Here is a 56,125-nt window from a genome sequence, read left to right as displayed (position 1 = left end):
TGCTCGCCTCGCGGGCCGAAGACGCCGCCGCCGAGGATGAGTACGAGGCCTACCTCCGCTACGGCGGGCTGGAGCCGGACCAGCTGAGACGGATCCGGATGGAGCAGGCTCCGCTCCCGCATCTCGACCTGGACGATTATTCCGGTGTAATCGTGGGCGGCAGCCCGTTCACGTCCAGCGACCCCGCAGACCATAAATCAGAGTCCCAGCGCCGGGTGGAGCGTGAATTGTCGGCGCTGCTGGACCGGATTGTGGCCGAGGACTTCCCGTTCCTGGGCGCCTGCTACGGAGTCGGAACCCTCGGCCTGCACCAGGGCGCGGTGATTGACCGGACCTACGGGGAGCAGTTGGGCGGCGTGACCATCAGCCTGAGCCCGGAGGGCCTGGAGGACCCGCTGCTGGCCGGAATGCCGGCACAGTTCACCGCCTTCACCGGCCACAAGGAAGGCTGCACGGTCCTTCCCTCCCATGCGGTGCTGCTGGCAAGCTCGGCGGCTTGCCCGGTGCACATGTTCCGGATCAAGAAGAACTTGTACGCCACGCAGTTCCATCCCGAGCTTGATGCCGAAGGCCTCGTGACCAGGATCGACATCTACCGCCACGCCGGGTACTTCCCGCCCGAATCTGCTGAGGAACTGATGGAGGCTGCCCGGACCTTCACGGCAACAGAGCCCATGAAGATCCTGCGGAATTTCGTCAAGATCTACGGCCGGTAGCTGGTAGCCGACAGCCAGTGCCGGGTAACGCAAGAGGACGACGGCGGGTGGATCCCGCCGTCGTGTCCGCTTTTGCCGGACCCGACAAGCCCTGTTTTCATCGCCCGGGTGACCGCCGACCTCCAGGAATTGCCTAAAAAGACATCCAGTACGAGGTTTTCGGCCCGGACCTGTGGCTGGCTGACTTCCAGTAACTGCGCGGTCAGCTGTCCTCGGCCGCCGCTGGAACGGCCGAGAGGTGCTCATGCACGGCAAGTACGTCGCCGGTTTCGGTCCGGGTGAATATGATGGTCTCCCGTTCATCGCTGGCCAGGGTTCTGCGGCCGGGTCCGGTCCGGACGAGTGTGGCCACGCGGTGCGTAAAGATCGCCGTAGTGCCGAGCATCTGGATGTTCTGCTCGCTGCTGCGGCAATCGAGGACTTTCCAGCCCGAACCCACCCAGGTATCCCACACCTCCCGATACTCGCTTCGGGAACCCAGCGACTCAGGCTCCGGATGGAAAATGAACGTGGCCGATGGGCTGAACGCGGCGAAGTAGCGCTCGGTATCCGTCGATGCGAAGGCAGCGACCAGTCGGTCGGCGGCATCCTGGACGTCCGCCCGGCTCAGCGGCGCAGTCCCGGCGAGACGTGCCATGGCCCGGATCGGTGCCCCGTCGGCGTCGGGAATGCTGAGCGGAAAGAGGAAAACCTCGACGCCGGCGCCCCCAGCCGCTGCCCGTTCAATCTGTTCCAGCCCGGTGAGGTTTTCGACGATAACGCACCCGTTCGCGGCCAGGATGTGGTGTGCCGGGAAGTCTTGGCCCGCTGTCCTGTCAACGCTCAGCGCATCCAGCCCGACGGTACGGTAGCCGCGGTCCACGATCAGCTGCGCGGCGTCGGCGTGGAGCCACGGATGGTCCAGGTACTCTGGCGAGCCCCAGTGGCTGGCGAAGCCCGTGTGGAGCAACAGGATCCGGTCCGGATGCCCTGCCCGTCCGTCGCCGGGAGCCGGCCGGATGCCGGCGAGGTGTTCCGCAGTGATAACGCCGCCCGGCCCGGCGGAGCGGACGTCGACCAGTTCCACGGGTCCGTTGAACTGGGCCGGCGGCAGCGCATCGAGTGCCGGGAAGGCATCGTGGACGTGGAACGGTGCGTCAAGGTGCGTTCCCGAGTGGGAGCCGAGGGCGAGGGCAAGCACGTTGGCGCCGTCGCCGTCGGCCGTCAGCGCCGGGGTGATCCGCACTTCGGGATCTCCGGGATAGACGGGCATCCCCGTCCGGAGCGGGACGCTCAGATCCATCCAGGTCACGGTCGGACCGCCAGTTCGTCCAGATCCAGGTTCAGATCCAGATCCTGGTGCCCCGGCGCAACGACGTGTCCGGCGCTGTCCGTCACCGGAGGCACGGCAACGTTCCGGCTGGGAATCCAGCGCGGACCGGCCTCGGGAAACACGGCGCGGGGTTCGGGGAAGATCCAGAGCAGCCCCAGATAGAGCACCGCGGCAAGGACCAAGGAGGCTGGGAGGCTGATGTCCACGCCGCCAGCGAGGTTGCCCAGCGGGCCCTGGAATTGGCCGGGCATGTTGACCAGGCACAGTCCCGCCGCGGCGCTCAGCAGCCACGCCAGCATTCCGCGCAGGTTCCAGCCATGGTTGAACCAGTAGCGGCCGCCTGTCTGGCGGCGGTTGAAGACCTGCAGGGCCTCCGCGTCGTACCAGCCGCGGCGGGTGATGAAGCCGATGATCATCACCACCATCCAGGGGGCAGTGCACGTGACAATCAGCGTGGCGAAGGTGGAGATGCTCTGGACGAGGTTGAAGGCGAAACGGCCCACGAAGATGAACGCAATGGCCAGCACGCCGATGAACACCGTGGCCTGCACGCGGTTGAAGCGCGGGAAGACACTGCTGAAATCCAGTCCGGTTCCGTACAGCGAGGACGCACCCGTGGACATGCCGCCGATCAGGGCGATCGCGCACAGCGGGACGAAGTACCAGGCGGGGGAGACTGCCAGGAGCCCGCCCACATAGTTGGGGGCCGCCGGATCCATGAACTCCGGTGCCTTGGTGGCGATGATGGAGGCGGTGGCGAGCCCGAAGACAAACGGTACAAGGGTGGCGAGCTGTGCCAGGAGGGCGGCCCCCATGACCTTGCGCTTGGGGGTGTTCGTGGGAATGTACCGCGCCCAGTCGCCGAGGAAGGCGCCAAAGGAAATTGGGTTGGACATCACGATGAGGGCGGCGCCGATGAACGCCGGGATGAAACCGGCTACGCCCAGGCCGTCCAGGCCCACGCCGAAGGCGCCGGCAAAGTTCAGATCCAGGTCTCCGGCGAACGCGATGTATCCGACCACGAACAGGAGGGTGGCCGCCGTGACGGCGATCTTGTTCACGAGCAGCATGAACCGGAACCCGTAGATGCAGACAGCCAGCACCAGAACCCCGAAGAGCCCGTAGGCCACGGCAAAGGAACCCATGTCCTGGGGCAGGCCAACCAGGCGGTTGAGGCCTCCCACCAGAGCGTCGCCGGAACTCCACACCGAGATGGAGAAGAACGCGGTGGCGGTCAGGAGCGAGAGGAACGACCCCACGACCCGGCCGTGGACGCCAAGGTGGGCGGACGACGAGACCGCGTTGTTGGTACCGTTTGTCGGCCCGAAAACGGCCATCGGCGCCAGCAGGAGCGCCCCGACAGCCAGGCCGAGGACCGTGGCTGCGAGACCCTGCCAGAAGGAGAGGCCGAAGAGGATGGGAAACGCTCCAAGGAACGCCGTGGAAAACGTGTTGGCGCCGCCGAACGAGACCCTGAACAGATCAAAAGCGGTGGCATTCCGGTGCTTCTCCGGGATCTGTTCGATGCCGAAGGCTTCTACCTCGGTTACTTTGCCGCGGCCGCTTTGGCCGCCTTTGGCCTTATGCTGCCTATTTTCCACGCTGATCTCCATCCGACGGCAACGCCTCATGTTGCTTAGCGAGCATCACAAGTTGTTAGTGAGGCTACATTTTTAATGAGGCTACCGTGTGAAGAGGCTCACATCAAAGATTTCTTTCTCATGACGCGGGAAGGGTTCAGCCCCTCCCTTCCACTGACTCAGAAGGGATCGGCTAAAAGACAGCGGACGACGGCGGGTGCGCCCCGCCGTCGTCCGCTTGCCCTCTGGAAAAGGGTCTCCAGTGTTCGTTCGCGCTGTGATGCTTAGTGCGGGGGCGTCACCATCGCCTCGTAGGTCAGGATTTCGGTCCCATTGCCCTCTTCGCCATTGTCCGGGGCCACCCGCATGGTGAGGTGGTTCCCCTCGGCCGTCATCTTGAACGGGTTGCGGGTCGCGACGTGGCCGCCCGCGCTCCACCGCTGGAACGGTGCATCGTGCAGTGTGTTGTGGGTGTTGATGTCGATCAGTGCCATGCCGCCCAGCTCGTACGTCGCGGAAGGACCTCCTGCGGCAGGTGTCTGGGGCAGGTTGGCTATCCCGGCGCACAACATCGTGGAACTCGCCGCGTATTGGCAGTCCTGGTAGTCGATGAAGTTGTCCGGGTTCTGCCAGGAGGTTAGCTCCTTGCCCTTCAGGTTCCACTCGGCGAAGCGGCGCGAACCCCAGGTATTGCCTACGAGGTGGCCGGTCTGCTTGTCCATGACAATGCCGCCGAAGTGGTCCTTGACCTCAAACTGCCTGTGGACGTCCAGCGTGCGGGCGTCAACGCGGTACACGATCGAGCTGCTGTCGGGGCGGTACTCCGCGACCGGAACCCAGACGTTGGTGCCGTCGAAATCGATGCCGCCCGGGTGGTACATGGCGCCCTCGCCCAGGACGATGTCCTTCTGGAGGTTCCCCGCCTTGTCCATGACAAACAGGTGTCCTGTTCCCTTGCCGGGCGTACGGTCGTAGCCGCCCTGCGGGCTCGGGAACTTCACGGTGGGCTCGATAATCTCCACCGAGGACAGGAAAATGTGGTCCTTCGTGAACGCTATCCCCTCGGTGTGGAACGTCGGGAAGTCCAGTTCCAGCCTGCTGGTCAGCTGCCAGGCGGTGTTGCGGTCGACGGCGGTGAAGGCGTCTGCGACGGCGGTGTCCGCCCCGTGGTGGCCGGCATTGCCGGGATTCTGGTCTCCAGGGTTTTGGGAGGCCTGGGCGACAGCCGTGCCGCCGATGGCCGACGCTGCGAAGGCGGCCGCGATCACGGCCGCGACGATGGTGCGGGTGCGGGTGGTGCTCATTGGGGAGGGGCCTCTCGTTGGTTCGGACCGGGGCGACGCTACCGACTGGTAGTGAACTGACGGCAACCGCTGCCTTAACACTGCTGGGACAGCCCCGCCCTTCGGGATGCCTGACCGATTTTTCCCCATTGACTTAGGCCCCGGGAGGGCTAACGTTGAACTACGGCAACAAGGATCTGTTGCACGCGCGTGCGCTGGAGGGGGCAGCAGCACTTGCGGGCTGTTCGCACATTCAGGCCTCGGTCTGCAGTCCGCAAACCTTCAGCTTTGCTCCGCTCCGGAGCACCACAACATCAGGTCTCAACTTAGTCCCCAGGTAGCGTCCCATGACCGCTAATTTCGTTACTGCTTTTGCCGTTAAATCCTTCGACGTCCCGGATAAGAAAAGGTATCCGGACAAAGCCGAGGTGGATCTCGTGAGTGTGAACGACTACTCGGTCGCCCGGCTGATTCTCGCCCCGGGCTGGCAGTGGTCGGTGTGCTCCAAACACACGGAGAAGACAGATTTCTGCGAACACAACCACCTCGGATTCTGCCTGTCGGGCACGCTGGAAATCGCCACACCCGACGGCCAGAAGTCCATCATCCACGCCAATGACACCTACGCCATTCCGCCAGGCCACGACGAATGGGTGGTGGGTGCCGAGCCGTTCGTGGCCGTTGAATTTCTCGGTGCGGCGTCGTTCGGCCGGCCTTTCAGCCGCGGCCAGCACGCCCGAATCTGACACGTCTCTGACCCCGTCCCCTGCTCAGCCGACGTGGACCCACGGGCGCCTCGACACGTCCGGCTCCGCTTCGCGCAGGACCTCGCGGGTGACAGGTGCGATCTCGCCCTCTCCGAGAAACAGGAACCGGAGCAGATTGACCACAGGATTGCCTTCAGTCCAGCGGAAGTAGATGTGCGGCATCAGTCCGGTCACGTCCCGGATATGCAGGAGCACCGAGGCGATGGAGTTTGGCACCACCGGCCCGTGCACCTCAAGAACCGGGTAGCCGTGCCGGACGATTCCGCGGACCTCCAGGGCCGTTTCGAAGTCCGAGGAATCGTCCACGATCACCTCCAGGAACAACGCCTGGTAGTCCAGCGGCAGGTGGCTGACCTCGATCGCAGAGGTCAGCTTGTCCCGGTAGGCTTCCGCGGTCAGGCGCAGCGGCTCGTGCGCGATGATGCCGATCGGCCCGTCCAGGTTGGAGGACATGAATTCCAGCGCCTGGCGGTCGAGGTGGACGTGGGTGGCGTGCAGTTGAAAGGAACGCCGGATCCGGGACAGGAGCGAGATCACGATGATGCCGAGGATGAAGAACGAGGCGATCCGGAGGCCTTCGGGCCGTTCGAAGATATTGGCCACCGTGGTGTAAATGAACACTATTGCGATGGCTCCGAACCCGATCGTGCGCTTGCGCTGTTGGCGGCGGCGGGCCGAAAGCGTGACCGCCACCGCTGCCGAGGTCATCAGCACCAGCACGCCGGTGGCGTAGGCGCCGCCCTGTGCATCGACGTCGGCCTTGAAGAGGATGGTGACCAGGAACCCGATCAGCGTGAAGACCAGCACCAGCGGCCGAACCGCCCTGGCCCACCCCGGGGCCATACCGTAGCGGGGAAGGTACCGCGGCACGAGGTTCAGCAGCCCTGCCATGGCGGAGGCGCCGGCGAACCAGAGGATGGCGATGGTGCTCAGGTCATAAAGGGTGCCAAATCCGTTCCCCAGATATTCATGGGCCAGGAACGCCAGGGCCCGGCCGTTGGCCTGTCCGCCGGGCTCGAACTCCTGGGCAGGGATCAGAACCACCGTGGTGAAGCTCGTGGTGACCAGGAACGAACTCATGATGACGGCGGCAGTGGTCAGCAGCTTCCTGGCGCCATCGATCCTGCCCGCCGGATGCTCTTCGGTGTCGCCTGGCCGCCCCTGGATCTGGGGCATCACCGCCACGCCCGTTTCGAAGCCGGACAGGCCCAGGGCCAGTTTCGGGAAAACCAGCAGGGCAATGCCGACCACCATGACGGGGCTTCCGTGCGATGTGGTCAGGGCGTGCCACCAGTCGCCCACGGCCACCGGATGGGTCAACGCTTCGAAGACGGTCGAGGCGACCACCACCACGTTCAGGCCCAGATAGATGGCGACCAGGGCCACCGCGACGCCGATGGCCTCCTTAAAGCCGCGGAGGAATACCGCGGCAAGCAGCGCCAGCAGGACCAACGTGACAGCGACACTGTTGCCCTGCAGCCAGCCGGGGGCATAAGGGTTCTGGATCGCGTGCGCTGTCGCATCGGCAGCCGACAAGGTCATGGTGATCATGAAGTCAGTGGCCGCAAAGCCCAGCAGCACCAGGACGAGGAGTTTGCCGCCCCAGCGCGGCAGCAGGCGCTCCAGCATCGCGATGGACCCTTCGCCCCTCGGGCTTTCACCGGCTACCCTGCGGTATACGGGCAGGGCGCCCAGCAGGGTCACGGCCACCAGCACGAGGGTGGCCAGCGGGGAAATCACGCCGGCCGCAAGCGCGGCGATGGCCGGCTGGTAACCCAGCGTGGAGAAATAGTCCACACCGGTCAGGCACATCACCTGCCACCAGGAATGCTTCTTCAGATGGGAATCGCCCACAGCGCCTGGGCCTTGGTGTGAACCCTTGGCGTCCTGCAGGCCGAACAGCAGCCAGTTCCTGAATTTTTCCCTGGCCCCCGGGCTGGGCGCCGAAGGATCCAACGGCGGTCTGCTAAGCGTGGTCATGTGAGCCTCTCCGGGCGTTGCGCACTTCGACATAACAAATGAATCCGGCGGTGGCCGGCAGATACCAGTGCCTGCGTCGCCGGACGGGCCGGTAGGTGTGGCCGAAGGGATCCTGGACATGAACGTCGTCCAGCTCGTCCCCGTGGGAAAGTCTGCGATCGATCTCCTGCAGGTCGGGCGTGTGCGATGCGACCCCTTCGATGACCACGGTCCAGGAACCCACGGCCGGGCCCGCTTCCAGGGCGAGCGTTTCGAACAGGTCCTGCAGCAGATCAGTCAGGGTTTCGGGGTAAAAACGCCGAAGCCGAAGCGCGTCCGGATGCACGTCCTGCGCCGCCAGCCAAGCCTGGCGGAGCCAGTGGAACTCCACCGGACCGGTTGCCGGCCCCAGCACGAGGCGGCGGTCCGGGGCGAGGGCCAGGCGCCGCTCGTCGCCACTGCGGTCGATGATGCACGCCGCTTCGCCCACGTACTCAAATGCCGGCAGGAGTTCCTCTTCAGACCGGTGATAGGAAAACTCTCCGCTGTCATCCACGGCGACGAAATCCTGCGCGTGGCCGGCATTGCCCGGGATGGCCGGCGAGCCCGGTTCCGGGCGAGGGGTGGTGTTCATCCAAATCGGCTCCTGCCGAGGATCGGCCTGCGGCCACGGCGGCCGGGGCGTCCTCTTGCTTCATGACAGCACGGGCCAGGCCCGGCGGGGGCGGGTCTTAACGGTTTCCATACGCTTCTTAACGCTTTCCATACGCGCCCGGTGTGCCAGGAGTGTTGGCACCGCCCCGGGGAAGGGATAACGTCACAGCCAAGGGTGCCGGTCCAACGAAGGAGTCGCTGCCGTGACCATTGTCGACAACGCTGTGTACGTCGAAGGCCGCCGGACGGCGGACCCTGAGGGGCTGGAGGAGACGTATTTCCTGCTGCGCCAGCGCGAGGGAATGGCATGGATCGGTCTCTACCGGCCGGATGCGCCGGAGTTACGTTCGGTGGCCGACGAATTTGATCTCAGCCCGCTGGCAGTCGAGGACGCGCTGACCGGCCACCAGCGGGCGAAGCTGGAGCACTACGGCGAGACCCTGTTCATGGTGCTGCGCCCGGCCCGCTATCTCGATGACGTGGAAAAGGTGGAGTTCGGCGAGATCCACATCTTCATTGGGCCCGACTTCGTGGTGACCGTCCGCCATGCCGAATCGCCGGACCTGGCCAAGGTTCGCCGGCGCATGGAATCCCAGCCCGGGTTCCTCGCCCTCGGGCCGGATGCGGTGCTGTACGCCATCCTGGACCAGGTGGTGGACGAATATGAGCCCGTGGCCGCCGGCCTCGAGAACGACATCGATGAAATAGAGGACGAACTCTTCGGCGCGGACCCGGAGGTCTCCCGCCGGATTTATGAGCTCTCCCGCCAGGTCATCACGGTCCAGCGCGCCACCGGGCCGCTGGCCGGCATCCTGCAGGCGCTCATGACGGGTACGCCCGACCACCACCCCGGCCCGGAACTGCAGGACCACCTCCGGGATGTCCTGGATCATGTCCTGCGGTTGAACGACCGGATCGCGTCCTTTCGCGCCCTGCTCCAGAATGCGCTCGCGGTCAATGCTGCCCTCGTGGCGCAGCGGCAGAATGATGAAATGCGCCGACTCACTGAGTCCAGCTTCGCCCAGAGCGAGCAAGTCAAGAGGATTTCCTCGTGGGCGGCCATCCTCTTCGCGCCCACGCTGATCGGCACCATCTACGGCATGAACTTCCACTCCATGCCTGAACTCGAGTGGGTTTTCGGCTACCCGATGGCCATCGGCCTGATGGTCGGCATGGGCATAATCCTGTACGTCGCGTTCAAGCGCAACAACTGGATCTAGGGTAGCGGCGGAGGCCTACCCATCCCGCCGCCCGGGCCGAAAGAGACTGATCTGTCCGATACCCAATTTGGGTGGGGTCAGGCGCCAGGCAGCGAAATCCTCAAGTTTTCCAGAACCTGCCCCGTCCACACTGGCCGTGTTCCATCCTCATTGCGGCGGTGGCGCAGACATCCGAAGCCCGGGAAATGCCCAAGGGCCATCCCGTGAATCCTCGGGGATCTGCACTACAGGGGAACGGCAGGCCTGCGGCTCTTTGGGTCGCAGGCCTGCCCTCTTCTTTAGTGGACCAGCTCGTTCTTTAGTGGACCAGCTCGCGGGTCAGGCCGTAGGGGACGTCGTCGCTGAGTGAAACGGTGTAATGCCCGGGGCTGAGCCACGTGACCAGAATGCCCTTGTCGTGGGTGCGGGAAGCGACCATCTGGAGGTCCCGGACCACGGAATTTAGCCGCTCTTCGACGTGGCGGGCGCTGTCCACCTTCACTTCGACGGGTTGGGCGGTGGTGGTGTTCATGGTGGGATACCTTTCTGCTTAGTCCTGGGTGCGCTTCACGGTTGTCCCGGTAAGGGGGACCGTGACGTCGCCGCCGAACGGGGCCACGCCTGCTGGTTGCCCGGCCGATCCCGACGAGTCAGGAGTTGCCGTCAGCGTGAGCCCGGCAGTCATGGCACCGAACTTCGTGGCGTGCCACGTGAGGTTGCCAACGGTCCGTGTTTCTCCGGGCGGTATGGCGATGGCCTCCGGGGAGGACGGCCTGAAGTCGAAGCCCTTCGGCGCAGCAGCACTGATGGTGCCGGTGAACGTGGCGCTTCCGCTGTTGTGCAAAGTTACGGGGCGGGTGGCACGCGCGCCGATCTTCACATTGCCGAAGTCAGCCGGCTCCGGTAAGGCGGTCAGCTCTGCGCGGGCCACGGGATCTGCCGCGTAGGCGGCCATGGCCGGCAGGGCCTTGTTGCTGTAGTCAAACAGGGCCTGGTTCTCCCAGGCGTTGCCCGACGCAGGATCCTCGGGATCCCAGCCGCTTCCGACCACGGACGTCCAGGCCGGCTCCCAGTAGACAGTTCCGATGCCCCTGCCGCCGGGCGCGGAGGCCACGACGTCCTGGACTGCGCGGAAGTTGGCCGCCTGGCCGGCTGGCGTGGCCGGGTAGCCCTTGACCAGCGAGGTTGCGCTCTTGATGACGTTGTCATAGGGCGAGTTCGGGTTGTCGGCCAGGGTGAAGGGGTAGGCGGTTTCGACCACCAGGACGTCCTTGCTGTACCGCGCAGAGAGGGTGCTGACGGCGTTCTGCAGGTCAGCGAGCGTGCCGTGCCAGTAACCGTAGTAGGACAAGCCGATGACGTCGAAGGGCACCGCGCGGGCGGTGACTTCATCAAACCACCACGTCAGTCCGCCGATGCCGTTGTTGATGTTGGTCAGGTGCAGGATTTTCTTGGTGTCCGGGCTGACTTCGGCAACGGCGCGGGATCCGGCTGTGAGGAAGGCTGCGAGGTTGTCCCACTGTGCGCCGCTTACGGAGTCGTTGGGGTTGACGTCCCAGGTCTGGCCGTACGGCCACATCATCCCGGGGTTGATTTCATTGCCGATCTGCGCGGCGTAGGGAGTGATTCCGGCAGCCTTGAGCGCCGACATGACGTCTCGTGTGTGCTCGTAGACGGCATCTGCGAGAGCCGCCGGGGTGAACCCTTTCCACGCTGCGGGCATTCCCTGCGCGCCCGGGTCCGTCCAGCGGTCGGAGTAGTGGAAATCGACGAGGACCTTCATGCCAGCGTCCTTGGCGCGCCGGGCCATTGCGACCATGTGGGCGCTGTCGTTGTAGCCGTCTGCCGGGTTTACCCAGACCTTGAGGCGGACGACGTTGGCGCCGGCGTCGGCGAAGGCCGTGACGGGATCCACGGCCGTGCCGTCTGCGGTGGAATAGGCTGCCCCGTTGTCCTCGTTTTTGGGGACGCCTGAAAGGTCTGTGCCACGGATGGCGCGCTCGGCGCGCCCGCCGGTGAAGGTGACGTTGTCCATGCTGGCCCAGGCGCCGGCACCCGTGGTGCTCAGCTGCAGGGTGCAGTCGCCGCCGCTGACGTAGGCGCTCACGGCCAGAGACAGCCACTTGTCGTCGGTTTCGGTGGAGGGCAGCACCGTGGAGCCATCGGTGCCGCAGCCGGTGAGGACCAGCTTCGAAGAGCCCGCCGGTCCGCCGGATTTGATGTTTGCGCGGAAGGTCCGCCAGCCTTCAGTCAGGCCGGTGAGGGTCTGGGAGGTGGTGGCGGTGCCCGCGGAACCGAGCCAGTGGGTGAGGCGGCTCGCGGACTGGTTGCCGCCGCCTTCCGTTTTCGCCGATCCTGCGGGACCGGCCACGGTCCAGCCGCTGAACCCCGATTCGAAGCCGGCGTTGGCGACTGTACCGGCGGCGAACGCCGGAACGGGGGCCAGCAGCGTGCCGGCGGCCAGTGCCATGGCGGCGGCCGCGGGTATGACGCGCCGTGCCTGTTTGTTTCTGATGGTGCTGTGCGGGGTGGTGCTCTTCATTGCTCGTCCTCCTCGACGTGTGGAAGCCGGCCCGGATCGTGCTGGATCCGGGCCGGCGGTCTGTGGTGCCTAGCTGTTTCCTTCCGGGGCGTGGATGACGCTGACAGTGCCGCCGGGGACGACCGCCGTGTGCTCGAACGCTGCTCCGGTGAGCAGGTCCGTGCCGGAGGCCGGGTACTCGGCGTCGGCGTCGGAGTGGTTGATCAGGAACGTGAAGTGGTCTGTCGGGGTGCTGCGCGTGATGACCTCCAGCCCCTGCGGGGGCTGGGGCGCCGTTGCGATGCCGGCGGCGCCGGCGGCGTCAAGAACGACGGCGGCGAGGTCACCGTCGTCGAGCTTGGTGGACACGTACCACGCGGTGCCGCGGCCGAAGGCATTGCGGGTAATTGCCGGCCCCGAGGCCGCAGGTCCGTCTACGTAGCGCGAAACCACCGTTGCCGAGCCGACGTGGATGTCCTCGGCCCAGACCGTGCCGGAGCCCGAGCCGCCGCTGAGGCTGACCGTCTCCTGCTCACGGAGCGGCAGGAACTCATAGATTTCCAGTCCGAGAATGTCGCGCAGGGCACCCGGGGATGCGCCCGCCGGGACGGTGTCGTTGCCGTCGACTATTCCGGAGAAGTAGGAGACGAGGAAGTGCCCGCCGCCGTCGACGTATTCCCGCAGGTTCGCGGCCGCCTTCTCACCGATCAGATAGAGGGCAGGTGCGAGGACCAGGTCGTAGGCGGACAGGTCAGCTTCCGGATGGGCGAAATCGACGGTGATCCCTTGGTTCCACAGCACGGAGTAGTAGGCCTCGATGCGTTCGCGGTGGTCCAGGTCGCTGCTGGGGCGCCATTCCAGGTCCTGGGCCCAGAAGGACTCCACGTCCCAGAGGATCGCAACCCGTGCCCGGACTGTTGAGCCCTTGACGGACGACAGCTTGTTCAGGTCGTCGCCCAGGTCCAGGACTTCGCGCCAGATTCGGGTGCCGGTTCCGGCGTGGGGGAGCATGGCCGAGTGGAACTTTTCGGCACCGTACCGGGAGGCGCGGAACTGGAAGAACATGACGGCGTCCGCGCCCCGGGCCACGTGGGAGAGGCTGTTGCGCGCCAGCTCGCCGGGGCGTTTGGCAATGTTCCGGCCCTGCCAGTTCACCGCGCCGGTGGAGTGCTCCATCAGCATCCACGGGCGGTTACCGGCGAGGGAGCGGGTGAGGTCGGCGTCCATCGAAAGCAGGACATGGTTATCGGTGCGTTCAGCCACGAGGTAGTGGTCGTTGGCGACGATGTCTACCTCCCGACTCCACGCCCAGTAGTCCGGCGAAAGGCAGTTGGTCGCCATGAAGTTGGTGGTGACCGGCACTCCGGGGGCGTGCCGGCGGATCACATCGCGCTCGGCAATGAAGCACTTGAGCAGTGCATTGGAGGTGAAGCGTTTGAAGTCCAGCCGCTGCGCCTGGTTGCTGACGCTGGCCGCCACCCTGGGAGCGTCGACCTCGTCCCATTCACCGTATTTCTGGCCCCAGAAGAGGGTGCCCCAGGCCTCATTCAGTTTTTCCAGAGTGCCGTAGCGGGCGCGCAGCCAGTCCCGGAAGGCCGCAACTGAAGAGTCGTCGTAGGACTCGCTGACCGGTGCGCCGTATTCATTGTGGACGTGCCACAGCACCACTCCGGGGTGGGATCCATAGCGGCGGGCGAGCTGTTCGGTGATGCTGGTGGCGGCCCGCAGGTACTCCGGTGAGCTGGGGCTTGCCATGCCACGGGACCCGCTGCCCAAAGCCATTCCTTCCCGGGTGACCGGGCGGGCCTGCGGATACTTCTTCCAGAACCACGCCGGCGGAGCCGCGGTGGGGGTGCCGAGGTCCACGCTGATTCCGGCGTCCGTGAGCAGGCCCATCAGGTGATCCAGCCATTCGAAGTCGTACTCGCACTCGCGGGGTTCCAGCAGGACCCAGGAGAAGATGCCGATGCTGACCAGGTTGATCCCGGCTTCCCGCATGAGTGCGATGTCTTCGGCCCAGACCTCCCGCGGCCACTGCTCGGGGTTGTAGTCCCCGCCGTAGCAGAGCCCGGCCGGACGCTCCAGCCAGGGTGCCGGCACGCTCCGGGGGGCGGTGCGCTGTAGGACGTCTGTCATCTCTTGATCTCCTTAGAACTGTGTGCGCTCCCAGTTGTATCACGGCCGAAAGTTACGTGGTTAGGACAGCTTGGCTGTTGACATGGATCACATTTCTATGGATTACTGGAACCGCTCACAGTCATGCGGCCCTCGATCGAATGAGCGGCAATAATGCAGACGGATAATTCAAGCTTTTCGACAAGGAGGACGAAATGCGTACGTCATTTCGTGCAGGCGCAGCAGTAGTGCTCGCCGCAGCCGCAATGCTCACCGCCGGGTGCTCCGGCGGAGCTCCGGCCAGTTCGCCCACGGCATCAGCCGCGGCAAACCCTGACCAGAAGGTGGAACTGACCTACTGGGCCTGGGCGCCGAACCTGGACAAGGTGGTCAACATCTGGAACAAGAAGAACCCCAACATCCACGTCACCGTCAACAAGCAGGACGGCGGCGACCCGGCCGTAACGAAGCTGCTCACCGCGGTCAAGGCAGGCAGCGGCGCACCGGACCTGATCCAGGCCGAGTATCAGAAGATCCCGACCCTGGTGGCCGCCGACGCTCTGGCGGACCTGTCCAAGACGCCCGCAAATGAAACCAAGAGCCACTTCCCGGAGGGGGTCTGGAATTCGGTGACCCTGGGCAGTGACGCCCTGTACTCGGTACCGCAGGACACCGGCCCCATGGTCTTCTACTACCGTGCGGACGTTTTCGAGAAGCTCGGCCTCGCCGTTCCCAAGACGTGGGACGAGTATGCTGCAACGGCCAAGGCCGTCCACGCCGCTGACCCCAAGGCTTACCTTGGCACGTTCTCCTCGAACGATGCCGGCTGGTTCACCGGCATGGCCCAGCAGGCCGGAGCCTCTTGGTGGGGCATCGACGGAGACGCCTGGAGCGTCAAGGTGAATGAAGAGCCCACCCAGAAAGTGGCAGGCTACTGGGGCGGCCTTGTCCAGGACGGCGTCATCGACAACAAGCCGATGTACACCCCCGAATGGAACACCGCACTGAACACCGGCAAGCAGGTCGGCTGGCTCAGTGCCGCCTGGGGCCCGGGCGTGCTCGCGGGCAACGCCGGTGCAACGGCCGGCAAGTGGAAGGCTGCGCCCATGCCGCAGTGGGACGCCGCCAACCCTGCCACCGGCAACTGGGGCGGGTCCTCCACCGCCGTGACCGCGCAGTCCAAGAATCTCGACGCCGCGGCGAAATTCGCCACCTGGCTGAACACGGACGCTGAGGCCGTCAAGGCCCTGGTCACCGAAACCGGAATCTACCCGGCGGACTCTGCCGGGGCAGAATCGGCCCTGACGGAGGCGCCCAAGTTCTTCAGCAACCAGCCCGACTTCTACAAGGTTGTCGGTGACGCCGCCCAGAACGTCGGCTCCTTTACCTATGGCCCGAATGTCAACGTGGCCTTCAACGCCTACAACGACCAGTTCGCCAAGGCTGCACAGTCCAAGCAGAAGAGTGCCTTCCTTGATGCCGTGAGCAACATGCAGCAGGTCACCGTGGACGACCTGAAGAAGACAGGCTTCACCGTCAAGTAATGACCTTTCGGGAGGGCGCGCCGCGTCCTCCCGGAAGCCTTTCACCACCGACTACCGATACCAAGGAAGTGCACCCGTGGCAATGACCGTAACCAGGCCCGGCCCGGCGGCGAAGACCGCACCCGCCGGAGAACCCAGGCGGGCAAGGAACTTCAGATCACGGGTGCTCGTCCCGTACGCGATGCTCGCCCCCGGCATCGTCCTTTTCCTCGTCTTCATGGCGGCACCGATCGTCTACACCCTGGTGCTGAGTTTCCAGAAGAAGAAAGTCAGCGGGCTGGGGCTGGGCAAGGGCTCCCAGAGCCAGGTCTTCGCCGGCCTCGACAACTACATCAGCTCGCTCACCGACCCCGAATTCACCGCCAGCGTGTTGCGCGTGCTGCTGTACGGTGTCATCCTCATCCCGCTGATGCTCGGATTCGCGCTGCTGTTCGCCCTGTTGCTTGACTCCCGCCGCACCCGGGCCGGCAACTTCTCCCGCACCGCGATCTTCCTGCCCTACGCCGTGCCGGCCGTCATCAGCTCCCTGCTCTGGGGCTTCCTGTACCTGCCCGGCGTCAGCCCTTTCCACTTCCTGGCCCGCCAGATGGGCCTGGAGCTCCCGTCCCTGCTGGACCCCAATCTTGTAACATTCGCCATCTGCAACATCGCCCTGTGGGGCGGGGTGGGGTTCAACATGATCGTCATGTACACCTCCCTGAAGGCGGTACCGAGCGAAATCTATGAGGCCGCCAAGCTCGACGGCTGCTCGGAAATCCAGACGGCGCTGCGGATCAAGATTCCCATCATCGCCCCCTCGCTGGTGATGACCGCCCTGTTCTCGATGATCGCCACCCTTCAGGTCTTCGCCGAACCGACCACGCTGCGCCCGCTGGCCAACAGCCTGTCCACCAGCTGGTCGCCGCTCATGCTCGTCTACCGGGACGCCTTCACCCGCAACGACGTCTTCTCTGCCGCCGCGACCAGCATCGTCATCGCCGCGGCCACCTTCCTTATTTCCTTCCTGTTCCTGCGCATCGTGCAGAAGCGGGCCTTCGGACAGGAGAACTGACCGTGAGCACCACCGCCACCCGCCCCATGGCCGTCCGCGCCCAGGCCAGCCGCGATGCCGGGACCCGGGAGAAGCCCAGCTTCCTCTCCACCGGAATCCTGATCCTGGGCGCGCTGTACTGCCTCTTCCCCGTCTTCTGGGTCCTGGCCGCCGCGAGCAAGGACGGCACGGAGCTGTTCTCCACCTTCACCCTCGCCCCCAGCACCCACCTCTGGGACAACATCGTCGAACTCACGGCATACCGCGACGGCCTGTTCTGGCGCTGGATGCTCAACACCGCCCTCTACGCAGGCATCGGCGCCGTCGTTTCCACCTGGGTCTCCGCACTCTCGGGCTACGTCCTGGCCAAGTTCGACTTCCCGGGCAAGAACGGCATCTTCAAGGTCCTGCTCATGGGAGTCCTGGTTCCAGGCGTCATCCTGGCCATCCCGCAATACCTGATGCTCGCCCAGGCCGGGCTGACCAATACCTACTGGTCCGTGCTGCTGCCCCAGATCATCAGCCCCTACGGCATCTACCTTGCCCGGATCTACGCCGCAGCGTCGGTCCCCGGCGACGTCATCGAGGCCGCCCGCACCGAGGGCGCCCGGGAAATGTACATCTTCAACCGGATCGCCACACCCATGATGCTGCCGGGCCTGGTCACCATTTTCCTGTTCCAGTTCGTCGCCATCTGGAACAACTTCATGCTGCCCTACATCATGCTCGGCGACGACCACCTGTTCCCGATCACCGTAGGCCTCAACGGCCTGCTCAACCAGGGCGCGTCGGCGCCTGCCCTCTACACGCTGGTCCTGGCCGGCGCTCTGCTCTCAATCATTCCGCTGGTCATCATGTTCCTCTTCCTGCAGCGGTACTGGCGGGTCGACCTCGCCGCCGGCGCCGTGAAGGCCTAGTCCTAGTTAGGCTTGAACCATGACTCACCCCCCGATGAAGCAGCGGCCCAAGATCGACGACGTCGCGGCCGAAGCCGGCGTGTCACGCGGCACGGTCTCGCGGGTGCTCAACGGGGGACACTGGGTCAGCCCCGCGGCCCTGGCCGCCGTCAACGCCGCCATCAAGAAGACCGGGTACCGGGTCAACCCGCACGCCAGGAACCTGGCGACGAACCGTGCCAATTCCGTGGCGTTCCTGCTCACCGAGTCCCACGACCGACTGTTCGAAGATCCGAACTTCGCCGTGCTCATGCGGGGCGCAGCCGACGCCCTCGCCGTGCACGACATCCCGCTGGTCCTCATCATGGCCGGCACGGACGATGAACAGCGCCGAGCCACCGAATTCCTCACCGCCGGGCACGTCGACGGCGTCCTCCTGGTTTCCTCGCACGGCAGCCGGAAAGGCATCATCTCCGAAATCATCGCCGCCGGCGTTCCTGCCATCGCCTGCGGGGTTCCGCTCGGATTCGAAAAGAAGATGGGCTACGTTGCCGCGGATGACTACGAAGGTGCACTGGACGTCCTGAAGCACCTGCGCTCGCGGGGGCGCAAGCGGATCGCCACGATCACAGGGCCGCAGGACACCTCGGGAGGCATCCGGCGGCTGGAGGCCTACCGGGCAGACCAGGGCGCTGACTTCGACGAAAGCCTGGTTGTCCACGGGGACTACAGCCGGGAAAGCGGGGCGAAGGGAATGCGGGATCTGCTGAACCGCGTCCCGGATCTGGACGCGGTTTTCGCGGGGAACGACCTCATGGCGCTCGGGGCCCTGGACGTGCTCAAGGAGGCCGGACTCCGGACGCCCGAAGACGTTGCAGTCGCGGGGTTCGACGACATTAATGTGTCGTCGGAAGCGGCCCCGGCGCTGACCACCGTGAGGCAGCCGTTCGAACGGATCAGCGACGAGATGGTCCGGCTCCTACTGGCCGTCATTGAGGGTCAGCGCCCGGCGGCCATCACCATCCCCACCGAACTGGTCATCCGCGAATCGACCTAGGACCGGCGGATAAGAGGCAGGGTGGCTGCAGGTCACCCGCCTCTTCTCACCCTGCATTTTCTCACCCTGCCCAGGCCGACGCGCAGGATTACGCCGGTTTTTCCCCAGCACTCCAAGTTTCGCCGAAGGTTAGAGGCAGCTCCGGCGCTTCCAGCGGCACCGGAAAATACACTGGATTTAGCCAGATTCCGTCGCCCCACCCCGCGTCCCTAGGAACCCAAAATTCGTTCTGATTCTTTCCTCCGCTCTGCCCTCGCCACGCTACTGCTGACAGCACTGTCGGTGACCACCGCAGGAGTGTCCGCGGGAACCGCGGGCACTGTGCCCGCTTCCCGGTCAGGCGGGGGAGCCGCCCGCTACCTGGTGCGCTACGCCCCCGGGACGGACGTCGCGGGGGCAGCCAAGACCCTGCGCTCGCGGAACATCGCCGTCGGACGCACATTCTCGAAGGCGCTTCGCGGCGCCGTCGTGACAGCGACGCCCGCCCAGGCCGCAGAGCTGAAGAGCTCCGCGCAGGTGGCCGCCGTCGAAATTGATGCCCCCGTGACGGCCGCCGAAACCCAGCAGCCAGCCCCGTGGGGACTGGACCGCATCGACCAGCACGCCCTGCCCCTGTCCGGTTCCTACACGTCGGCTGGTTCGGGCTCCGGCGTGAGTGCCTACGTGATCGACTCCGGCGTTCTCGCCTCCCACAGCGAGTTCGGCGGCCGCGTCGCTGCGGGATGGACGGCCGTGGCCGACGGACGCGGAACAGGTGACTGCAACGGCCACGGAACGCACGTCGCCGGCACCATCGCCGGTAAGACCTATGGTGTTGCGAAGGCCGCCACCATCATTCCCGTGCGTGTCCTGGACTGCAGCGGATCCGGTTTCAACTCCGACGTGATCGCAGGCCTCGAGTGGGTGGCCTCCCACCACCAGGCCGGGACGCCCGCCGTTGCCAATATGAGCCTCGGCAGCACCGCCAGCGCCATGGTGGACGCGGCAGTACAGGGCGTACTCAACGACGGCGTCACAGCGGTGGTTGCAGCCGGCAATTCCGCCACCGATGCCTGCAACAGCTCCCCGGCCCGGGTGCCCGACGCACTGACCGTCGCCGCAAGTGACTCGTCGGACCGGCAGGCTTCGTTTTCCAACTTCGGCAGCTGCGTTGACCTGTACGCGCCGGGCGTGGGAATCACGTCGGCAGGGATCGCCTCGGCGACGGCGACTGCCTCGATGAGCGGAACCTCCATGGCGTCGCCGCATGTGGCCGGCGCGGCCGCTGCAGTGCTGTCGCGCTCGCCGGATCTGGCTCCCGCGGCGGTGGCGGCCCGGCTGATCTCCGGCTCCACTCCCGCGGCGATCACGGGCAGCGGGGCCGGAACACCGAACCGCCTGCTGTACTCGGACCCCTCCGCCCGCATCCTCACGGTCCCAACCGTTACCGCCCGCACGCCGGGCGCCAACGGCACCGGCGTGGCCGTCAGCGGCAACGTGACGGCCACCTTCAGCACAGCCGTCCAGGGAATCGGCGGCAGTTCCTTCATGCTGAAAAGCCCCGGCGGCGCCGTCATCCCGGCGGCGGTCACCTACAGTGCCAGCACGCGCACGGCCACGCTGAACCCGGCGTCCGGCCTTGCCAATGACACGAAGTACACCGCCACTTTGCTCGGCGGAACCGCAGCCGTCCGGGACGCCGCGGGTACTCCGCTGGCCACGACCAGCTGGACCTTCACCACGGGGCCGGCGCCTGTGATCACCGGGATGAGCCCCCGTCCCGGCGCCTCCCTGGTCCGGCGGTCGAGCAATATCGCTGTGACTTTCGGCGAAGCCATCCAGGGTGCAGGCACCGGCACCATCTACGTCAAGAACTCGGTCACCGGCGCGAAGATGGCCGCGACGGTCTCCCGCTACGGAACCACCAACCAATGGATCCTGAACCCGTCCGCCACGCTGGCCGCCAGGACCAGCTACACCGTTACCGTCACGGGTGGACCGGAGGCCGTCCGCGACCTCGCCGGCAACAGCCTGACGACGTACAGCTGGAACTTCACCACCGGTTCGCTGTGAAGTAGCAGGTTCGCTTTTAGCTTGCAGGCACAAAGACAGAGGACGACGGCGGCACTTGCGTGCCGCCGTCGTCCTCCCAGTCGCTAAACAGTCAGTGGGAAAGCCCTCGCGGACTGTTACCTACGCCCGTTGTCGACACGGATGTAAGCCGTGGGGCTCGTGTCACGGTCGGACCCCCAAGAATCGCGCTTCTTGTCGTTGTTCTTGAACTGGATCTTCACTTCATGGAACACCTTGACGAACTTGTCGCCGCGGTCAGCACGAACCTTCTCCACGTTGTAGACATGTTCGTCGCTGTCTTTGCCGACCCAGACCCAGCCCTTGTCGGACCCGATGCGATGGTCTCGCCCGTTTTCCTTGAACATTTTTTGCTCGAAGTAAACCCGGGTTCCCTTGTCGCAGTGGATCTTGAACGCGAACTTGACATCAACGGACTTGCTGTCCTTCTTGTCCCTGTTGTTGTTCCTTCCGTGGTCCGCAGTCGGCCTGTAGGCCGTGACGCTACAGTTGTCCCCGTTCGAATGGCGGGGCGCTGCTGCCGTCGCCGTGCTGGCAAAGGCAACGGGGCCGGCAAGCAGTCCCAAGGAAACTGTCGTAATCATTGCGAACCGGGCCGAGAAGGAATGGCGGCTTCGGATCGTCGGAGTTGTAGTCATTTCTACTCCTGCATTGATATGCAAAATTTTTTTGTGGACGGGCAGCACCGGCAGATCCCGTTGCGTTGGCAGGCTGAGTCAGCCGTTTGTGTCCCGTTATTAAAAAGGGCTCCCGTAAGCTACGGGAGACCAGGGGCCGGATTCATTTTCAAGGCTTTGTCCTTGGATCCGGTACTTCATTATCTTACGCCCGACTCTCGGTTTGAGCGCTTCTTTCCACCGATTTTGGTTGCGGGCGATCCTGGAGGCAAATGCGAACGGCCGACGACGGCCTAGGCGTCGTCGGCCGTTATGCGCTCTTATCTGCCTGCCGGCCTTATAGAGCTACCTGCCAAGGAAGCCGAGCAGGGCTTCGTTGACCTCGGCTGCGTGCGTCCAGAGCAGGCCGTGCGGGGCGCCGTCGATCTCCACGTATTCCGCGTCCGGCAGGGCCTTCCTGAACTCCCGGCCGGTGGCGTCGATCGGCAGGATGTTGTCCGCTGTGCCGTGAACGATCAGCGAGGGGACATCGATTTTGGGGATGTCGGCGCGGAAGTCGGTGATCCACGTGGGCACGGCCGCCAGGGAGGCAAAGGCTCCCGCACTTGAGGCCGTGTTCCAGCTGGCATTCACGGACTCCTGGCTAAGGCGGGGTGTTCCCAGGAAGGTCCCGCTGTTGTAGAAGTTCTTGAAGAATTCCGTGAAGAAGGCGTAACGGTCCGCCTTGACCGCCTCGGCGAGGCCGTCAAACACGGACTGCGGGACGCCGGTGGGGTTGTCGTCGGACTGGAGGAGGTACGGCTCCAGGGAACCGAAGAAGGCGGCCTTCGCTACCCGTGCCGAACCGAACATTGACAGGTAGCGGGCCACTTCGCCGGTGCCCATAGAGAATCCGACCAGCACGGCGTCGTTGAGGTCCAGGGTGTTGAGGAGGGTATCCAGGTCGGCAGCGAAGGTGTCGTAGTCGTAGCCGGTCGTGGGCTTGCTTGACTTGCCGAAGCCGCGCCGGTCGTAGGTGATGACCCGGTATCCCGCATCAAGCAGGGCCGCCGTCTGCTTCTCCCAGGACGAGCCGTCCAGAGGGTAGCCGTGGATGAGAACCACCGCCTGGCCGGTGCCGTGGTCCTCGTAGTAGAGCTCGACGTCGGTGCTGTTTTCCTGTCCAACGGTGATGTAAGCCATGTCAGCAGTCCTCTCGGTCTGGTGAGAACGGTCGTCCTCTACCGGTGGTACCAACCTATCCGGATCGAACGCCCGGCGGGAAAGCCGTCCAAGGGCGCCTTCCGGCAGGAATGGCAGCGGACGCGAAAGCGTTGCAGAGGTCATGAAACGTATCGGCTTCCTGTCCTTCGGCCACTGGGGCCCGGTCCAGGGTTCGCACACGCGGACAGCGCGTGATGCCCTGCTGCAGGGGATCGACCTGGCTGTCGCGGCCGAGGAACTCGGCATCGACGGCGCCTTCTTTAGAGTGCATCATTTCGCCCGCCAGCAGGCCTCCCCGTTCCCACTGCTCGCGGCCATTGCGGCCAGGACCAGCCGGATCGAACTGGGCACCGCAGTGGTGGACATGCGCTACGAGAACCCTTTGTACATGGCAGAGGAAGCGGCCGCCACGGACCTCATCAGCGGCGGCCGGCTGCAGCTGGGCATCAGCAGGGGTTCACCCGAGCCGGCGAAGAACGGTGCTGCGGCGTTCGGCTATCTCCCGCGCGACGGGGAGACCGATGCGGACATGGCCCGCCGGCACGCGGAGGAATTCCGCAGGGCTGTGGCCGGTGCCGGTGTGGTGGAAGCGGATCCCCGGTACGCCGGAGGGGCCACCGGCCTGCTGCCTATCCAGCCGCGCTCGGAGGGGCTGGGAGAGCGGATCTGGTGGGGTGCCGGAACCCGCAAGACCGCCGTCTGGGCCGCTCAACTCGGCATGAACCTGATGAGCTCCACCCTGCTCACGGAGGACACCGGCGTGCCCTTTGACGAACTCCAGGCCGAACAGATTGCATTATTCCGGGAGGCGTGGGCGGCAGCCGGTCACAGCCGCGAACCGCGAGTTTCTGTGAGCCGGAGCGTGCTGCCCCTCGCCGATGACGAGGATCGTCAATACTTCGGGCTCAGTGCCCTGCGCGAGAGCCGGGACCAGGTGGGCGCCCTCGACGGCGCCCTGGCCCGCTTCGGCAAGAGCTATATCGGCGAGCCTGACGTCATTGCCGGGCAGTTGGCCGCGGACGCCGCCGTGCAGGCGGCCGACACCCTCCTGCTCACTGTTCCGAACCAGCTGGGCGTCGAGTACAACGCCAAGATGCTGGGGACGATCGCCAGGCACGTCGCGCCGGCGCTTGGCTGGCAGCCGAAATCCTCAGGCGGGGTATCTGCCGGAAACCTGCCTACCGGCAGGCCGTGATCCGGTACAGCGCCCGGCCGCCGTCCGCAGCGACCTGCTCGAAGCCCTGATCCGTGGAGACGTTGTAGAAGCCGGGCCAACTTTTCAGGCTGGCGCTCCCGTGCGAGCCGCCCGCAATGTCCTGGTAGAAGTGCGTCGCCCCCACCTTGAGCAGGGCGGCGCAGACTGACTTGTAAGTGTGCAGGCGGTTGAAGCCGGTGCGAAGCAGCTCTTTGGCTGCGCTCGAAGCCGTCGCAGCGCCCAGCTGGGTGTAGACGACGTGCCTTCCCGTGAGCGCATAGAAATACGTTTCGCCGTTGAAGGGATCCCCGATCACCACGGCATCCGCGGGAAGCAGGGCTCCGGCACGCTGGATGAACGCCTGTTCGCCGCTGGACAGGACGCCATTGCCTGGCTTGGCGGAGACGGCGTAGTTCTGCGCAGCCACAGCGACCCGGTCAACCGACCGGTAAGCCGCCGAACTGAAATAGATCGCGCCGGTGATGACCATGACACAGCCGGTGAAAAGAGCCGCCGGCACCTTCCACCGCCCGGATACGGCGGCGTCGGGCCACCTGGCGGACACGGCCCGGATGACGGTCCCGGTGATGACGACGATGGTCAGCGCGGCCAGAATGCTCCCGGCCATGGCGATGAACGGAGCGATCCTTTGCGTGTCCTTATACCAAAAGCCGGTCAGCCACCTGAGGCCGTTCTCGGGTCCGGCCGCCAGCACGTAAAGCACCACGAACGCCAACCACGAGACGGCAAGCGGACGCGCTTCCCGAACGAAGACGGCAATGATCGCGCCGACGATGGCCAGCAGGCCCACCACGAGGTTGAAGTCATCCGGGGACGGGGTACGGAGGGCGGGAAACTGCGGAAGATCGAACAGCGCAAGATTAACGGAATCAGGAATCACTGCCCGGACCGCCCGGCGATACGCCATGACGCCCGCCAGCAGTTTGAAGCCGGCCAAGGCCGAATATAACAGCACCGCAGCGAGGACCGCCCCGGCAGTGGCGGCCCCGGTGATCCAGGGCCGGCGGCGGAGTCCCCGCAGGAAAAGCGGGAGGAGGCCAGCCGCCACAAACGGAAGAACAGCAACTGCCAGGGCAAAGATGGTGCTCGGATGGGCGGCAACGCAACCGCCCAGGGCCGCCGCGCAGACGACGCCCAGAAGTATATTTTGTCCGCGCGTGGTCACGCCGCGCTCTCCGGAGGTCAGCCGCCGCAGCAGCAGTATGGCCACCGCCGCGGTGGCAGGAACCAGGGCAGTGGCGAGGCCGTTGGGCCACTGCCCGCTGCGCAGCAGCTGGGCGAACGGGAAGCTGATGAAGGAGGCACCCAGCAGCGGCGTCAGCGCCCAGACTGCAGGATGCCGCGGCACGACCGCCGATGCCAGAAAAGCCAGGCCGATCGGCCAGATGATGCCGCCGATGACGACGGAGGACAGATTTGCCGCTGCGGTCACGTCAGGGAAAAGGGCCACCGCGCTGTGCCAGCCGGAGGGGTAATAGGTCGGCCTGCCGGCTCCGAAGATGGGGGCAATGCCCCACGGCGTTGCATTGCCCGATTCCTGGATCCATCGAAGGGCATTCAGGTGGAAGATCGGGTCCCACCCCTGCGACGCTGTCCCCGGGTTTCCGATGCCGCGCAGCAGCGCCCGGCAGGTCAGGACCGAGCCGACGGCCAGGCCGGCACCCACGCCGACCTTCGTGGATGCAGGGAGGGCGGGCGGCACCAGCGGTGTGCGGAATGCATAGCGCCTGCCGATGAGCCAGGGGAGCAGGACCAGCGGAACAGCCAGTCCGACGGCGGTTGCCGGGTTCCACGGGAGGTGCAAGGCCGCCGCCGCGAAGGTTCCCGCCATGTAGAGCAGCAAGGTGACGGCCGGGCCCAGCGCGACGGCGGCAGGCCATCCCGTCCTTAGCGGGAGGAGCGCAAGGGTTCCCGGGAGGAAAAACGCGGCCAGGAGGAGCAGGGTAGTCAGGGCCGGGCGTGCCAGCTCGGGTAGCCAGTCGAGCATGTCCGGTCAGTTTGCTCCGTGCCGGATCTTGTTCCTCCGGGACGTGCCCAGAGTGATTCCAAAGAGCTTGGCGGCATTGGCGGAACGTGAGCCTGGCTGGTCTTCCGCCCGGGGGTAGACCTTCGCGGCTTCTGCGTGCTTCTGCGACACGAGCGCCGCCACGCCGGCCTGCAGGGATCCGCGGTGCGGCGGCATCCCGGGCTCGTCAGCACCCATCGCGAGGGACCACCCGCTTCCCAGCGCGGCCACCGACTCGTGTTTGACGTCGTAGTAGCCCTCTTTCATGCCGACGGCGATGCCGCGCGCGCCGGCGGCGGCAGCGAGGAGATGGAAATGGAAGCGGCTCGTGATCCAGGTCTGGCTGTCCGAGAGCGGAAGGCCGTGGGTCCAGATGTGTGAGAACGGCAGGAACCGCTCCTCGGGGATGAGATCGGCCATAAGCTCGTAGGCCGCGCGGTCGCCACCGGGAATGGCTTCGATGTAGAAGGCCTTGCGGCCCTCGCCGGCGGCCTCTTCCACGGCAGTGCGCGCCAACGCGACGGCTGTCTCGAACCGCTCCGGATCGGCGGTGTCGCTTTGAATACACACGTAGAGCGCAGCCTCTCCCCGGGCGCGGGCGACTTCCCCGGCCACCCCGAGGAACGCGTCATCCAACCCGCGGTCGACTCGGTAGGCCGCTGCCCCGGCTTCATCCCTCGCCGTGACATGGCTGAATCCTTGGAACAGGGGCATCTCGGCAGGCGCGGAGGTCACCAGCGGCATGAGTCCCTGGCCGGTCGCGACGAGTCGTGCACCCGTCAGGTCGCGGACGGCGCGCATGGCGACGACGAGTCCCGCATGGTGCGACCAGTTCTCGTTGATGTAGCCCCCGCCCATGAGGTGGAGCGATTCGGCTTCCCGCAACTTGAGGAGGCCAAGATCGTAGGACGGGGAGCCGAGCCCGGTGACACGGGCTCTGATGGTGTCCGCCGAGGTCTCGATGGGAACGTCGGCGTTTTCGTGAACCAGCCGCCAGAGCGTGTTCGTTACGCGCAGCCGCGGATGCAGCCCGTCGAAGAGGACCTGCGCGAGGCCTGGCTGTGGGCAATCCAGCCAAACCTCGGCGTCGGGCCGCTCGACCGCCAAATACCTGAGCCAGGCGGCGGCAATGAATTCGTCGCCAAAGTTGGGATTGCCCGAGGGGCCGATCAGATAAATGAGACCCGACTGCATGGTGAAGACTATAGCGTTCCTGACCGGCCAAGGCCTGACTCCTTACGGACAGAGTACGAGGATGACGCCGGCGGACGGCGCCGGATCTACAGGGCATGGTCTGTTGCGACCGACAGGCGTAACCTACTGGCAAAGCAGGGATCCTCCGGTTGGGGGTGAGTTCCATGGAAAAGAATGACGACGACGGCGCCGCCCCCCGCGGGCGCGCTCTTCCGGCGGAAGGTCCGGGAGCAGCCGGTCGGACTGAACCTGCAGCATCCTTCCGGCTGGCCGCAAGCCTGCTGTTTGCCGGCGTCGTGCTCTCCCTGGCGGCCGGCATCCTTCATCCGGAGGGTGCCAGCGCGAATGACCACGTAGCCGCCTTCACGGAGTATGCGGCCAGCGACCTGTGGATCGGCGTCCATCTGGGCCAGTTCGCGGGCATGGCGGTCCTCATAGCCGGGCTGTTTGTCCTGGGAACCACACTCGACGACGTGCCGGGCCATGCGCCCTGGACGGCGCGCCTCGGAACACTGGCGGCGGCTGCAGCGCTTGCCCTCTACGGCGGGCTCCAGGCGGTGGACGGCGTGGCGCTCAAGCATTCGGTGGATGCCTGGATCGCGGCGGAGGGGCCGGAGAAGGCCCTGCGGTTCGCCGCGGCTGAGGACATTCGGTGGCTCGAGTGGGGAATGCGAAGCTACCAGAGCTTTGTGCTGGGCGCCGCCCTCGTGCTCCTCGGCTTCGCAGTGCGGACGGCGCGGCGGATTCCCAGGGCGGTGGGCTACCTCATGGCCTTGTCCGGCGTGGCCTACGTTGTCCAGGGCGGGGTCATTGGCGCAGAAGGATTTTCCAGCAGCAACACCGTGCCGACTTTGGCGGGGATCGTGCTGATCGTGGTCTGGACTGCCTGGCTTCTCGTCAGCTCCCTCCGAAGAACCCAGGGCACCGGACCTGGGCGCACATAGACTGGTTCCGCTGCACTGCCGCCAAGGGCACGCGGCGTTTCTTGAAGCGCGGGCCTTGAGGCGGCGCATGATCGGCAGTTCCGAGTGAAAGGCAGTTCCATGAGCGACCCCAACAACCCGACGCACGAATCCGCGGGCCTTGAAGGCCCCGGCGACCCGGACGCCGTCGATCCCCGGCAGCCCCACCCTGAGGCGGGCAAAGCGGGGAACATCCGTGAAGAGCAGCTGACCCAGGCGGCCGGTACCGTGCCGGCGAGCTACGTGGGAAGCGGCGCCCCGGACGCTGAGCACAAACCGGAAGAAGCTGCGGACGAGTCGGGCATGTGGGACTCGGAGGAAAAGTAGGCCGGGACTGTCCCGCCCACGCGGTCAGAACCAGGGAATAACGCGGTCGGCGCGGTGCCGGGTGGCTTCAATGAGCCGAGCGTTGGCTTCGTCGGATCCGCCGGCCCAGGCCTCAGCCGCGGCGCGGTCCATGCCGAAGAGGATGTGCCGCTCCACGAGCCGCGAAAGGCGCAGATCCGGGGGAGTGTCGATGAACCACACCTCGTCCAGCTGGGACCGGACGTGGCGCCACTGCGGCTCGTCGGACAGCAGGTAGTTGCCCTCGGTGATGATGAGCGGCACGCGCGCGGGAACCGCGATGGACGCGGCGACGGGTTCATCGATCGAGCGCCGGAAGTCCGGTGCGTAGACAACGTCTTCGTCCCGCCGCGCCAGCCGCTGCAGCAGCGAGAAGTAGCCGCCGACGTCGAAGGTGTCCGGAGCGCCCTTGCGCTCCTTCAAGGGCGTACCGTCGATGACGGCGTTCCCCAGGTGGAACCCGTCCATGGGAACCACGAGCGCCAATCCGGGCCCCATGGTTTCCGCGAGGCGGGCGGAGAACGTGGATTTTCCGGAGCCGGGGGCACCGGCCACCCCGAGCAGGGTCCGCGTTCCATTGGACAGCCGGAGGCGCAGTTCGGCCACGGCCTGCCGGATTTCCGGGGAGTCGAAGGCCCGGAGCGCGGGCGGCTGGGCGTTGCGCGTTGTCATGGAAAGAATCCTAGGCGAGGTCCGGCGCGGACGTGAGCGGGTCCGGCGCTTCAGCCGGCGGATCAGTCCAGGGGAATCGTCACGGTCACTGCCGTGCCCAATCCTGGTTCCGAGTCGACGGCTACTGTCCCGCCGGCTTCCTGCACCGCCGCGTGCACGGTCCGGTGCCCCGCCGACCGGGGACCCGATCCGCAGCCGTTGTCCGCAACAGTAAGCCGGATACCGTGGAACACGGCGGCGAGCCTTACCGTCACGTCGGTGGCATGCGAGTGCCGGAACGTGTGGCTCAGGGCTTCCTGCGCAGACTGGTACAGCAGGATGGCGCAGCTTGCCGAGATCTCCACGCCGTGATGGGGCGTCTCCCAGTGGACGCAGGTGCCTTGGCGGCGCAGCGGTGCCGTTAGCCGGTCGATGCAGCCGGCGAGCCCGAGCCTGTGGAAGTCCACGGGTTCAGGATCCGTGATAACTCCCCCGACCTCGGTGACTTCTTCGAGAGTTGCTGCGTTGTTCATGGTGCCCGCGCTTCCTTGCGGCTCTTAATGCGTTCCCCGAGGGAGCCGTTCCCAACAGGCTGATGGATCAAGGGTGGCGCGGGCGGATCAGGCTTAGCGCGGGATTTCCTCAGGATCGGATCAGCTTTTCACCGGGTCAATATTTACCGGGCAAATGTCGGCTGGTCCAATGTTCGCCGGGAGGCTTACTACTGGGCCAGGGTCCAGGGCTGGAGCGCCTGCCGCGGGTACGTGACAGCGTCAGCGGCGTCAAGGACTTCCAGTGCTGTCATGTGGGCCGCGGCCGCGACGTCCCGGATGGGCTTGCCGTGCGTCACCGCTGCCGCCACGGCTGTTTGCAGGGTCACCGCTGCAGGCTCGTGCTCTGCACTCTCGGATTCCAGCGTGGCAGCGGCTTCTTCCACGGCCCGGATGTCGTCATCGTCCATCAGTGCGCTCCTCTTCTCTGCTTCATTGCAGTACCGCCGGCGGCGCCCTCAGGGGTACGTTGCCCCGAAGACGTCACTTCATCCTGATAGAAACAATAGGACAGACAAGTCTGTCTCGGCCAGTCCCAAGGTAGAGTATTTCTCTAATGAACACACCTGATACCACGGAGGGCACCTTGCTGCCCCAAGGTGTTCGTGCTGCGCAGAACGAACCCCTGCACCGGATACTCTCCACTGCCTACGAGCTGTTTTCCCGCCGTGGCATCCGCGACGTCGGCATCAACGAGCTGATTGAGCGTTCCGGCGTGGCCAAATCCACGTTTTACCGGCATTTCCCGTCCAAAGATGCACTGGTTCTTGCCTTCCTGGCCCTCCGAGATCAGGTATGGACCGTGGATCTCATTGTCGCCGAAGCCCGGAGCCGCGGGAACAGCCCCGAGGAACGGCTGCTCGCCATCTTTGACGTGTTCGGCGACTGGTTCCAGCGCGATGATTTCGAGGCCTGCACTTTCATCAACGTCCTCCTTGAGATGGGCCCCGAGCATCCGCTGGGGGAAGCCAGCATCGGCTACCTCGCCCGGATCCGCGGCCACCTCCAGGCGCTTGCGGAGGAAGCGGGCCTGCGCGACACCGAGGAGTTCGCCCGCTCCTGGCACATTCTGATGAAGGGCTCCATCATTTCGGCCACCGAGGGTGACTTCCTGGCGTCCAAACGCGCCCAGCAGATGGCTGGCTGGCTGATCGCCCACCACCGGAGCTGACGCCAGGGCAAGGCTGGCGCCGGCAGGCAGCGCCTCGGCCCACGGGTATCGTACGCCGGGAGAGTCAGCCACCCTTCTTGCCTTTGCCCTTGTTGGAGCCCTTGGCCCGGTTGTCGGTGGCGGGCTGCGTGGTCACGGCCGGTTGGGGAGTCAGGGCGGCGGGAGCCTGGTGGGCGGCGGCGTTTTGGGCGGTGGCGTTTTGGGCCGCGGCCGCCTCTGCGGCGGCTTCCGCTGCCGCTTTGGCGGCGGCGGCCTTATCTGCGGCCGCTTTGGACGCAGCCGCTTTCTTTGCTGCAGCCGTGCTGGCGGCGGCTTTGGCCGTAACCGCCGCCCGGAGGTCAGCCCGGACGGCGTCGATGGCTTTCATGATGCTTTGGTGCCGCTTGAAGGACACGTCACCATTTGCCGCAGCCCGGGTCAGGTGCTCGGCCAGCTCATCGAGGATCCGGAGCCCGGTGGAAGGATCCTCGTTCGCAGCCGCCGTGCTGACGGCCAGGACCTGGGCCTGCAGTTCCGTGCCGGTCTTGGAGTCCAGGTCCGGGGCGGCTGGAGCGCAGCCGGCCAGGGCGGCAACCGCGAGACCGGCGGCAAGAAGTCGCGTGCCAACGCGCAGCCGACCAACCTTGCTGCCCAGCGAATCCATCATGGTTTCCCTACGTTGCCGACCGGTACCCGCCGCTGGGGCATTCTGCCCCAGCCCGCGGGGCCGCCGGAAATGGCAGCCGAATAAATCATAAGCCTACTTATCTTCAATAGGGGATGCGGTATGAGGCCATGAGTGCCGCGAACTCTCGAGGAGGTGGCGCAGGAGGGCCTGTTCCGGGCAGCCGGGGTGTGCAGCCAGATGGCGCACCAGCCGGAGCCTGACGGCGGATTGGGGATCCGTGGCCGAAATGATGTCCAGGATGAGATCGATGACCTGCTGTCGCATCACCGTCCGATCCCGACGGCCGTCCGGGCTGCCCCACGGTGTGCGTGGGCGGGCAGGTGCTTCGAGTTGGCGGAGTCGGGGTCCCGAGGCTTGCGATTCGCGCTCCAGCGGATCCGGGAGATTAGCCGTCATCACGGCCTCCGTGGTGATCGCCGCCGCGCCGGGCAGGCCTGTCATCGCTTCCGCCGCCGCGCCGGGCAGCCCCGTCATCGCCGCCGCGCCTGAGCCCGCCCTTGTCGTCTGGGATGCTGGTCCCGCTGGCCGGGGGGACCGCCGACCCGACTACAGCAGCCAGAGCGGGCTCGGCCGGCACGACGAAAGCGACCAAAGCGGTATTGCTGCCGGCGGTACCCGGTTTACGGCCCGGGGGCGGCGCTGCGCGGGTGGGCTTGGGTAAAGCCGTAACCGGCATCGCCGTGGAGCCAGCGGGTATGTCCGCGTTTGCCGCCGGGCCCATGGCGGTCACGTTGGGCACCACAATGCCGGGCCTTTGGATCTGGGTCGGTTCGGCCAGGGCTTCGCTCCAGACATTGAATCCGGCAATGGCTATCAGGGGAAGGCTTAGGAGTAACAGCTTCTTCATCGGAGCGCCCCTTTCAGCGGCTTCACTGCCTGACTCCCGCCACTATCCGCCGGTTCTCCTGTGAAAATCTCGGCACGCCATCCCCCCTATGGGGTCATGAAGGGGGGAACTGGGGGGTCAGGGGTATTGGTGGACCCCCGCATGGGGGAGTTTCTGGGATTCCATCAAGAAATTCCCGGGTTTTCATAAGGAAGGCCAGCAGGAAAACACACACCTGCCGGGGCCTGGGGGTCCCAAGGTTTTAGCCCTCGTAGTGTGTCTTAGCGGACCTGCCCGAGCTGCAGATCCCGGGTGGCTCCGGTTTTCCTAGGACTCACAGGGCCTGCCAGAAGGGCTGCGCGGGGGCACCCGCGCACCTAGGCTGGGTAGGAAGGTGACCGGCGGGACTCCGCCATGACAGTCCACACCCGGACCGGCCGTCAGACCGGGCCGGCCTGCAAACCAAGCCAGAGGAGACCACCATGAGAATTGCTGTAACAGGGGGAAGCGGAAAGCTGGGGCGCAGCGTGGTCCGCCGGCTCACAGAGGACGGGCACTCCGTCCTGAACCTGGACCGGGCGGGAGAGAGGAGCGCCGCGCATGCGGTCGTGGACCTGCGCAACTATGGCCAGGTACTGGACGTGGTCCTGGGCCTGGACGACCGCCACCGGGGGTTTGACGCAATCGTCCACCTCGGGGCGATCCCGGCGCCCGGGCTCGTGCCGGACGCCGCCACCTTCGAGAACAACATGCTGTCCACCTACAACGTGTTCCAGGCGGCCCGCAGGGCCGGCATCAAGAAGGTCGTGTACGCCTCCAGCGAGACGGTGCTGGGACTGCCGTTCGACGTCGACCCTCCCTACATCCCGGTGGATGAGGAATACCCGGCGAGGCCGGAAAGTACCTACTCGCTGGTGAAGCACCTGGAGGAGCAGATGGCGATCGAGATGACGCGGTGGGACCCGGAGCTCAGCATCACCGGGCTGCGGTTCTCCAACGTCATGGACCCCGAGGACTACGAGGAGTTCCCGTCCTTTGACGCTGACGCGACGCTGCGCAAATGGAACCTCTGGGGCTACATTGACGGACGCGACGGCGCCCAGGCGGTGGCGCGCGCCCTCGAGAGCGGGAAGCCCGGCTTTGAGGCGTTCATCATCGCCAACGAGGACACCGTCATGAGCCGCTCCAGCGCGAGCCTGGCCGCCGAGGTGTTCCCCAACGTCAAGGTAACCAGGGAGCTGGGCGAGCACGAGACCATGCTCTCCATCGACAAGGCCAGACGGCTCCTGGGTTTCGCCCCCGAGCACACGTGGCGGACCTACCACTCCAACCGCACCACCCCCACCGAAGACTGACCACCGAGAACTGACCACCGAGGACTGAGGAGAACCCATGCAATACCGCACCCTGGGCAACAGCGGGGCCGTCGTGTCCAACTACGCGCTGGGCACCATGACCTTCGGCGCCGAGGCCACGGAGGAAGCGTCCCACGCCATCCTGGATGACTACGCGGCAGCCGGCGGCAACTTCATCGATACGGCGGACGTGTACAGCTCCGGCGTGTCTGAGGAGATCATCGGACGCTGGCTCGCGAAACGGCCGGAAGCCAAGGACCAGGTTGTCCTTGCCACGAAGGGCCGGTTCCCCATGGGGAAGGGCCCCAACGACCTGGGCACCTCCCGGCGCCATCTCACCAAGTCCCTGGATGATTCGCTCCGGCGCCTCGGCGTGGAGCAGATCGATCTCTACCAGATGCACGCCTGGGACCCCATCACGCCGCTGGAGGAGACACTGCGGTTCCTCAACGATGCCGTCAGCAGCGGGAAGATCGCGTACTACGGGTTTTCCAACTTTCTGGGATGGCAGCTGACCAAGGCCGTCCACCTTGCGAAGGCGCACGGCTGGAGCGCTCCCGTGACTCTCCAGCCGCAGTACAGCCTGCTCGTGCGGGAGATCGAGTCGGAGATTGTGCCCGCCTCGATGGACGCGGGCATCGGGCTCCTGCCCTGGTCACCCCTTGGCGGCGGCTGGTTGTCCGGCAAGTACAAGCGGGACCAGCCGCCGGCCGGAGCCACCCGTCTGGGCGAGAACCCCACGCGCGGCATGGAAGCCTGGCAGGCCAGGAACGACGACGAACGCACCTGGGAGGTCATCGGAACCGTCGAGAAGATCGCCGCGGATCACGGCGTCAGTGCCTCACAGGTGGCCCTCGCGTGGCTCGCGGACCGTCCTGCGGTCACGTCCGTGATCCTCGGGGCCCGCACTACCGAACAACTGGCGGACAACCTGGCGGCGGCAGATCTTGAGCTGACCTCTGCGGAAACCGAGAGGCTGACGGAAGCCAGCCAGCCGCGCGTCGGGGTTTATCCGTACGGGCTGATGGCGCAGGAGCAGCGCAGCAGGAAGATTGCCGGCGGCCGCTAGGCAAATCCACAATCGCCCCGGTGGCTGAATGCCACCGGGGCGTTCTTGCGCGACCCTCTGAACTGACGATCCTATGACCTGACGGGTTGCGCGTCGTCCTGCCGGATCTCCTCGCCGGGCAGTGATTCCTCAGCCGGTTCCTCCGCCTCAGCCGGTTCCTCAGCCGCGGCCGGCCGGTTGAGGTCGGTCAAGGGCACCGGATCCGGCCTCACCGCCGTGCTCTGAATGGGGACGGCGGCTCCGCTGTGCGCTGATACGAGCATGGCTTCCATGATCTCGAGCGCGTGGAAGGCCAGGACCCCGCCGGCGCGCGGCTCGCGTCCCGCAGGCGTGCCGGCGAGGTCCGCTATGCCGAAGCCGCGGCCCGCATCGAGGTAGCCGGCGGACACCGGCAGCGTCTCCCAGGCGTCGGAGCCGAGCAGGAACAGCTGCACATCGCCGTCGAAATGGTTCGGATCCGGAACCACCAATGATCCTTGCTCGCCGTGGACCTCGATGTTGGGGGACTTGGACTGCACAGCGTCAAAGCTCATCACCAGCGTGGACAGCGCGCCCGAGGCATGAACCAGAATTCCGGTGACGTGGGAATCGGTGTTCACGGGGACCATTTCGCCCATCCGCGGTCCTGACCCGATGGTGCGCGCGGGCCGGGTGTGGCTTGCGGCGCCAATCACGGACACCACCGGCCCCAGCAAGGTGACGAGGGCACTGACGTAGTACGGACCCATGTCCAGCAGGGGTCCGCCGCCGGGCTGGTAGTAGAAGTCGGGGTTGGGGTGCCAGCGCTCATGGCCTGGAGTCACCATGGTGGCGGTGGCCGAGACCGGTGCCCCGATGAGGCCGTCGTCGATGGCTTTTCTGGCGGTCTGGATGCCGGTGCCCAGGACCGTGTCGGGTGCACACCCGATGCTCACCCCCGCCTTGACGGCCGCCTCAAGCACCTGCCGGGCTTCCGCCACGTTCGCTGCCAGCGGCTTTTCTCCGTAGACGCTCTTGCCTGCTGCGATGGCCCTCAGCGCGATGTCCGCATGGGCTGCCGGAATGGTCAGGTTCAGGACAAGGTCAACGTCCTGGGCAGCCAGCAGTTCGTCGACGCTGACCGCCCGTACGCCGCCGTAGCTGTCCGCCACGGCCCGGGCCCTCGCGGGATCGAGGTCCGCCACCGCCACCAGTTCGACGCCGTCCAGCCTGCGGAAACTGGCGAGATACTGGGCGATGATTGCGCCACAGCCGATGATTCCTACTTTTAGCGACTTGCCCACAGCAGGCCCCTTTCAATGATCGTGCGGACGTTGGTGTCCTGAAGGATTTCCACCCGGTGCCCCGGCGTGGCGACGAAGATGCGGCCTTCTCCCCACTGCCGGGTCCAGATCGCAGGGGAGGTCACTTCGCGGTGCCAGGGGTCCCATTCGCGGACCTTCTGGGTGGTGGTGGCGAGGACGTCGATGTAGTCGTCCGAGAGCACCCAGTACTGCTCGGTGACGAGGTCGAAGTCACCCAGGCCCTGGGTGATGGGGTGCTGGGCAGCGGCGGGAAGCATCCGGACGGTGTAGGGCACGTAGTTGTCCGACTGTTCCCCGGTGAGTTCGTCCGGGTGCTTTCCCGGATGGCAGGCGAATTGGCCGCCGATCAGGTGCAGGTAGTCGGAGTTGTTGCGGTACGAATCCGCGATGCCGCCATGCCAGCCGGCCAGGCCGGTGCCGTTTTCGACTGCGGCGCGCAGGCCGGCGAATTCTTCCTTTTCGATGGTGGTCATTGTCATGCACTGCATGATCAGGTCGACTCCGGACATGTACGCGCTGTCCGCATAGATTTTCGGGGACTCCTCCACGCGGACGTCGTACCCGTTGACTTTGAGGAACGGGATGAAGAGTTCCGTGGCTTCGAACGGCTGGTGGCCGTCCCAGCCGCCGCGGACCACCAGGGCTGTCTTGGTTTCTGTCATGGGATGCTTCCTTAGTTTTTAACGTTGTGCCAGCGGCTGGAGTCGGCGGCGCTTGCCTCGACGGCAGCCAGGACCTGCTGCACCTGCAGTGCATCGGCGAAGGACGGTTCCGGCTGTCGGCCTGTTGCTATCGCGGTCACGAGATCCACCACCTGGTGCGTAAACCCGTGCTCGTAGCCCAGTCCGTGGCCGGTGGGCCACCAGTTGGCCGCGTACGGATGCTCCGGCTCGGTGACGAAGATCCGCCGGAAGCCGGCGTCGGGCGATTCGGTGGCGTCGTAGTACGAGAGCACATTCATCTCCTCGAAATCGAAAGCCAGTGATCCCCGGCTTCCGTTGACTTCCAGACGCATGGCGTTCTTCCGTCCCAAGGCGTAACGGGTGGCTTCGAAGCTCCCCAGCGGACCGCCGTCGAACCGTGCAGTGAACAGTGCGGCGTCATCCACGGTGACGGTTCCGCGGGGCGTGTCCGCGCCGGCGTCGCCGTGTCCGCCGAGTCCCACGAGATTGCCGGCGAGTGGCCTTTCCGGCACGAAGGTCTCCGTCAGGGCCGACACGCCGCTGATTCGTTGGCCCGTGATCCATTGTGCGGCGTCGATGCTGTGCGCACCGATGTCGCCCAGCGAGCCGGACCCTGACTTGGACTTGTCCAGCCGCCAGGTCATGGGGGCGTTTTCATCGCTGAGCCAGTCCTGCAGATACTGGGCCCGGACGTGCCTGAGGGTGCCGAGCCGCCCTTCGTCCACGAACCTCCTGGCGAGGGCAAGGGCGGGCGTCCTGCGGTAGCTGAAGCCGCACATCGAGAAGACGCCGCGGTCGGCCGCGGCTTGCGCCGCGTCCGTCATCCTTTCCGCGTCGGCCACGGAGTTGGCCAAAGGCTTCTCACACAACACGTGCTTGCCTGCTTCGAGGGCGGCGAGCGCTATCTCCGTATGAGTGTCCCCAGGCGTGCAGATGTCAATCAGGTCGATGTCGTCGCGTTCTATCAGGCGGCGCCAGTCCGTTTCGGTCGAGGCCCAGCCGAGCTTGGCGGCGGCTCCGTTCAGCGCTTCCGGGTTACGGCCGGCGACGGCGGTCAGTTCGGGTTGAAGCGGCAGGTCGAAAAACCTGGGCGCGGTCCGCCAGGCGTGGGAGTGGGCTGCACCCATGAAGGCGTAACCCACCATGCCGACGCGCAGCGTCTGTGCGGCTGTCATTGAGGTCCTTTCGTAAGGCCCGGCATGCTATTTGCTGAATCCGGCGGTCAGTCCGCTCAGCAGCTGCCGGCGGGCGACGACGTAAATCACCAGGAGGGGCAGGGTCGCCAGAACCACTGAGGCGAGAATGGCGGGGATGTTCACGCTGAACTCACCCTGGAACGCCCACAGCGAGAGCGGCAGCACCCTCGTGGACGGGCTTTGCGTCAGGATCAGCGGAAAGAGGAAGCCGTTCCAGACGTGCAGGGCGTTGTAGATGCCGACGGTGATGACGGCGGGCTTGGTCATGGGAAGTGCCAGCCGCCACAGCATGGCCCAGTCGGAGCAGCCGTCCAGGCGCATGGACTCGAACAGCTCGTTGGGCACATCCCGCATGAAGTTGGACAGGATGAGGACGGAGACCGGAATGGCAAAAGCCACGGACGGCAGGATCAGCGCCAGCAGGGTGTCGTACAGGTGCGCCCTGGTGATCATCCAGTAGATGGGGATGATGGTGGCATGGAGCGGGATGGCGAGACCCAGGAGGAACAGGTTGTTCGTCCAGTTCAGGAACCGGCTCTTGCCCCGGACGATTGCGTAGGCGGCCATGAAGGACACCACCAGGGCGGGGAGCACCGTTCCAACGGTGACAATGACGCTGTTGGTGAAGTACCTGACGAAGTTGTTGTCCAGCACCAGCTTGTAATTGTCCAGAGTGGGCTCCGCCGCCGGGAGCATCGGATTGGACGTGAAGAATCCCGCCTGGTTCTTAAGGCTGGTAATCACCACGTAGTAGATCGGGACGATGATAATCGCGAGCCAGAGCCAGCCGCCCGCGCCGCCCAGAAGGTTTGGACGCCGGCGTCCCAGCCCCTTCGTGCGGGAAGCCGGCGCTGCGGCGGGCGGGCCGGTGACGGTCGCCGGAGGGACAGGGAGCTGAGTCGTGGAGGCCATCAGGCACCTTCCAGTTGGCTTGCGTTGCGGTTCTTGCCGCCGAGGCGCTGCAGGAGGAGGGCAAGTCCAAGACCTATGACGATGAGGATGACGCCGAGGGCGCTGGCGGCTCCCATGTCATTGGCCTTGAATCCCGTCAGGTACATGTGCAGCGGCAGCAGCCGCGTACTGTAGCCGGGTCCGCCGCCGGTGAGCACAAAGATGAGGTCGAAGTAGGCCAGGCTGCCCACCACCATGAGCGTGGAGGACGTGATCATGGTGTACTTCAGCTGCGGCAGGGTGATGTTCCAGAACTGCCGGAACCGGCCCGCCCCGTCAATCTCCGCCGCTTCGTAGAGTGAAGCCGGGATCTGGCGCACGCCGCCCTGGTAGATCAGGGTGTGGAACGGGACGAATTGCCAGGCGATGACGAAGACCACGACGAACAGCACCAGATCGGAATTGCCCAGCCAGTCCTGGGTCAGCAGGGGCAAATGGAAACCGGGCCCCAGGCCGAAGTTGGGGTCGAGCAGCGCTTTGAAGGCAATCGCAACGGCAGCCGAGGAGAGAAGCAATGGCAGGAAGTAGAGGACGGCCAGGGCCGCCCGGTATTTCTGCCCGCCGGCGGTGAAGACGCCGAGCAGCAGGCTCACGGGCGCCTGGACAATGAATGAGAAGAACATGATCTTTGCTGTTACGAGAAGGGCGTTGCCGGTCACCGGATCCGTGAGGACTGTGGCCCAGCTGGACAGCCCGTCCAGCTTGATCTCCCGGAGACCGTCCCAGCTCGTGAAGCTGAGGAACACCACACCGAGGAGCGGAATCACGGCGAACAGCAGGAAGAAGACGAGGGCCGGCGCCGCCAGCCACCCCGAAGGGCCCGCGTCGCGGACCCTCCGGGCAGGAGAACTAAGGGAAGTCATGGTGCTACTTACCGATCGTGGCGTTCATTGTGGCGACGAACTGCTCGGGGCTGATTTTCTTCAGGAAGATCTGGTCCAGGTTGGACAGCATTGCGTCGCCCTGGGCAGGGCTGAGGGCCTGGTCCCAGGAGAGGGTGAAGCTCGGCGCGTTCTTGGCCATGCCGTAGACGAAGGTCAGGAAGTCCTTGTCGGGAGAGGCAGCGAGTTTGCTGTCGATTCCGTTGATCACGGGCACCGCTCCTGAGTCGATCAGGGCCTGGGTGTCGCCGTCGGTGAACATTCCGTCCTTGACGTAGTCCAGGGCGGCTTTCTTCTGGGCGTCAGTGGCCTTGGCCGAGATGGACCAGAAGTTGGACGGGTTGCCGACGACGTTGGCGGGATCGCCCTTGCCACCGGAAACGGTGGGGAACGTCGCGTAACCGAGCTTGCCGCCCTTGACGAAGTCGGCGGCGTCCTTCTTCATGCCCTGGTAGATCCAGCCGCCCTGCAGGACCATGGCGGCCTTGCCGGTGTAGAGCAGTGCCTGGTCGGCGTTGCTGTCGGCGGCGACGGAGGAGAAGCCGTTTATGAAGCCACCCGCGTCCACCAGCTCCTGGATCTTGGTCAGTGACTGGGCCACGGCGGGGTCAGACCAGGCATCGGGCTTGTTGGCGGCGATGTTCGCGAAGACCTCCGGGCCGCCGATGCGTTCTACGAGGTACTCGAGCCACATCAGGTCCGGCCACTTCGACTGCCCGCCGAGTGAGAACGGAGCGATGCCGGCTTCCTTGAATTTCGGCACGAGCGCCATGAGCTCATCCCAGGTCTTGGGTGCCTGTGCGCCGACCTTGTCGAAAACCTCCTTGTTGTAATACAGGATCACGGGCTGGACGTTGTTGTTCGGAAGGGCGTAAGTCTTTCCGTCCACTACGCCGTTCTTCAGCACCGAGGGGAGGTAGCGGTCCTTGACGTTAGGATTCTGTGCAACGAAGTCAGACAGGTCGGCCACCTGGCCGGCATCAACGTATGATTTCAGCACTCCGCCGCCCCAGCCGTAGATGAAGGTGGGCCCTTCTCCAGCGCCCACAGCCGTCCGGACCTTGGTCTTGTAGGCATCATTGGCGAAGAAGTCGAGCTTGATGGACTTGTCAGCGTTGGCCTGGTTCCAGGACTCCACTGATTTTTGCAGGACAGGCTGGTTGCCGCCGGTCAGACCCCACATGGTTGCCGAGTCGCTGCTGACATTGGAACCGGCAGGACCGGCAGAGCCGCAGGCGGCCAGACTCAGCGCCACTCCCGCGGCGGAAAATGCCAGTGCAGCCGAGCGCAACTTTCGAATGTTCATTTCGCTTCCGTTCATCCTCCGGGCGCAACGCTGGTACCCGGTAACGTGTGAAGTGGGCCGCCGGCGTCGACTCCGAGGCGGGCGGTCCATTCGTGTGTGGTGGCGCAGCCGCAGAGTAAGGTTTTCGAAACATTTCGAAACTATTGCGGCCGGTGAGGTAAATCTAGCCGTGAGCGCAGTCACAGTCAAGCGATTTTCGGCAAAACAACTCGGGATGCCTGTTCGGTTGTTGACCGGCACGGTTCATCCGAGGCAAGATGATGGCAGCGAAATATTTCGAAAGAACTCGAGGATCCCTTGTCTATGACCGTTCGGCCGGAGAAACCGACCCTTGCAGCCGTTGCCTTGCGTGCCGGCGTGTCAGCTCCCACCGTGTCCAAGGTTGTCAACGGCCGGGAGGACGTCTCGCCCGATACTCGCGCCAGGGTACTTGCGGCGCTGGAGGCGCTGGGATATCAGTCCCCTGTGCAGCGGCGCACGACCGCCCCGGGGCAGACCGTCGTCGAGGTGGTTTTCGACGCACTGAACTCCGCTTATGCGGTGGAAATCCTCAACGGGGTGCTGGAGTATGCCGGGACCACGGACGTCGAAGTGGTCCTGAGCGTAACCAGCCAGGTGACGGGTGCGGCGCTGAGCGCGGCGCTGAGCCCCGAACGCCGCGCCCAGAGGATGGTGGATGCCGGCCGCAGCGGCATGATCGTGGTGACGTCCGCCTTCAGCGCCGCGCAGCTTCATGCCTTTCGGCGCCGGAAGATCCCGGTGGCGGTGATTGACCCCCTGAACCCGCCACCGGCTGATGTTGTGAGCGTCGGTGCCACCAATTGGGCGGGCGGCAAGGCCGCGACGGAACACCTGCTCCAGCTCGGTCATTCGCGCATTGGTTTCCTTGGCGGCCCGGAAGCTGCCGAGTGCAACCAGGCGAGGCTGCACGGCTACATGGCGGCCCTCATGGCAAAAGATGTGACGGTGGATCCTTCGTACGTCCTGTCAGGAAGCTTCCGCTCGGATCACGGAGCCCGGGGCCTGAAGGCACTGCTGTCCCTCGCCGAGCCGCCCACTGCCATTTTCGCAGCGAGCGACAGCATCGCACTCGGCGTCCTCGGCGAAGCCCGGCGGAACGGTTTGCGGATTCCGGAGGATCTGAGCCTTGTGGGATTCGACGGCACCTACCAGGCGGAGGAATCCATTCCGCCGCTCACGTCCGTGGCGCAGCCCCTGCAGGAGATGGGCCGTGCGGCACTGCGCGCGGTGCTGCGGCAGCTCCACGGCGAAGCTCTCGATTCCCAGCGGGTGGAGCTGGCCACGCATCTTGTTGTGCGTGAATCAACCGCTGCGCCGCGTGAAGCTCATTGACTCTTAAAGGTCAATGAACGGTCTCCGGACCGGACGCCGCGCGATCACGTCGAGGCCGGGGCGCCACTGCGGGCAGCTGCCGAGACCGGGGCCGCGGGCAATGGGCCCGCGCTGGCGGGATCCGCCAGGAACTGGGCGAAGGCAAGTTCTGCCGCCCCGATCATCATGAGGTCAGCGCCCAGTGCCGCCCGGTAGATCCTGGCTTCTGCCGCCGGCCCAGCCATTGCCCCGGACCGGACCAGATTTTCCAGCGTCCCGGGCGACAGGCTGTGCAGGATCCCCAGAAATCCGTCCAAGATGATGACCTCCGGGTTGAAGATGTTGACAGCGTTCCGCAATGCCGTGCCCAGATACTCCAGCTGGCGTTCCACTTCCCTGGCTACTTCGGGGCTGCCGGCATGCCGCAGCGCATGCTCCAGCTCTGCGGCGTCCCCGCCGGCGAGCCCGGCCAGTTCGAAGAGCCGGGATTGCGAGACCTCCGTTTCCAGGCAGCCGGTGGCTCCGCAATGGCAGGAATTGCCCGCCGTCCGGACGAACGTGTGGCCGAGTTCGCCCGCGTAGCCGCTGGCCCCTCGAAGCAGCGTGCCGCCAGCGATCACGCCGCCGCCGATGCCGCTGGCCCCGCCGTTGAGGTAGATGAGGTTTTCCCGGCCGGCTCCGGCACCAAAGAGGAGCTCGGCTTCGGCCGCGAGGGAGGCATCATTGGCGGCGTGGCAGGCATACCCCGTCGCCTCGGCCAGCATCCGGGCCACCGGCTCGTTCCGCCAGCCAAGGTGCGGCGCGTGCCTGACGATTCCATCGGCTTGGTTGACCAGGCCGGGCACTGCCATGCCTGCGCCCGTGATCCGGTAGGACGTGTCCAGTTCAGAACGCATGCCCTCGATGACGGCGGCCGCGATGTTCACGGCTTCCGTGGCTGAAGGTATCCGCTCCGTGGGGAAGCGGATCTTTTTTTGGATCCGGCCCCCGAGGCTGACCAGCCCGATGGTTACCGCATCGATTTCCGGGTAGACGGCCAGTGCTGCAGTGGAGGGGCTCGGGCGGACTTCGGGGCTGGGCCTGCCCACCTGCGCTTCACCTGACGGTGCGGACTCATACGCCAGCCCGAGCGCTACAAGCTGTCCGATCAGGGTTCCCACTGTGGACCTGTTGAGTCCCGTCCGCCTGGTGATCTGAGCACGGCTGAGGACCCGGTGGTGGTGCAGCATGGCGGTGATGAGGGCCAGATTGTTCCGCCGGGACGGATCGGCCTCGCTTCGGGCAGTTACGGGTTCGGGTGGCGGGAAGGAGAGGGGAGGCGGGGCAGGCTGCGCCGGACCGGATCCGCGGGCTGGGGAGGGCATCATCGCGACAATATCAGCTTCCGAATACCTTGCGGTCGACGAAGCTGTTGCGGAACTTTCCGGCGGGATCCAGCCTTTCGGCCAGTGCCTTAAAGTCACCAAAGCGCGGGTACAGCGGCCCGACGGCGGCGGCGTCGCCGTCGAACAGCTTGCCCCAATGGGGCCGCGCCGCGAAGGGCGCCAGTTCTGCTTCCAGTACCGGCAGGACCGCCTCAACAGCCGGCTGGTCCTGCCGCCACGTGAAGTGCAGCCCGATGCCGTCACGGCCGTAGTTCGGGCTCAGCCAAAGGTTGTCCGCGGCGACGGTGCGGATTTCACCGACGAGCAGCAGGGGTTTCACCACACCTGAGAGCCGGCGCATGGTGTGGAGGGCATCCGCGGCGTGCTCGCGGGGAATGAGGTACTCGCTCTGCAGCTCCTCGCCCTTGCTCGGGTTGAATTCCATCCGGAAATGGGCCAGCCGGTCAGACCAGGGGCCGGCGACGCCCAACTGCTGGGTGCAGCTGGTGCCGGGTACGCCCGGCAACGGATGCCTTGCCTCGGCAGCAGCCTTCCCGCCGAAGAATCCGGACTCCACGCCCGGCTGTCCGGCATCGACTGTCCTGCGCTTCAGCCAGGCCTGGCCGATGGTCGGCCCGCTCCAGTCGGTGAACAGGCTCACGCTGTACGCGGCGGAGGTGACGTCGTCGAAGTTCTCCAGTACCAGGTTCCAGTCAAGGTTCTCGAAAACGCTCTGGCTGACCTCGTAGCTTGGCTCGATGTCCAGGGTCAGCCTGGTGACAATACCCAGGGCTCCCAGCCCCACCACCATGCCGGCAAAGTCGGCATCACCGCGGTGCACCGTCAGCAGCGAGCCGTCTGCGGTGACCAGTTCGAGGCCGGCCACCGCAGTGGCCAGGTTGCCGTTCCGGTCCCCGGACCCGTGGGTGGCAGTGGCGACGGCGCCCGCCACGGATATGTGGGGAAGCGAGGCGAGATTGTGCAGGGCGAAACCGCGGCGGTGGAGTTCGGAGGCGAGGGGTCCGTAGCGGATGCCCCCGCTCACCGTCACCGTCATGTCCTGCTCGTTAATACTGATTGCGGGGTCGAGGCCCTCCAGCGACGCCAGAATGCCCGGTGTGTCGGCGATGTCGTTGAAGGAATGCCTGGAGCCGAGCGCGCGGATTTTCTCTGCGTCGGCCACCGCCTCGCGGAGCTCCTGCACGCTGTGCGGAAAGACTGTCGCCGGTGCCTTGTAGCTGTAGTTTCCGGCCCAGTTGCGTTCCGTGGTGAGTTGCTCCATTGCGATTACCGTTCTGATCGGGATGCCGTACGTCTGTTTGATGCCTAGCACAACTTACCAAGCCGCCTGCCAAAACAATAGAGGTTTCCAGCACGCGGACCAGTGCAGATCGGCGCGACTATTCTCGCGAAAGTGGTTGACATCCTTGGAAATACGAATATGTTTGTCTACAGAACAATTTCTCGGGTCGCATCGATGACCCCGTTCGGACAGCAACTTTCTCCCTACTTCTTTCGGAGCTCTCAATGGCGATTCAGCCCACCCGTGAAGACAAGTTTTCCTTCGGCCTTTGGACAGTTGGCTGGGAGGCGCAGGACCAGTTTGGATCTGCCACGCGCCCGCCGCTGGATACCGTAGAGGCCGTCAACAGGCTCAGTGACCTCGGCGCCTACGGCATCACCTTCCACGACAACGATCTGTTTCCCTTTGGCTGCTCGGCGGCGGACCGCCAGCGGGAGATTGACCGGCTTACCGGTGCGCTCAAAGCGACGGGCATGGTGGTTCCCATGATCACCACCAACCTGTTCAGCCATCCCGTCTTCAAGGACGGGGGCTTCACCAGCAACGACCGCGGCGTGCGCCGTTTCGCCCTCCGCAAGGTACTGGAGAACATCGACCTCGCCGCCGAACTCGGCGCGGAGACATTCGTCATGTGGGGCGGCCGTGAAGGCAGCGAGTACGACGCCGCCAAGGACATCCGCGGCGCGCTCGAGCGCTACCGTGAGGCCGTGAATCTGCTGGGCGACTACGTCACCGACAAAGGCTACAACATCCGCTTCGCCATCGAGCCGAAGCCGAACGAACCCCGCGGCGACATCCTGCTGCCAACGCTCGGCCACGCCCTCGCCTTCATCGAAACGCTGGAGCGTCCGGAACTCGTGGGTATCAACCCCGAAACAGGCCACGAGCAGATGGCCGGGCTCAACTTCACGCACGGCATCGCCCAGGCCCTGTACCAGGGCAAACTGTTCCACATCGACCTCAACGGCCAGCGCAGCATCAAGTTCGATCAGGACCTGGTGTTCGGCCATGGTGACCTCCAGAACGCGTTCTCGCTCGTGGACCTGCTGGAAAACGGGGGACCCAACGGCGGCCCGGCCTATGACGGCCCGCGCCACTTCGATTACAAGCCCAGCCGCACCGAGGACATCGACGGTGTGTGGGATTCGGCGGCCGCCAACATGCAGACCTACCTGCTGCTGAAGGAGCGCGCCAAAGCCTTCCGTGCAGACCCCGAGGTCCAGGCCGCTCTGCAGGTGTCGCGCGTCGCCGAGATCAACGAGCCCACCCTTAACCCTGGTGAGGGATACCAGCAGTTGCTCGCCGACAAGTCCGCTTATGAGGAGTTCGACGCCGATGCCTACTTCGGCGGCAAGGGCTTCGGTTTCGTGAAGCTCCAGCAGCTCTTCATCGAGCACCTGCTCGGCGCACGCTGATCCCATGACACTGGTTGCCGGGGTGGATTCCTCAACCCAAAGCTGCAAGGTCCTCATTCTGGACGCCGACACCGGTGCCCCGGTGCGCGAAGGCCGTGCCGGCCACCCGGACGGTACCGAGGTCCACCCGGACCACTGGTGGCGGGCGTTGTCTGAGGCAATCGACGACGCCGGCGGGCTGGGTGACGTCAGCGCCGTCTCCATCGCGGGCCAGCAGCACGGCATGGTGCTGCTGGATCGGGAGGGCAGTGTTCTGCGCCCGGCACTGCTGTGGAACGACACCAGGTCTGCCGTGGCTGCCGCCGCCCTCATCGACGAAGTGGGTGCGGCGGACTACGCCAAACGGACCGGCCTGGTGCCCGTGGCGTCCTTCACTGCCACCAAGGTCAGGTGGGTCAGGGACCATGAGCCGGAAATCGCGGCCCGGGTGGCCGCCGTCGCATTGCCCCATGACTGGCTGACGTGGCGGCTGCGCGGCTTCGGCCCGTCAGGGTCCAGCCCCCTGGGTCCGGACCTTGAGCAGCTGATGACAGACCGTTCCGATGCCAGCGGCACCGGCTACTGGAGTCCGGAGACCGGCGCCTACGACCTGGAGCTCTTTCATCTGGCCCTTGGCCGTCCAGCCCGCGAAGCCGGGGACTCCGCGGGGCTGGAGGACGCCGTCGTTTTGCCCCGGGTCCTGGACCCCGGCGCTTCGGCGGGGCACGCTCACCTGGCATGCCTCCCTACGGCTGGAAACGGCGCGGCGGGTGCCGCATCCGCAAGCGGTGGCATCGCCGTCGGGGTCGGAGCCGGCGACAATGCAGGGGCCGCGCTGGGACTGGGCATCAGCTCCGGCGATGTGGTGGTTTCCGTGGGGACCAGCGGCACGGTGTTTGCCGTCGCGGCCGATCCCTGCACGGACGTGACCGGAACCGTGGCCGGGTTCGCCGACGCGGGCGGGGGCTACCTTCCCATCGCCGTGACCCTGAACGCGGCCCGCGTTCTTGGTTCCATCGCCGACGTACTGGACGTCGATTTCGACGGATTGGCCCGGCTGGCCCTGGAAGCGGACCCTGGCGCCGGGGGAGTGGTCCTGGTGCCCTATTTCGAGGGTGAACGTACCCCCGACCTCCCGGATGCGAAGGCGAGCCTGCACGGCCTCAGCATTGCGTCCGCAACGCGCGGCAACATCGCCCGGGCGGCGTTCGAAGGCATGCTGTGTGGGTTGTCCGGGGGAATGGATGCGCTGCGGGAACTGGGCGTGCCGGCCCGGCGGCTCCTGCTGATCGGCGGCGCGGTGCGGAACCCTGCGCTCCAGAAGATAGCTGCCCAGGTCTTCGATCTCCCCGTTGTCATTCCCGAGCCCGGCGAGTACGTGGCACGCGGCGCGGCCGTGCAGGCCGCCTGGGCCTTGACCGGGGACCGTCCGCAGTGGAAGACCGCACTGGAGGCGACCCCCGCGGCGGACTTCCGTCCGGTCATCGGACAGCAATACCGGCGCGCCTGTTTCGAATTGCGCGGCGGCCGCTAGCCTCGGGATTGTCTTGGGCGGCGGCTCTGTGTCAGGATCACACCTGCCGCAGGGCCGCCGTCAGGCGTTAACTGTCCTTTCGTTCGCCCCCGCGTGGGCCGAGGCAGCCGCGACTGCGCCTTCCCCGGCGGCGCTTTCCTGGATTCCGCCGTCTCCCTGGTGCCGGGACCAGATGTCACCCATTTCCTCGGTCGACTGCTCCACGATCCTGCTCATCGCGGCGTGGGCAGCCTCAGCCTCGCCGCGCTGGATGGCGCTCGCCACGTCAACGTGCAGCTGGAGCGCCTCGTGGTGCGGAAGGTGCGGCACCAGCCCGTGTTCGGTGCGGCCGGTCAGGACTTCCCGCACCAGGTTGTGCAGCTGGGAAAACATCGCATTGCCGGACGCCTTGAGCACAGCAGCATGAAAATCGATGTCCAAGAGCAGGAACTGTTCCTGGTTGTCGCCCTGCCCCGCCGCCCATAGGCGGGCCGCAATGGACACGAGCTCACTTCCGTCCTCAAGCGAAATCCGGCCAGCGGCGAGCCGGGCCGCCTGCGGCTCAATCGCCCCGCGAAGTTCGTTAAGTGCGCGGAGCTGGTCCAGGCGTGCGGAGGAGGCGAGCCGCCATCGGATTACCTGCGGGTCATAGAGATTCCAGCACTCCACGGCCTGGACTACCGTTCCCAGGCGCCGCCGCGATTCGAGCATGCCCATCGAACAGAGCACCTTCGTCGCTTCCCGGACCACTGACCGGGAGACCTTGTGCTCGGCTTCCAGCTCGTCGATCCGGAGCACGGCGTGCGGCGCAAGCGTGCCGTCGGCAATAGCCAGGCCCAGCCGTTCCAGAAACGACACCGGCAAGGCTTGGGAGGGCTCCGCCTTTGGAGATTTCATAAATAAATCATACGGGTGGGCCACAAGGGGTTGTTTAAGTCTGCTTTATTTCCCTATGATCGCTTCCGGAGCAGATGCAAAGATGCGTATGCGGGCGGCCGGAGCAGCTCCGGCCATGATCTTAGGAGTCGTAATGAAGCGACGTTCAGTAGTGAAGTATGCGGCCGTCGCCGCGGCCCTTTCGCTAGGGTTGACTGCCTGCGGAGGCGGAAGCGGCGAGTCGAAGGGCTCGGACACGGTACGGGTCACCCTCGCCAACCATGTGTGGACCGAAGGGATCAAGGCAGCAATTCCGGAGTTCGAGAAGTCCACCGGGCTGAAGGTGGAGCTCACCCAGCTCGGCGAAGACCAGCTCTCGGACCAGTACAACGTCAAGCTCAACGCGGGCAGCGACGAAATCGATGTCATGATGTACCGCCCGCTGCAGGAGGGCAAGGCGTTTGCCCGCAACGGCTACCTCGCGGACCTGACCAGCAAGGTGGCAGAGGACGCCGGGTGGAACTGGAAGGACTACCAGGACGGCCCCGTCAAGGCCACCACTTATGAGGACAAGGTGACGGGCGTTCCCATCATCACCGAACGGGAGGTGCTCTACTACCGCAAGGACCTGCTGAAGGCCGCCGGCATCGAAGTTCCCAAGACCATGGAGGAGCTCGAGGCGGCCGCCAAGAAGCTTTCTTCCGCGGACACCGCAGGGTTCGTTGCCCGCACCGGCAAGTCGGCAGCCGTCACCCAGTTCTCCAGCTTCCTATACAGCTTCGGCGGCGACTTCACCGATGAAAGCGGCAAGTCCGCCGTCGGGAGCGAGGAAGCCAAGAAGGCGTACGCCTTCTACGGCGGCCTGATCAAGAACTACGGCCCTAAGAACGTCAGCACGGACATGAGCTGGCCCGAGGCAATGGCCATCTTCACCCAGGGCAAGGCCGCCTTCTACACCGAGGCGGATTCCCTCTACAAGAACGCCACGGACCCCGCCAAGTCCAAGGTGGCCGAGACCGTTGGCTTCGCGCCGCTGCCCGCCGGTCCCGCCGGCTCCAAGCCGTACAACATCCCGTCCTGGGGTCTGGGCATCAACCAGGCCTCGGCCAATCAGGACAACGCCTGGAAGTTCATCAAGTGGGCCACCAGCAAGGAACGTACCCTTGAGGCACAGAAGGCCGGCGTCCCCGGGCCGCGCGCCTCGGTCTGGTCCGATCCCGCCGGAACCTCCACCTACCCGAAGGACCTCGCCGCCGCCATCGCGGTGAGCGCTGAAAACGGCGTGGGCCACGACCGCCCGCAGGTCCTCACCGTGGGCAAGGCCCGCGAAATCGTCGGCGGCCCGATCGTCGCCTCCATCACCGGTGCCGACGCTTCAGCAGCAGCTGACACGGCCAACACCGCGTTCCAGAAGTTCCTGGACGACGAAAAGTAAGTAACTAAAGCGCGACGGCGGGGCACCCGCCAGGCTGTTGTCCCGCCGTCGTCCGCTGAAGATTTTCACCCCCAACTTCTTAGGTGAACAATGTCTGTACTGACCCCTGCCCGGACCTCCGGACGAACGGCTAGCGCCCAGGAGAATTTCTCCGCCTGGGCCAACCGCCACCGGAAGTGGCTGTTCGCGGCGCCCGCCATGATCTTCGTGGGCGTCCTCATCATCTTTCCGCTCGCCTGGACCCTGTACCTGAGCCTGACCGACTCCCAGGGGTCGGTGCGTGCGGCGTCGGACTTCGTGGGCCTCGAGAACTACCTCACGGTCCTTACCGATACCGAGCGCTTCTGGCCGGCCGTGGGCCGCACGCTGTCCTTCACCTTCGTGGCGCTCGCCTGCGAAATCATTCTCGGCATGGGCATCGCCCTGCTCCTGTGGCGTCCGTTCCGCGGCGAAAAGTGGGTCCGGGTGGCCATCCTGCTGCCGCTCGTGGCCACTCCCGTGGCAGTGGGCATGATGTGGCGCCTGATCTTCGATCCGAACATCGGCTTCGCCAACCAGCTACTGGGCCTCGTGGGCATTCCGCCGCAGCCGTGGCTCTCCGGACAGGATTCCGCCCTGCCCACCACCATCTTCATGGACGTCTGGCAGTGGACCCCCATGGTGGTCCTCATCCTCCTGGCCGGCCTCACCTCCCTCTCCGATGAGCCGGATGAAGCCGCACGGATGGACGGCGCCAGCGCGGTCCAGCGCTTCTTCTACGTCACCCTGCCGCTGATGATGCCCACGGTCATCGTGGCCATCCTGCTTCGCGGCATTGATGCCCTGAAGACGTTCGACATCCTCTACGCCACCAAGGGCAAGGGCGGCGGTTCCTTCCATGAGGTGGAGACTCTCAACGTCTACGCCTACGGGCTGAGCTTCGACTACAACCAGTACGGGCTCTCCTCGGCCGTACTGATCCTGTTCTTCATGATCATCATTGGCTCCATGTGGCTGCTGACCATGCGCAAGAAAGCGGTAAGCAAATGACCCTCCTGACTGAACCCCAGGCACCGGCACGGCGCCGGCCACAGGTGGCGCGCCGCAAGAAGCCGCTGCGCAGCCGCGCCTACAAGACCTTCCGCGTGGTTGCCCTGATCGCGGTGGTGCTGTTCCTGATCGCGCCGCTGTTCTGGATGCTGCTGGCCTCCTTCAAGACCAACGTGGACATCTACGACGCCGGCAAGTCCTTCCTGTTCACGCCCACCGGCGAGAACTACGCCAACGTGCTGCAGCGCAACAACTACTTCGTCTTCATCTTCAACAGCTTCTGGGTGGCCTTCGTTTCGACCGCCCTGTCGCTGGTCCTGGGCGTCCCGGCCGCCTACGCCATGAGCCGCTTCACAATGCACCGCTCGGCGCTGGTGGTCCTGATGGCCCGCGTCATCCCGGGCGTCTCCCTGCTGGTGCCCTGGTACTACGTCTTCTCCAACCTGAAGATGGTGGGCGGCTTCGAGGTGCTGATCCTCAGCCACATGTTCGTCGCCCTGCCGCTGATCGTCTACATCATGATGAGCTACTTCGACTCCCTGCCGCTGGAACTCGAGGAGTCGGCCCAGGTGGACGGGCTCACGCCGATCGGCGCGTTCCGCCGCATCACACTGCCCCTTTCGGTGGCCGGCATGGCCACCGCCGGGATCCTGTCCTTCATCTTCTCGTGGAACAACTTCATGTTCGCCCTGGTGCTGTCCGGTTCGAAGACCAAGACGCTGCCCGTGGCCATCTTCGACTTCGTCTCCTACGCCAGCATCGACTGGGGCGGACTGATGGCCGCGGCCACCGTGGTGACCATCCCGATCATGATCATTGCGCTCTTCACGCAGAAATACATTGTGTCCGGCATGACCGCCGGCGCCACCAAGGGCTAGGGGTACGCCATGACGCGAATCAGCAGAATAGAAACCTTCCTGGTCCCGCCGCGCTGGCTGTTCGTCCGCATCGAGACGGACAGCGGGATTGTCGGCTGGGGAGAGGCAAGCTGCGAGGGCCGCAGCGAAACCGTCCGGACCGCCGTCGACCAGCTCTCCGAGTTGCTGATCGGCCAGGACGCCCTGCGGATCGAGGACCACTGGCAGGTCATGACCAAAGGTTCCTTCTACCGCGGCGGCCCCATCCTGGCCAGCGCCGTGTCCGGGCTCGACCAGGCCCTGTGGGACATCGCCGGCAAACACTTCGGCGCCCCGGTCCACCAGCTGCTGGGCGGACCGGTCCGCGACCGCATCCGGATGTACGGCTGGGTGGGCGGCGACGAGCCCAACGAGGTGGCCGACCAGATCAGCGCCCAGCTGGAAGTCGGACTCACGGCGGTCAAGATGAACGCCAGCGGCCGGATCAGCCCTGTCGCGTCGGTGGCGGAGCTCGACGGCGTGGTCCGGAGGGTGGCCGCCGCCCGGGAGGTTTTGGGGGACCACCGCGACGTGGCGGTCGACTTCCATGGCCGCTTCAGCCTCGCCAACGCCAGGCGGGTGGCGCCGCTCCTTGAGCCGTACCGGCCGTTCTTCCTTGAGGAACCGGTGGTACCCGAGAACACCCATCTGCTGCGTGAATTCACCTCATCCACCACCACGCCGGTGTCCACCGGGGAGCGGCTGTACAGCAGGCAGGAATTCCTCCCCGCTCTGCAGGCCGGCATCGCCGTGGCGCAACCCGACCTCTCGCATGCCGGCGGCATCACCGAGGTCCGCAAGATCGCCTCACTGGCCGAAATCTACGAGGTGCAGCTCGCACCGCACTGCCCACTCGGCCCGCTGGCCCTGGCCGCGTGCCTGCAGGTTGGCTTCGCGACGCCCAACTTCCTGATCCAAGAACAGAGCATCGGCATCCACTACAACCAGGGCGCCGAAGTCCTCGACTACGTCGTGGACAAGACGCCCCTCAAGTTCGTGGACGGGCACATCGAGCGGCTGACCGGGCCCGGCCTCGGCATCGAAATCGACGAAGCGGTGGTCCGGACGGCAGACAAGCAGGGGCACGCGTGGCGCGGCCCCGTGTGGCGTCACCCCGACGGCTCGTTTGCCGAGTGGTGAGCGCAGAGTGGTGAAGGCCAGCATGACCAAGCAGGAAGTGGAGAGCCCCGCAATGGAAAGCACTTTGACGCCCGAGTTTCTCTTGGCAGGAATCAGGGAAACCCGGCTGGTCGCGATCGTGCGCGGGACCGACGGTCCGGCTGCCGCGAAGGCGGCCCTCGCCGCGATGGAGGAGGGATTCCGTTTCGTCGAGATAGCACTGACCACGCCGGACGCGCTGGCGGCGATCCGCGACGTTCGCTCGTCGGCACCCGAAGGCTGTTTCGTCGGGGCGGGGACCGTGCTGACGGTGCAGGACGTTGACGACATCGCCGACGCCGGAGCCCAGTTCACGGTGACGCCGGCGCTGGCGGAGTCGATCGGCGAATCTTCACGGCGCGGCATTCCCGTCCTGGCGGGGGCGCTGACCCCCAGCGAGGCCTACGAAGCGATGAACCGCGGCGCCACCGCAGTCAAGCTCTTCCCGGCATCCATCGGGGGGCCCCGTTATCTCAAAGCATTGCGCGACCCCTTCCCGGAGATCCCCTTCATCGCTGTGGGCGGCGTGGGGCTCGAGGAAGCGGCCGGCTACTGGGAGGCCGGCGCCATCGCCGTGGGGCTGGGCGGTCCGCTTTTCGGCGACGCCGGCTCCGGCGGCGATCTGGCTCCGCTCCGGGGTCGCGCCCGCAGCTTCGTCCGCCTGTCCGCCGAGTTCGGCGGCCGGACGGCCGGGAGCCTCCAGTGAGGGCCGACGTCGACCTCCTGACACTGGGTGAGTCCATGGTGTCGCTGCGCTCGGGCGGTCCGCTGTCCGCTGGCGGCAGCCTGTCCATGCATGTGGCAGGGGCCGAATCGAACGTGGCCGTCGGTGTGGCCAGGCTGGGGCACAGAGTGCGCTGGGCCGGCGTGGTGGGTGCCGATCCGCATGGCCAGTTCGTCCAGCGCCAACTGCGTTCCGAGGGCATCGAGCTCCACCACCGGGAAGATTCCGTCCGCAGCACAGGCGTGATGTTCCTGGAGCAGCGGACTGCCGATGTCAGCCGCGCCTTCTACTACCGCGCCGGATCAGCCGGTTCCACTCTTTGTAGGGAGGACGTCGACGCTGCGCTCCAAGGCGGGGCCCGCATCCTTCACATGACCGGCATTACCGCGGCACTGAGCGCGGAAGCGCGGGACGCCGTGGAATACGCAGCGCGCCGGGCAACGGGCGCCGGCGTCCTGGTTTCCTTGGACGTCAACTACCGCAGCAAGCTCTGGTCGCGCGACGAAGCGCGGGCTGTCCTATCCCCGCTCGTCCGGCACGCCAGCATTGTCATCGCCTCCGACGACGAACTCGACCTGGTCGCCGCCGACTCCGGCGTGCCCTCGGACTCCGCAGAGGCCGAGGCCCTGATGGCCAAGCACCTCCTGGGCCTTGGCGTGCAGGACGTGGTGGTCAAGCGCGGGGCAGCCGGCGCCGGAGCACACACTCGCGCCGGGCACTGGGAGGTCCCGGCTGTGCCGGTGACGAGCATCGACACGGTTGGCGCCGGGGACGCCTTCACCGCCGGTTACCTCTCGGCACTGCTCGACGGCGAGGACGTTCCCGGCCGCCTTCGGCGCGGCGCCCTGGCCGGTGCCTTCGCGGTGAGCACCGCAGGGGACTGGGAAGGCCTGCCGCGCACCGGCGAACTCGCGCTGCTCGGCGGCCACGTTGCCGGTACCACCCAGCGCTAAGCGGACGGCGCCCCGTCCCGGCCGAAGGGCCGGAAACGTTCATTGTTAGACCTGAAAGAAAGCCAGGACCTGTTGTGAAAATCATTGCCGCGGAAGTCTTTGTGACAAGCCCCTCCCGTAACTTCGTGACCCTGCGGATCACCACCGAGGACGGYGTGACCGGCATCGGTGATGCCACCCTGAACGGCCGCGAACTGGCCGTGGCCGCGTACCTCAAGGAACACGTCGCGCAGCTGCTGATCGGCAAGGACCCGCACCGGATCGAGGACACCTGGCAGTTCCTGTACCGGTCCTCGTACTGGCGCCGCGGCCCGGTGACGATGGCCGCGATCGCGGCGGTGGACATGGCGCTGTGGGACATCAAGGGCAAGGTCGCCGGGATGCCGGTCTACCAGCTCCTGGGCGGGGCGTCCCGCAACGGGCTGCGCGCCTACGGCCACGCCTCCGGCGCGGACATCCCCTCACTGTTCGACTCGGTCCGCGAGCACCTGGAACTCGGCTACAAGTCGGTGCGGATCCAGACCGCGGTCCCGGGCATCAAGGCCGTCTACGGTGTCGCCGCGCAGGCCCAGGCCTCCGGGGAGAGGTACGACTACGAGCCCGCCGGGCGCGGCGCGTTCCCGGTGGAGGAAGACTGGGACACCCGGGCGTACCTGCGCCACCTGCCCTCGGTGTTCGAGGCGGTCCGGAACGAGTTCGGCCCGGAACTTCCGCTGCTGCACGACGGGCACCACCGGATGACCCCGATCCAGGCCGCGAAGCTGGGCAAGGCCCTGGAACCGTATGACCTGTTCTGGCTCGAGGACTGCACCCCGGCCGAAAACCAGGAGGCCCTGCGCCTGGTCCGGGCGCACACCACCACCCCGCTGGCGATCGGTGAAATCTTCAACACCGTGTACGACTACCAGTCCATCATCAAGGAACAGCTGATCGACTACGTCCGGGCGGCCTCCACGCACTTTGGCGGGATCTCGCCTTTGAAGAAAGTCATGGACTTCGCCGCGCAGTACCAGATCAAGTCCGGCTTCCACGGCCCCACCGACATCTCCCCGGTCGGCTTCGCCGCGCAGCTGCACGTGGGCCTTGCCATCCACAACTACGGCATCCAGGAGTACATGCAGCACTCGGACGCCACCAACACCGTGTTCGAGCAGTCCATGACGTTCACCGACGGGTACCTGCACCCGGGCGACAAGCCCGGCATCGGCGTCGAATTCAACGAGGAAGCCGCGGCCACCTACCCGTACCAGCAGGCCTACCTGCCCTACAACCGCCTGGTCGACGGCACCGTCCATGACTGGTGAGGCACCACT

General features: G+C 65.7%; 51 protein-coding genes (1 of these 51 cut by a window edge). 24 read left to right on the top strand and 27 right to left on the bottom strand.

Features of this window, described 5'->3' with window-relative positions:
- Positions 1-716, top strand: the 3' portion of a protein-coding gene (locus AC1D14_RS15235) for a glutamine amidotransferase (RefSeq protein WP_476876309.1). Its footprint begins 16 nt before the window's first position; the window shows 716 of its 732 coding nt (coding positions 17-732); the start codon falls outside the window, past its left edge; its stop codon occupies positions 714-716.
- 202 nt (positions 717-918) lie between these two features.
- On the opposite strand, the gene AC1D14_RS15230 is transcribed toward AC1D14_RS15235, so the two are convergent.
- The 3 genes from AC1D14_RS15230 to AC1D14_RS15220 form a co-directional block, all read right to left on the bottom strand.
- Positions 919-1,998 carry a cyclase family protein gene (locus AC1D14_RS15230; protein ID WP_476876308.1) on the bottom strand — a complete coding sequence of 360 codons (1,080 nt, stop codon included), beginning with the start codon at positions 1,996-1,998 and terminating at the stop codon, positions 919-921.
- Between the two features lie 5 nt (positions 1,999-2,003).
- Positions 2,004-3,629, bottom strand: a complete 1,626-nt coding sequence (locus tag AC1D14_RS15225) for a purine-cytosine permease family protein (protein WP_476876307.1) — start codon at positions 3,627-3,629, stop codon at positions 2,004-2,006.
- A 263-nt stretch (positions 3,630-3,892) separates the two neighbouring features.
- A complete protein-coding gene (locus AC1D14_RS15220; protein WP_476876306.1) occupies positions 3,893-4,912 on the bottom strand; it encodes a DUF6454 family protein in 1,020 nt (339 codons plus the stop codon).
- 326 nt (positions 4,913-5,238) lie between these two features.
- Here AC1D14_RS15220 and AC1D14_RS15215 point away from each other — a divergent pair, with 326 nt between their 5' ends.
- The gene (locus AC1D14_RS15215; protein ID WP_230118590.1) at positions 5,239-5,637 is read left to right on the top strand and encodes a cupin domain-containing protein; all 399 of its coding nucleotides are present in this window, start codon (positions 5,239-5,241) and stop codon (positions 5,635-5,637) included.
- Positions 5,638-5,661: 24 nt separating this feature from the next.
- On the opposite strand, the gene AC1D14_RS15210 is transcribed toward AC1D14_RS15215, so the two are convergent.
- A complete protein-coding gene (locus tag AC1D14_RS15210) occupies positions 5,662-7,638 on the bottom strand; it encodes an APC family permease (RefSeq protein WP_476968722.1) in 1,977 nt (658 codons plus the stop codon).
- A complete protein-coding gene (locus AC1D14_RS15205; protein ID WP_476876305.1) occupies positions 7,625-8,251 on the bottom strand; it encodes a hypothetical protein in 627 nt (208 codons plus the stop codon). The genes AC1D14_RS15210 and AC1D14_RS15205 overlap by 14 nt, the downstream gene beginning before the upstream one ends.
- Positions 8,252-8,474: 223 nt before the next feature.
- On the opposite strand from AC1D14_RS15205, the gene AC1D14_RS15200 reads away from it, so the two are divergent.
- Positions 8,475-9,491: a magnesium and cobalt transport protein CorA gene (locus tag AC1D14_RS15200; RefSeq protein ID WP_476968721.1), complete on the top strand. Its 1,017-nt coding sequence runs from the start codon at positions 8,475-8,477 to the stop codon at positions 9,489-9,491.
- A 298-nt stretch (positions 9,492-9,789) separates the two neighbouring features.
- Here the strand turns inward: AC1D14_RS15200 and AC1D14_RS15195 are convergent, their stop codons facing one another.
- The 3 genes from AC1D14_RS15195 to AC1D14_RS15185 all read right to left on the bottom strand — a co-directional run bounded on the left by AC1D14_RS15195 (position 9,790) and on the right by AC1D14_RS15185 (position 14,127).
- On the bottom strand, positions 9,790-10,002 hold the full coding sequence (locus AC1D14_RS15195; protein WP_230118594.1) for a hypothetical protein: 213 nt from the start codon (positions 10,000-10,002) through the stop codon (positions 9,790-9,792).
- An 18-nt stretch (positions 10,003-10,020) separates the two neighbouring features.
- Positions 10,021-12,012, bottom strand: a complete 1,992-nt coding sequence (locus AC1D14_RS15190) for a glycosyl hydrolase 53 family protein (RefSeq protein ID WP_476968720.1) — start codon at positions 12,010-12,012, stop codon at positions 10,021-10,023.
- A gap of 69 nt (positions 12,013-12,081) precedes the next feature.
- On the bottom strand, positions 12,082-14,127 hold the full coding sequence (locus AC1D14_RS15185; RefSeq protein WP_476968719.1) for a beta-galactosidase: 2,046 nt from the start codon (positions 14,125-14,127) through the stop codon (positions 12,082-12,084).
- 194 nt (positions 14,128-14,321) lie between these two features.
- Here AC1D14_RS15185 and AC1D14_RS15180 point away from each other — a divergent pair, with 194 nt between their 5' ends.
- The 5 genes from AC1D14_RS15180 to AC1D14_RS15160 all read left to right on the top strand — a co-directional run bounded on the left by AC1D14_RS15180 (position 14,322) and on the right by AC1D14_RS15160 (position 20,685).
- Entirely contained in the window at positions 14,322-15,650 is a 1,329-nt protein-coding gene (locus AC1D14_RS15180) for an ABC transporter substrate-binding protein (protein WP_476968718.1), read from the top strand.
- Between the two features lie 82 nt (positions 15,651-15,732).
- On the top strand, positions 15,733-16,701 hold the full coding sequence (locus AC1D14_RS15175) for a carbohydrate ABC transporter permease (RefSeq protein WP_476968731.1): 969 nt from the start codon (positions 15,733-15,735) through the stop codon (positions 16,699-16,701).
- Positions 16,702-16,727: 26 nt separating this feature from the next.
- A complete protein-coding gene (locus AC1D14_RS15170; RefSeq protein WP_476882193.1) occupies positions 16,728-17,597 on the top strand; it encodes a carbohydrate ABC transporter permease in 870 nt (289 codons plus the stop codon).
- Positions 17,598-17,616: 19 nt separating this feature from the next.
- A complete protein-coding gene (locus tag AC1D14_RS15165) occupies positions 17,617-18,633 on the top strand; it encodes a LacI family DNA-binding transcriptional regulator (RefSeq protein WP_230118598.1) in 1,017 nt (338 codons plus the stop codon).
- A 282-nt stretch (positions 18,634-18,915) separates the two neighbouring features.
- Positions 18,916-20,685 carry a S8 family serine peptidase gene (locus AC1D14_RS15160; RefSeq protein WP_476876302.1) on the top strand — a complete coding sequence of 590 codons (1,770 nt, stop codon included), beginning with the start codon at positions 18,916-18,918 and terminating at the stop codon, positions 20,683-20,685.
- 116 nt (positions 20,686-20,801) lie between these two features.
- Here AC1D14_RS15160 and AC1D14_RS15155 read toward each other — a convergent pair whose 3' ends face one another.
- A complete protein-coding gene (locus AC1D14_RS15155; protein ID WP_230118600.1) occupies positions 20,802-21,341 on the bottom strand; it encodes a hypothetical protein in 540 nt (179 codons plus the stop codon).
- A 324-nt stretch (positions 21,342-21,665) separates the two neighbouring features.
- Positions 21,666-22,502 carry an alpha/beta fold hydrolase gene (locus AC1D14_RS15150; protein ID WP_230118601.1) on the bottom strand — a complete coding sequence of 279 codons (837 nt, stop codon included), beginning with the start codon at positions 22,500-22,502 and terminating at the stop codon, positions 21,666-21,668.
- Between the two features lie 142 nt (positions 22,503-22,644).
- Here AC1D14_RS15150 and AC1D14_RS15145 point away from each other — a divergent pair, with 142 nt between their 5' ends.
- Complete coding sequence (locus AC1D14_RS15145) at positions 22,645-23,718, top strand: LLM class flavin-dependent oxidoreductase (protein WP_230118602.1); 1,074 nt, start codon at positions 22,645-22,647, stop codon at positions 23,716-23,718.
- Here AC1D14_RS15145 and AC1D14_RS15140 read toward each other — a convergent pair.
- Entirely contained in the window at positions 23,702-25,726 is a 2,025-nt protein-coding gene (locus AC1D14_RS15140; protein ID WP_230118603.1) for a DUF6541 family protein, read from the bottom strand. The genes AC1D14_RS15145 and AC1D14_RS15140 overlap by 17 nt on opposite strands.
- A gap of 6 nt (positions 25,727-25,732) precedes the next feature.
- Positions 25,733-26,938 carry a polysaccharide pyruvyl transferase family protein gene (locus tag AC1D14_RS15135; protein ID WP_230118604.1) on the bottom strand — a complete coding sequence of 402 codons (1,206 nt, stop codon included), beginning with the start codon at positions 26,936-26,938 and terminating at the stop codon, positions 25,733-25,735.
- 164 nt (positions 26,939-27,102) lie between these two features.
- Here AC1D14_RS15135 and AC1D14_RS15130 point away from each other — a divergent pair, with 164 nt between their 5' ends.
- A complete protein-coding gene (locus AC1D14_RS15130) occupies positions 27,103-27,882 on the top strand; it encodes a DUF4386 domain-containing protein (RefSeq protein WP_230118605.1) in 780 nt (259 codons plus the stop codon).
- A 99-nt stretch (positions 27,883-27,981) separates the two neighbouring features.
- Positions 27,982-28,227, top strand: a complete 246-nt coding sequence (locus tag AC1D14_RS15125; RefSeq protein WP_230118606.1) for a hypothetical protein — start codon at positions 27,982-27,984, stop codon at positions 28,225-28,227.
- Positions 28,228-28,251: 24 nt separating this feature from the next.
- On the opposite strand, the gene AC1D14_RS15120 is transcribed toward AC1D14_RS15125, so the two are convergent.
- The 3 genes from AC1D14_RS15120 to AC1D14_RS15110 all read right to left on the bottom strand — a co-directional run bounded on the left by AC1D14_RS15120 (position 28,252) and on the right by AC1D14_RS15110 (position 29,857).
- The gene (locus AC1D14_RS15120) at positions 28,252-28,917 is read right to left on the bottom strand and encodes a nucleoside/nucleotide kinase family protein (RefSeq protein WP_230118607.1); all 666 of its coding nucleotides are present in this window, start codon (positions 28,915-28,917) and stop codon (positions 28,252-28,254) included.
- Positions 28,918-28,979: 62 nt separating this feature from the next.
- Positions 28,980-29,429 (bottom strand): sensor histidine kinase, encoded by a 450-nt coding sequence (locus AC1D14_RS15115; protein WP_476968717.1) that lies wholly within the window; start codon positions 29,427-29,429, stop codon positions 28,980-28,982.
- A gap of 188 nt (positions 29,430-29,617) precedes the next feature.
- Positions 29,618-29,857 (bottom strand): hypothetical protein, encoded by a 240-nt coding sequence (locus tag AC1D14_RS15110; RefSeq protein ID WP_230118609.1) that lies wholly within the window; start codon positions 29,855-29,857, stop codon positions 29,618-29,620.
- Positions 29,858-30,003: 146 nt separating this feature from the next.
- Here AC1D14_RS15110 and AC1D14_RS15105 point away from each other — a divergent pair, with 146 nt between their 5' ends.
- A complete protein-coding gene (locus AC1D14_RS15105; RefSeq protein ID WP_230118610.1) occupies positions 30,004-30,618 on the top strand; it encodes a TetR/AcrR family transcriptional regulator in 615 nt (204 codons plus the stop codon).
- A gap of 64 nt (positions 30,619-30,682) precedes the next feature.
- Here AC1D14_RS15105 and AC1D14_RS15100 read toward each other — a convergent pair whose 3' ends face one another.
- The 3 genes from AC1D14_RS15100 to AC1D14_RS15090 all read right to left on the bottom strand — a co-directional run bounded on the left by AC1D14_RS15100 (position 30,683) and on the right by AC1D14_RS15090 (position 32,132).
- Positions 30,683-31,264, bottom strand: coding sequence for a mucin-associated surface protein (locus tag AC1D14_RS15100; protein WP_230118611.1), 582 nt, complete (start codon positions 31,262-31,264; stop codon positions 30,683-30,685).
- Positions 31,265-31,357: 93 nt separating this feature from the next.
- On the bottom strand, positions 31,358-31,552 hold the full coding sequence (locus tag AC1D14_RS15095) for a hypothetical protein (RefSeq protein ID WP_230118612.1): 195 nt from the start codon (positions 31,550-31,552) through the stop codon (positions 31,358-31,360).
- Between the two features lie 118 nt (positions 31,553-31,670).
- Positions 31,671-32,132 (bottom strand): hypothetical protein, encoded by a 462-nt coding sequence (locus AC1D14_RS15090; RefSeq protein WP_476968716.1) that lies wholly within the window; start codon positions 32,130-32,132, stop codon positions 31,671-31,673.
- A 461-nt stretch (positions 32,133-32,593) separates the two neighbouring features.
- Between AC1D14_RS15090 and AC1D14_RS15085 the strand changes: the two genes are divergently transcribed.
- On the top strand, positions 32,594-33,466 hold the full coding sequence (locus tag AC1D14_RS15085) for an NAD-dependent epimerase/dehydratase family protein (protein ID WP_230121367.1): 873 nt from the start codon (positions 32,594-32,596) through the stop codon (positions 33,464-33,466).
- A 37-nt stretch (positions 33,467-33,503) separates the two neighbouring features.
- Positions 33,504-34,535 (top strand): aldo/keto reductase, encoded by a 1,032-nt coding sequence (locus AC1D14_RS15080; RefSeq protein ID WP_476882175.1) that lies wholly within the window; start codon positions 33,504-33,506, stop codon positions 34,533-34,535.
- A gap of 71 nt (positions 34,536-34,606) precedes the next feature.
- Here the strand turns inward: AC1D14_RS15080 and AC1D14_RS15075 are convergent, their stop codons facing one another.
- From AC1D14_RS15075 to AC1D14_RS15050, 6 genes are read right to left on the bottom strand one after another with little or no spacing between them, the layout of a single operon-like run.
- On the bottom strand, positions 34,607-35,797 hold the full coding sequence (locus tag AC1D14_RS15075) for a Gfo/Idh/MocA family protein (RefSeq protein WP_476882174.1): 1,191 nt from the start codon (positions 35,795-35,797) through the stop codon (positions 34,607-34,609).
- A complete protein-coding gene (locus AC1D14_RS15070; protein ID WP_476968715.1) occupies positions 35,782-36,480 on the bottom strand; it encodes a ThuA domain-containing protein in 699 nt (232 codons plus the stop codon). Before AC1D14_RS15070 ends, AC1D14_RS15075 begins: the two co-directional genes overlap by 16 nt.
- A gap of 11 nt (positions 36,481-36,491) precedes the next feature.
- The gene (locus AC1D14_RS15065) at positions 36,492-37,676 is read right to left on the bottom strand and encodes a Gfo/Idh/MocA family protein (RefSeq protein WP_230121371.1); all 1,185 of its coding nucleotides are present in this window, start codon (positions 37,674-37,676) and stop codon (positions 36,492-36,494) included.
- A gap of 27 nt (positions 37,677-37,703) precedes the next feature.
- Positions 37,704-38,609, bottom strand: coding sequence for a carbohydrate ABC transporter permease (locus AC1D14_RS15060; RefSeq protein ID WP_230121372.1), 906 nt, complete (start codon positions 38,607-38,609; stop codon positions 37,704-37,706).
- Entirely contained in the window at positions 38,609-39,511 is a 903-nt protein-coding gene (locus AC1D14_RS15055; RefSeq protein WP_230121373.1) for a carbohydrate ABC transporter permease, read from the bottom strand. The genes AC1D14_RS15060 and AC1D14_RS15055 overlap by 1 nt, the downstream gene beginning before the upstream one ends.
- Positions 39,512-39,515: 4 nt before the next feature.
- Entirely contained in the window at positions 39,516-40,835 is a 1,320-nt protein-coding gene (locus AC1D14_RS15050) for an ABC transporter substrate-binding protein (RefSeq protein ID WP_476968714.1), read from the bottom strand.
- Positions 40,836-41,138: 303 nt separating this feature from the next.
- Here AC1D14_RS15050 and AC1D14_RS15045 point away from each other — a divergent pair, with 303 nt between their 5' ends.
- Entirely contained in the window at positions 41,139-42,188 is a 1,050-nt protein-coding gene (locus AC1D14_RS15045; protein WP_230121375.1) for a LacI family DNA-binding transcriptional regulator, read from the top strand.
- Between the two features lie 44 nt (positions 42,189-42,232).
- Here the strand turns inward: AC1D14_RS15045 and AC1D14_RS15040 are convergent, their stop codons facing one another.
- Both AC1D14_RS15040 and AC1D14_RS15035 read right to left on the bottom strand, forming a co-directional pair.
- The gene (locus AC1D14_RS15040) at positions 42,233-43,534 is read right to left on the bottom strand and encodes an ROK family protein (protein WP_476882171.1); all 1,302 of its coding nucleotides are present in this window, start codon (positions 43,532-43,534) and stop codon (positions 42,233-42,235) included.
- A gap of 10 nt (positions 43,535-43,544) precedes the next feature.
- Positions 43,545-44,813, bottom strand: coding sequence for an FAD-binding protein (locus tag AC1D14_RS15035; RefSeq protein ID WP_476968713.1), 1,269 nt, complete (start codon positions 44,811-44,813; stop codon positions 43,545-43,547).
- Positions 44,814-45,058: 245 nt separating this feature from the next.
- Between AC1D14_RS15035 and xylA the strand changes: the two genes are divergently transcribed.
- Together xylA and AC1D14_RS15025 are read left to right on the top strand one after the other, a co-directional pair.
- Complete coding sequence (xylA, locus tag AC1D14_RS15030) at positions 45,059-46,249, top strand: xylose isomerase (protein ID WP_230121358.1); 1,191 nt, start codon at positions 45,059-45,061, stop codon at positions 46,247-46,249.
- A gap of 4 nt (positions 46,250-46,253) precedes the next feature.
- Positions 46,254-47,762: a xylulokinase gene (locus tag AC1D14_RS15025; protein ID WP_230121359.1), complete on the top strand. Its 1,509-nt coding sequence runs from the start codon at positions 46,254-46,256 to the stop codon at positions 47,760-47,762.
- 60 nt (positions 47,763-47,822) lie between these two features.
- Here AC1D14_RS15025 and AC1D14_RS15020 read toward each other — a convergent pair whose 3' ends face one another.
- Positions 47,823-48,638 carry a FadR/GntR family transcriptional regulator gene (locus tag AC1D14_RS15020; protein WP_230121360.1) on the bottom strand — a complete coding sequence of 272 codons (816 nt, stop codon included), beginning with the start codon at positions 48,636-48,638 and terminating at the stop codon, positions 47,823-47,825.
- A 133-nt stretch (positions 48,639-48,771) separates the two neighbouring features.
- Between AC1D14_RS15020 and AC1D14_RS15015 the strand changes: the two genes are divergently transcribed.
- The 7 genes from AC1D14_RS15015 (at position 48,772) to manD (ending at position 56,116) form a co-directional block, all read left to right on the top strand.
- Positions 48,772-50,052, top strand: coding sequence for an ABC transporter substrate-binding protein (locus AC1D14_RS15015; RefSeq protein ID WP_230121361.1), 1,281 nt, complete (start codon positions 48,772-48,774; stop codon positions 50,050-50,052).
- Between the two features lie 90 nt (positions 50,053-50,142).
- A complete protein-coding gene (locus tag AC1D14_RS15010) occupies positions 50,143-51,081 on the top strand; it encodes a carbohydrate ABC transporter permease (RefSeq protein WP_476882165.1) in 939 nt (312 codons plus the stop codon).
- Positions 51,078-51,959, top strand: a complete 882-nt coding sequence (locus AC1D14_RS15005) for a carbohydrate ABC transporter permease (protein ID WP_230121363.1) — start codon at positions 51,078-51,080, stop codon at positions 51,957-51,959. The genes AC1D14_RS15010 and AC1D14_RS15005 overlap by 4 nt, the downstream gene beginning before the upstream one ends.
- A 9-nt stretch (positions 51,960-51,968) precedes the next feature.
- Positions 51,969-53,117 (top strand): galactonate dehydratase, encoded by a 1,149-nt coding sequence (gene dgoD, locus AC1D14_RS15000; RefSeq protein ID WP_476968712.1) that lies wholly within the window; start codon positions 51,969-51,971, stop codon positions 53,115-53,117.
- A gap of 22 nt (positions 53,118-53,139) precedes the next feature.
- Positions 53,140-53,841 carry a bifunctional 4-hydroxy-2-oxoglutarate aldolase/2-dehydro-3-deoxy-phosphogluconate aldolase gene (locus tag AC1D14_RS14995; protein ID WP_230121365.1) on the top strand — a complete coding sequence of 234 codons (702 nt, stop codon included), beginning with the start codon at positions 53,140-53,142 and terminating at the stop codon, positions 53,839-53,841.
- Positions 53,838-54,812 (top strand): sugar kinase, encoded by a 975-nt coding sequence (locus tag AC1D14_RS14990; RefSeq protein ID WP_230121366.1) that lies wholly within the window; start codon positions 53,838-53,840, stop codon positions 54,810-54,812. The genes AC1D14_RS14995 and AC1D14_RS14990 overlap by 4 nt, the downstream gene beginning before the upstream one ends.
- Before the next feature lie 74 nt (positions 54,813-54,886).
- Positions 54,887-56,116 carry a D-mannonate dehydratase ManD gene (gene manD, locus AC1D14_RS14985; protein WP_476968711.1) on the top strand — a complete coding sequence of 410 codons (1,230 nt, stop codon included), beginning with the start codon at positions 54,887-54,889 and terminating at the stop codon, positions 56,114-56,116.
- Positions 56,117-56,125 lie beyond the last annotated feature (9 nt).

The sequence above is a fragment of the Arthrobacter sp. P1_B11 genome (assembly GCF_056406715.1).
The sequence above is the reverse complement of the archived record's forward strand: the minus strand, read 5'-3'. Positions and strand labels throughout refer to the sequence as shown.

What these genes read in the sequence shown, in the direction of transcription:
- AC1D14_RS15230 (WP_476876308.1), bottom strand. Translation starts at nt 1,998, where the DNA reads ATGGATCTGAGCGTCCCGCTCCGGACGGGGATGCCCGTCTATCCCGGA.
- AC1D14_RS15220 (WP_476876306.1), bottom strand. Translation starts at nt 4,912, where the DNA reads ATGAGCACCACCCGCACCCGCACCATCGTCGCGGCCGTGATCGCGGCC.
- AC1D14_RS15215 (WP_230118590.1), top strand. Translation starts at nt 5,239, where the DNA reads ATGACCGCTAATTTCGTTACTGCTTTTGCCGTTAAATCCTTCGACGTC.
- AC1D14_RS15210 (WP_476968722.1), bottom strand. Translation starts at nt 7,638, where the DNA reads ATGACCACGCTTAGCAGACCGCCGTTGGATCCTTCGGCGCCCAGCCCG.
- AC1D14_RS15205 (WP_476876305.1), bottom strand. Translation starts at nt 8,251, where the DNA reads ATGAACACCACCCCTCGCCCGGAACCGGGCTCGCCGGCCATCCCGGGC.
- AC1D14_RS15195 (WP_230118594.1), bottom strand. Translation starts at nt 10,002, where the DNA reads ATGAACACCACCACCGCCCAACCCGTCGAAGTGAAGGTGGACAGCGCC.
- AC1D14_RS15190 (WP_476968720.1), bottom strand. Translation starts at nt 12,012, where the DNA reads ATGAAGAGCACCACCCCGCACAGCACCATCAGAAACAAACAGGCACGG.
- AC1D14_RS15185 (WP_476968719.1), bottom strand. Translation starts at nt 14,127, where the DNA reads ATGACAGACGTCCTACAGCGCACCGCCCCCCGGAGCGTGCCGGCACCC.
- AC1D14_RS15180 (WP_476968718.1), top strand. Translation starts at nt 14,322, where the DNA reads ATGCGTACGTCATTTCGTGCAGGCGCAGCAGTAGTGCTCGCCGCAGCC.
- AC1D14_RS15175 (WP_476968731.1), top strand. Translation starts at nt 15,733, where the DNA reads ATGACCGTAACCAGGCCCGGCCCGGCGGCGAAGACCGCACCCGCCGGA.
- AC1D14_RS15170 (WP_476882193.1), top strand. Translation starts at nt 16,728, where the DNA reads ATGGCCGTCCGCGCCCAGGCCAGCCGCGATGCCGGGACCCGGGAGAAG.
- AC1D14_RS15165 (WP_230118598.1), top strand. Translation starts at nt 17,617, where the DNA reads ATGACTCACCCCCCGATGAAGCAGCGGCCCAAGATCGACGACGTCGCG.
- AC1D14_RS15155 (WP_230118600.1), bottom strand. Translation starts at nt 21,341, where the DNA reads ATGACTACAACTCCGACGATCCGAAGCCGCCATTCCTTCTCGGCCCGG.
- AC1D14_RS15150 (WP_230118601.1), bottom strand. Translation starts at nt 22,502, where the DNA reads ATGGCTTACATCACCGTTGGACAGGAAAACAGCACCGACGTCGAGCTC.
- AC1D14_RS15145 (WP_230118602.1), top strand. Translation starts at nt 22,645, where the DNA reads ATGAAACGTATCGGCTTCCTGTCCTTCGGCCACTGGGGCCCGGTCCAG.
- AC1D14_RS15140 (WP_230118603.1), bottom strand. Translation starts at nt 25,726, where the DNA reads ATGCTCGACTGGCTACCCGAGCTGGCACGCCCGGCCCTGACTACCCTG.
- AC1D14_RS15135 (WP_230118604.1), bottom strand. Translation starts at nt 26,938, where the DNA reads ATGCAGTCGGGTCTCATTTATCTGATCGGCCCCTCGGGCAATCCCAAC.
- AC1D14_RS15130 (WP_230118605.1), top strand. Translation starts at nt 27,103, where the DNA reads ATGGAAAAGAATGACGACGACGGCGCCGCCCCCCGCGGGCGCGCTCTT.
- AC1D14_RS15125 (WP_230118606.1), top strand. Translation starts at nt 27,982, where the DNA reads ATGAGCGACCCCAACAACCCGACGCACGAATCCGCGGGCCTTGAAGGC.
- AC1D14_RS15120 (WP_230118607.1), bottom strand. Translation starts at nt 28,917, where the DNA reads ATGACAACGCGCAACGCCCAGCCGCCCGCGCTCCGGGCCTTCGACTCC.
- AC1D14_RS15115 (WP_476968717.1), bottom strand. Translation starts at nt 29,429, where the DNA reads ATGAACAACGCAGCAACTCTCGAAGAAGTCACCGAGGTCGGGGGAGTT.
- AC1D14_RS15110 (WP_230118609.1), bottom strand. Translation starts at nt 29,857, where the DNA reads ATGGACGATGACGACATCCGGGCCGTGGAAGAAGCCGCTGCCACGCTG.
- AC1D14_RS15105 (WP_230118610.1), top strand. Translation starts at nt 30,004, where the DNA reads ATGAACACACCTGATACCACGGAGGGCACCTTGCTGCCCCAAGGTGTT.
- AC1D14_RS15100 (WP_230118611.1), bottom strand. Translation starts at nt 31,264, where the DNA reads ATGATGGATTCGCTGGGCAGCAAGGTTGGTCGGCTGCGCGTTGGCACG.
- AC1D14_RS15090 (WP_476968716.1), bottom strand. Translation starts at nt 32,132, where the DNA reads ATGAAGAAGCTGTTACTCCTAAGCCTTCCCCTGATAGCCATTGCCGGA.
- AC1D14_RS15085 (WP_230121367.1), top strand. Translation starts at nt 32,594, where the DNA reads ATGAGAATTGCTGTAACAGGGGGAAGCGGAAAGCTGGGGCGCAGCGTG.
- AC1D14_RS15080 (WP_476882175.1), top strand. Translation starts at nt 33,504, where the DNA reads ATGCAATACCGCACCCTGGGCAACAGCGGGGCCGTCGTGTCCAACTAC.
- AC1D14_RS15070 (WP_476968715.1), bottom strand. Translation starts at nt 36,480, where the DNA reads ATGACAGAAACCAAGACAGCCCTGGTGGTCCGCGGCGGCTGGGACGGC.
- AC1D14_RS15065 (WP_230121371.1), bottom strand. Translation starts at nt 37,676, where the DNA reads ATGACAGCCGCACAGACGCTGCGCGTCGGCATGGTGGGTTACGCCTTC.
- AC1D14_RS15060 (WP_230121372.1), bottom strand. Translation starts at nt 38,609, where the DNA reads ATGGCCTCCACGACTCAGCTCCCTGTCCCTCCGGCGACCGTCACCGGC.
- AC1D14_RS15055 (WP_230121373.1), bottom strand. Translation starts at nt 39,511, where the DNA reads ATGACTTCCCTTAGTTCTCCTGCCCGGAGGGTCCGCGACGCGGGCCCT.
- AC1D14_RS15050 (WP_476968714.1), bottom strand. Translation starts at nt 40,835, where the DNA reads ATGAACATTCGAAAGTTGCGCTCGGCTGCACTGGCATTTTCCGCCGCG.
- AC1D14_RS15045 (WP_230121375.1), top strand. Translation starts at nt 41,139, where the DNA reads ATGACCGTTCGGCCGGAGAAACCGACCCTTGCAGCCGTTGCCTTGCGT.
- AC1D14_RS15040 (WP_476882171.1), bottom strand. Translation starts at nt 43,534, where the DNA reads ATGATGCCCTCCCCAGCCCGCGGATCCGGTCCGGCGCAGCCTGCCCCG.
- AC1D14_RS15035 (WP_476968713.1), bottom strand. Translation starts at nt 44,813, where the DNA reads ATGGAGCAACTCACCACGGAACGCAACTGGGCCGGAAACTACAGCTAC.
- xylA (WP_230121358.1), top strand. Translation starts at nt 45,059, where the DNA reads ATGGCGATTCAGCCCACCCGTGAAGACAAGTTTTCCTTCGGCCTTTGG.
- AC1D14_RS15025 (WP_230121359.1), top strand. Translation starts at nt 46,254, where the DNA reads ATGACACTGGTTGCCGGGGTGGATTCCTCAACCCAAAGCTGCAAGGTC.
- AC1D14_RS15020 (WP_230121360.1), bottom strand. Translation starts at nt 48,638, where the DNA reads ATGAAATCTCCAAAGGCGGAGCCCTCCCAAGCCTTGCCGGTGTCGTTT.
- AC1D14_RS15015 (WP_230121361.1), top strand. Translation starts at nt 48,772, where the DNA reads ATGAAGCGACGTTCAGTAGTGAAGTATGCGGCCGTCGCCGCGGCCCTT.
- AC1D14_RS15010 (WP_476882165.1), top strand. Translation starts at nt 50,143, where the DNA reads ATGTCTGTACTGACCCCTGCCCGGACCTCCGGACGAACGGCTAGCGCC.
- AC1D14_RS15005 (WP_230121363.1), top strand. Translation starts at nt 51,078, where the DNA reads ATGACCCTCCTGACTGAACCCCAGGCACCGGCACGGCGCCGGCCACAG.
- dgoD (WP_476968712.1), top strand. Translation starts at nt 51,969, where the DNA reads ATGACGCGAATCAGCAGAATAGAAACCTTCCTGGTCCCGCCGCGCTGG.
- AC1D14_RS14995 (WP_230121365.1), top strand. Translation starts at nt 53,140, where the DNA reads ATGACCAAGCAGGAAGTGGAGAGCCCCGCAATGGAAAGCACTTTGACG.